The sequence below is a fragment of the Trujillonella humicola genome (genome assembly GCF_046233715.1).
GTDB lineage: Bacteria > Actinomycetota > Actinomycetes > Mycobacteriales > Geodermatophilaceae > Trujillonella > Trujillonella humicola.
In genome coordinates this window covers 1-49,289 of record NZ_JBJNRJ010000035.1, presented here as the reverse complement: position 1 = coordinate 49,289, position 49,289 = coordinate 1, and the positions used below count along the sequence as shown (strand labels likewise).

At 74.4% G+C, this 49,289-nt stretch carries 47 protein-coding genes; 20 read left to right on the top strand and 27 right to left on the bottom strand.

The window, feature by feature from the left end; genetic code table 11:
• Nucleotides 1–89 precede the first annotated feature (89 nt).
• Nucleotides 90–1,298: a UPF0182 family protein gene (locus ACK586_RS16725; protein ID WP_409331629.1), complete on the bottom strand. Its 1,209-nt coding sequence runs from the start codon at nucleotides 1,296–1,298 to the stop codon at nucleotides 90–92.
• Nucleotides 1,299–1,700: 402 nt separating this feature from the next.
• Here ACK586_RS16725 and ACK586_RS16720 point away from each other — a divergent pair, with 402 nt between their 5' ends.
• From ACK586_RS16720 to ACK586_RS16690, 7 genes are all read left to right on the top strand, one after another.
• Nucleotides 1,701–2,771 carry a TerC family protein gene (locus tag ACK586_RS16720; RefSeq protein WP_409331627.1) on the top strand — a complete coding sequence of 357 codons (1,071 nt, stop codon included), beginning with the start codon at nucleotides 1,701–1,703 and terminating at the stop codon, nucleotides 2,769–2,771.
• A gap of 201 nt (nucleotides 2,772–2,972) precedes the next feature.
• A complete protein-coding gene (mbhE, locus tag ACK586_RS16715) occupies nucleotides 2,973–5,804 on the top strand; it encodes a hydrogen gas-evolving membrane-bound hydrogenase subunit E (RefSeq protein WP_409331626.1) in 2,832 nt (943 codons plus the stop codon).
• Nucleotides 5,801–6,142 (top strand): sodium:proton antiporter, encoded by a 342-nt coding sequence (locus ACK586_RS16710; protein ID WP_409331625.1) that lies wholly within the window; start codon nucleotides 5,801–5,803, stop codon nucleotides 6,140–6,142. Before mbhE ends, ACK586_RS16710 begins: the two co-directional genes overlap by 4 nt.
• Complete coding sequence (locus ACK586_RS16705; RefSeq protein WP_409331624.1) at nucleotides 6,139–7,674, top strand: proton-conducting transporter transmembrane domain-containing protein; 1,536 nt, start codon at nucleotides 6,139–6,141, stop codon at nucleotides 7,672–7,674. The genes ACK586_RS16710 and ACK586_RS16705 overlap by 4 nt, the downstream gene beginning before the upstream one ends.
• Nucleotides 7,671–8,072, top strand: coding sequence for a Na+/H+ antiporter subunit E (locus tag ACK586_RS16700; protein ID WP_409331623.1), 402 nt, complete (start codon nucleotides 7,671–7,673; stop codon nucleotides 8,070–8,072). Before ACK586_RS16705 ends, ACK586_RS16700 begins: the two co-directional genes overlap by 4 nt.
• Before the next feature lie 5 nt (nucleotides 8,073–8,077).
• Entirely contained in the window at nucleotides 8,078–8,347 is a 270-nt protein-coding gene (locus ACK586_RS16695) for an MrpF/PhaF family protein (protein WP_409331622.1), read from the top strand.
• Complete coding sequence (locus ACK586_RS16690) at nucleotides 8,344–8,742, top strand: cation:proton antiporter (protein ID WP_409331621.1); 399 nt, start codon at nucleotides 8,344–8,346, stop codon at nucleotides 8,740–8,742. Before ACK586_RS16695 ends, ACK586_RS16690 begins: the two co-directional genes overlap by 4 nt.
• Nucleotides 8,743–8,804: 62 nt before the next feature.
• Here the strand turns inward: ACK586_RS16690 and ACK586_RS16685 are convergent, their stop codons facing one another.
• Together ACK586_RS16685 and ACK586_RS16680 are read right to left on the bottom strand one after the other, a co-directional pair.
• The gene (locus tag ACK586_RS16685; protein WP_409331620.1) at nucleotides 8,805–9,887 is read right to left on the bottom strand and encodes a baeRF3 domain-containing protein; all 1,083 of its coding nucleotides are present in this window, start codon (nucleotides 9,885–9,887) and stop codon (nucleotides 8,805–8,807) included.
• Nucleotides 9,884–10,288, bottom strand: a complete 405-nt coding sequence (locus tag ACK586_RS16680; RefSeq protein ID WP_409331619.1) for a hypothetical protein — start codon at nucleotides 10,286–10,288, stop codon at nucleotides 9,884–9,886. The genes ACK586_RS16685 and ACK586_RS16680 overlap by 4 nt, the downstream gene beginning before the upstream one ends.
• A gap of 208 nt (nucleotides 10,289–10,496) precedes the next feature.
• Here ACK586_RS16680 and ACK586_RS16675 point away from each other — a divergent pair, with 208 nt between their 5' ends.
• A complete protein-coding gene (locus ACK586_RS16675; protein ID WP_409331618.1) occupies nucleotides 10,497–10,835 on the top strand; it encodes a helix-turn-helix transcriptional regulator in 339 nt (112 codons plus the stop codon).
• A 77-nt stretch (nucleotides 10,836–10,912) separates the two neighbouring features.
• Here ACK586_RS16675 and ACK586_RS16670 read toward each other — a convergent pair whose 3' ends face one another.
• From ACK586_RS16670 to ACK586_RS16655, 4 genes are all read right to left on the bottom strand, one after another.
• Nucleotides 10,913–13,645 (bottom strand): cation-translocating P-type ATPase, encoded by a 2,733-nt coding sequence (locus tag ACK586_RS16670; RefSeq protein WP_409331617.1) that lies wholly within the window; start codon nucleotides 13,643–13,645, stop codon nucleotides 10,913–10,915.
• Between the two features lie 264 nt (nucleotides 13,646–13,909).
• Complete coding sequence (locus tag ACK586_RS16665) at nucleotides 13,910–15,322, bottom strand: acyltransferase family protein (RefSeq protein WP_409331616.1); 1,413 nt, start codon at nucleotides 15,320–15,322, stop codon at nucleotides 13,910–13,912.
• Nucleotides 15,323–15,493: 171 nt separating this feature from the next.
• Nucleotides 15,494–16,507, bottom strand: coding sequence for a calcium/sodium antiporter (locus ACK586_RS16660; protein ID WP_409331615.1), 1,014 nt, complete (start codon nucleotides 16,505–16,507; stop codon nucleotides 15,494–15,496).
• Between the two features lie 153 nt (nucleotides 16,508–16,660).
• Nucleotides 16,661–17,671, bottom strand: a complete 1,011-nt coding sequence (locus ACK586_RS16655) for a calcium/sodium antiporter (protein WP_409331614.1) — start codon at nucleotides 17,669–17,671, stop codon at nucleotides 16,661–16,663.
• A gap of 175 nt (nucleotides 17,672–17,846) precedes the next feature.
• On the opposite strand from ACK586_RS16655, the gene ACK586_RS16650 reads away from it, so the two are divergent.
• The 8 genes from ACK586_RS16650 to ACK586_RS16615 are packed head-to-tail and all read left to right on the top strand — an operon-like array spanning nucleotide 17,847 to nucleotide 24,937.
• Entirely contained in the window at nucleotides 17,847–18,149 is a 303-nt protein-coding gene (locus ACK586_RS16650) for an MrpF/PhaF family protein (RefSeq protein WP_409331613.1), read from the top strand.
• Complete coding sequence (locus ACK586_RS16645; RefSeq protein WP_409331612.1) at nucleotides 18,146–18,439, top strand: monovalent cation/H(+) antiporter subunit G; 294 nt, start codon at nucleotides 18,146–18,148, stop codon at nucleotides 18,437–18,439. Before ACK586_RS16650 ends, ACK586_RS16645 begins: the two co-directional genes overlap by 4 nt.
• Nucleotides 18,436–19,440: an MnhB domain-containing protein gene (locus ACK586_RS16640; protein ID WP_409331611.1), complete on the top strand. Its 1,005-nt coding sequence runs from the start codon at nucleotides 18,436–18,438 to the stop codon at nucleotides 19,438–19,440. Before ACK586_RS16645 ends, ACK586_RS16640 begins: the two co-directional genes overlap by 4 nt.
• Nucleotides 19,437–19,745, top strand: a complete 309-nt coding sequence (locus ACK586_RS16635) for a cation:proton antiporter subunit C (protein ID WP_409331610.1) — start codon at nucleotides 19,437–19,439, stop codon at nucleotides 19,743–19,745. The genes ACK586_RS16640 and ACK586_RS16635 overlap by 4 nt, the downstream gene beginning before the upstream one ends.
• Nucleotides 19,745–21,232: a complex I subunit 5 family protein gene (locus ACK586_RS16630; RefSeq protein WP_409331628.1), complete on the top strand. Its 1,488-nt coding sequence runs from the start codon at nucleotides 19,745–19,747 to the stop codon at nucleotides 21,230–21,232. Before ACK586_RS16635 ends, ACK586_RS16630 begins: the two co-directional genes overlap by 1 nt.
• Nucleotides 21,229–22,749, top strand: coding sequence for a complex I subunit 5 family protein (locus tag ACK586_RS16625; protein WP_409331609.1), 1,521 nt, complete (start codon nucleotides 21,229–21,231; stop codon nucleotides 22,747–22,749). The genes ACK586_RS16630 and ACK586_RS16625 overlap by 4 nt, the downstream gene beginning before the upstream one ends.
• On the top strand, nucleotides 22,746–24,440 hold the full coding sequence (locus ACK586_RS16620) for a proton-conducting transporter transmembrane domain-containing protein (protein WP_409331608.1): 1,695 nt from the start codon (nucleotides 22,746–22,748) through the stop codon (nucleotides 24,438–24,440). Before ACK586_RS16625 ends, ACK586_RS16620 begins: the two co-directional genes overlap by 4 nt.
• Nucleotides 24,441–24,445: 5 nt before the next feature.
• On the top strand, nucleotides 24,446–24,937 hold the full coding sequence (locus ACK586_RS16615; RefSeq protein ID WP_409331607.1) for a Na+/H+ antiporter subunit E: 492 nt from the start codon (nucleotides 24,446–24,448) through the stop codon (nucleotides 24,935–24,937).
• A gap of 50 nt (nucleotides 24,938–24,987) precedes the next feature.
• On the opposite strand, the gene ACK586_RS16610 is transcribed toward ACK586_RS16615, so the two are convergent.
• Both ACK586_RS16610 and ACK586_RS16605 read right to left on the bottom strand, forming a co-directional pair.
• Entirely contained in the window at nucleotides 24,988–25,728 is a 741-nt protein-coding gene (locus tag ACK586_RS16610) for a hypothetical protein (protein ID WP_409331606.1), read from the bottom strand.
• Nucleotides 25,725–26,945, bottom strand: a complete 1,221-nt coding sequence (locus tag ACK586_RS16605; RefSeq protein ID WP_409331605.1) for an acyltransferase family protein — start codon at nucleotides 26,943–26,945, stop codon at nucleotides 25,725–25,727. Before ACK586_RS16605 ends, ACK586_RS16610 begins: the two co-directional genes overlap by 4 nt.
• 86 nt (nucleotides 26,946–27,031) lie before the next feature.
• On the opposite strand from ACK586_RS16605, the gene ACK586_RS16600 reads away from it, so the two are divergent.
• Nucleotides 27,032–27,748: a CPBP family glutamic-type intramembrane protease gene (locus tag ACK586_RS16600; protein WP_409331604.1), complete on the top strand. Its 717-nt coding sequence runs from the start codon at nucleotides 27,032–27,034 to the stop codon at nucleotides 27,746–27,748.
• Between the two features lie 25 nt (nucleotides 27,749–27,773).
• On the opposite strand, the gene ACK586_RS16595 is transcribed toward ACK586_RS16600, so the two are convergent.
• The 18 genes from ACK586_RS16595 to ACK586_RS16510 form a co-directional block, all read right to left on the bottom strand.
• Nucleotides 27,774–28,658 (bottom strand): bile acid:sodium symporter family protein, encoded by an 885-nt coding sequence (locus ACK586_RS16595; RefSeq protein WP_409331603.1) that lies wholly within the window; start codon nucleotides 28,656–28,658, stop codon nucleotides 27,774–27,776.
• Between the two features lie 5 nt (nucleotides 28,659–28,663).
• Nucleotides 28,664–30,439: a long-chain-fatty-acid--CoA ligase gene (locus ACK586_RS16590; RefSeq protein ID WP_409331602.1), complete on the bottom strand. Its 1,776-nt coding sequence runs from the start codon at nucleotides 30,437–30,439 to the stop codon at nucleotides 28,664–28,666.
• Nucleotides 30,436–31,002 (bottom strand): copper chaperone PCu(A)C domain-containing protein, encoded by a 567-nt coding sequence (locus ACK586_RS16585; RefSeq protein ID WP_409331601.1) that lies wholly within the window; start codon nucleotides 31,000–31,002, stop codon nucleotides 30,436–30,438. The genes ACK586_RS16590 and ACK586_RS16585 overlap by 4 nt, the downstream gene beginning before the upstream one ends.
• The gene (locus ACK586_RS16580) at nucleotides 30,999–31,733 is read right to left on the bottom strand and encodes a baeRF3 domain-containing protein (protein WP_409331600.1); all 735 of its coding nucleotides are present in this window, start codon (nucleotides 31,731–31,733) and stop codon (nucleotides 30,999–31,001) included. The genes ACK586_RS16585 and ACK586_RS16580 overlap by 4 nt, the downstream gene beginning before the upstream one ends.
• Nucleotides 31,734–32,873: 1,140 nt before the next feature.
• A complete protein-coding gene (locus tag ACK586_RS16575) occupies nucleotides 32,874–33,323 on the bottom strand; it encodes a hypothetical protein (protein WP_409331599.1) in 450 nt (149 codons plus the stop codon).
• Complete coding sequence (locus ACK586_RS16570; RefSeq protein ID WP_409331598.1) at nucleotides 33,320–34,822, bottom strand: NADP-dependent isocitrate dehydrogenase; 1,503 nt, start codon at nucleotides 34,820–34,822, stop codon at nucleotides 33,320–33,322. Before ACK586_RS16570 ends, ACK586_RS16575 begins: the two co-directional genes overlap by 4 nt.
• 135 nt (nucleotides 34,823–34,957) lie before the next feature.
• Entirely contained in the window at nucleotides 34,958–35,749 is a 792-nt protein-coding gene (gene heR / locus ACK586_RS16565) for a heliorhodopsin HeR (RefSeq protein WP_409331597.1), read from the bottom strand.
• Nucleotides 35,750–35,784: 35 nt separating this feature from the next.
• Nucleotides 35,785–37,215, bottom strand: a complete 1,431-nt coding sequence (locus ACK586_RS16560) for a V-type ATP synthase subunit B (protein ID WP_409331596.1) — start codon at nucleotides 37,213–37,215, stop codon at nucleotides 35,785–35,787.
• Nucleotides 37,212–39,050, bottom strand: a complete 1,839-nt coding sequence (locus ACK586_RS16555) for a V-type ATP synthase subunit A (protein ID WP_409331595.1) — start codon at nucleotides 39,048–39,050, stop codon at nucleotides 37,212–37,214. The genes ACK586_RS16560 and ACK586_RS16555 overlap by 4 nt, the downstream gene beginning before the upstream one ends.
• Nucleotides 39,047–39,424, bottom strand: coding sequence for a V-type ATP synthase subunit F (locus ACK586_RS16550; RefSeq protein ID WP_409331594.1), 378 nt, complete (start codon nucleotides 39,422–39,424; stop codon nucleotides 39,047–39,049). The genes ACK586_RS16555 and ACK586_RS16550 overlap by 4 nt, the downstream gene beginning before the upstream one ends.
• A complete protein-coding gene (locus ACK586_RS16545; RefSeq protein ID WP_409331593.1) occupies nucleotides 39,421–40,452 on the bottom strand; it encodes a V0D/AC39 family V-type ATPase subunit in 1,032 nt (343 codons plus the stop codon). The genes ACK586_RS16550 and ACK586_RS16545 overlap by 4 nt, the downstream gene beginning before the upstream one ends.
• A complete protein-coding gene (locus ACK586_RS16540) occupies nucleotides 40,452–41,045 on the bottom strand; it encodes a V-type ATP synthase subunit E (RefSeq protein ID WP_409331592.1) in 594 nt (197 codons plus the stop codon). The genes ACK586_RS16545 and ACK586_RS16540 overlap by 1 nt, the downstream gene beginning before the upstream one ends.
• A gap of 1 nt (nucleotide 41,046) precedes the next feature.
• On the bottom strand, nucleotides 41,047–41,268 hold the full coding sequence (locus tag ACK586_RS16535; protein ID WP_409331591.1) for a hypothetical protein: 222 nt from the start codon (nucleotides 41,266–41,268) through the stop codon (nucleotides 41,047–41,049).
• Nucleotides 41,269–41,322: 54 nt separating this feature from the next.
• Nucleotides 41,323–43,332 carry a V-type ATP synthase subunit I gene (locus ACK586_RS16530; protein ID WP_409331590.1) on the bottom strand — a complete coding sequence of 670 codons (2,010 nt, stop codon included), beginning with the start codon at nucleotides 43,330–43,332 and terminating at the stop codon, nucleotides 41,323–41,325.
• Nucleotides 43,333–43,345: 13 nt separating this feature from the next.
• Nucleotides 43,346–43,711, bottom strand: a complete 366-nt coding sequence (locus tag ACK586_RS16525; protein ID WP_409331589.1) for a hypothetical protein — start codon at nucleotides 43,709–43,711, stop codon at nucleotides 43,346–43,348.
• Nucleotides 43,708–44,391: a V-type ATP synthase subunit D gene (locus tag ACK586_RS16520; RefSeq protein ID WP_409331588.1), complete on the bottom strand. Its 684-nt coding sequence runs from the start codon at nucleotides 44,389–44,391 to the stop codon at nucleotides 43,708–43,710. The genes ACK586_RS16525 and ACK586_RS16520 overlap by 4 nt, the downstream gene beginning before the upstream one ends.
• Before the next feature lie 103 nt (nucleotides 44,392–44,494).
• Nucleotides 44,495–44,857, bottom strand: a complete 363-nt coding sequence (locus tag ACK586_RS16515; RefSeq protein WP_409331587.1) for a MarR family transcriptional regulator — start codon at nucleotides 44,855–44,857, stop codon at nucleotides 44,495–44,497.
• A 1,336-nt stretch (nucleotides 44,858–46,193) separates the two neighbouring features.
• Nucleotides 46,194–46,598, bottom strand: coding sequence for a tyrosine-type recombinase/integrase (locus tag ACK586_RS16510; protein ID WP_409331586.1), 405 nt, complete (start codon nucleotides 46,596–46,598; stop codon nucleotides 46,194–46,196).
• Between ACK586_RS16510 and ACK586_RS16505 the strand changes: the two genes are divergently transcribed.
• From ACK586_RS16505 to ACK586_RS16495, 3 genes are read left to right on the top strand one after another with little or no spacing between them, the layout of a single operon-like run.
• Complete coding sequence (locus ACK586_RS16505; protein ID WP_409331585.1) at nucleotides 46,576–47,004, top strand: pilus assembly protein TadE; 429 nt, start codon at nucleotides 46,576–46,578, stop codon at nucleotides 47,002–47,004. The genes ACK586_RS16510 and ACK586_RS16505 overlap by 23 nt on opposite strands.
• Nucleotides 47,001–47,438 carry a TadE/TadG family type IV pilus assembly protein gene (locus ACK586_RS16500; protein ID WP_409331584.1) on the top strand — a complete coding sequence of 146 codons (438 nt, stop codon included), beginning with the start codon at nucleotides 47,001–47,003 and terminating at the stop codon, nucleotides 47,436–47,438. Before ACK586_RS16505 ends, ACK586_RS16500 begins: the two co-directional genes overlap by 4 nt.
• Nucleotides 47,435–49,258: a LysM peptidoglycan-binding domain-containing protein gene (locus ACK586_RS16495; RefSeq protein WP_409331583.1), complete on the top strand. Its 1,824-nt coding sequence runs from the start codon at nucleotides 47,435–47,437 to the stop codon at nucleotides 49,256–49,258. Before ACK586_RS16500 ends, ACK586_RS16495 begins: the two co-directional genes overlap by 4 nt.
• Nucleotides 49,259–49,289: the final 31 nt, after the last annotated feature.

Genomic DNA, 49,289 nt, shown 5'->3' with positions numbered 1-49,289 from the left:
AACTCCTCCGAGTACACCTTCCGCACCACGAGCCGATCATCTCGCTTCCTCCAGGCTCAGCCTGGGTTCAGCGTGTCCACTGATCGGGGTCAGGTCCCGTCGAGCTTCTCGGGGAAGCCGTAGACGTTGCGGATCTGCTGGCGCGCGGTGAACGTGTCCGACAGCACGTTGGGGTCCAGCAGCCGGGCGTTGGGGATGGTCTCGGTGTCGTTCCGCAGTTCCGCGAGCGCCGCTTGGGGGTCGACGTCGTCGCCGGTGGCCTGCTGTGCGTAGTCGACGTACTCGACCTCCGACAGCCCGTAGGCCTGCCGGGTCATCTCGATCGCCCGCTCGATGTAGTCCGCCTCCCGCTGGTCGGCGCTGGGGCGGACGACGAACTGCTGGATGATCGCGGGGTAGGCCACGCCGATGACCAGGCTGGCCACCAGCAGCAGCACCAGTGCCGCGGCCGGGAGCAGGAAGTTGCGGACGACGATGTTGGCGAAGAAGGCCACCGCGCAGACCGCCGCGACGAACACCAGGATCGTCTTGGGCACCAGCAGCGCGTTGACGTCGGTGTAGCTGGCGCCGGTGAACACCTCGCCGCGGTCGGAGTAGACCAGCCCGTAGCGGTCCAGCCAGTAGGCCACGGCCTTGAGCGCGACGAACAGGCCCAGCAGCACCGAGATCTGCACGCGCGCCGCGGCGGTGAGCTTCTGCCCCGGTGTCTGCAGCCGCAGCCCGCCGAAGACGTAGTGGGTGAGCAGCGAGCCGATCAGGGCCAGCAGCGCGATCGCGAAGCCGAAGCCCAGCAGCAGCCGGTAGAAGGGGTACTCGAACACGAAGAAGGAGATGTCGATGCCGAACTGCGGGTCGACCTCGCCGAACGGCGTGCTGTTGCGGAACTGCAGCCAGGTCTCCCAGCTGCTCTGCGCGGTGAAGCCGGCGAACAGGCCCAGCACCACGGCGACCGCGACCAGCACCAGGCCGCGGCGCGGCTCCAGGGACTGGCGGTAGCGCTCGAGGTTCTGCTGCTCCAGCGACATCGGCCGGAAGGCCGGGCGGAAGCGGTAGGCCAGGTAGACCGCCAGGGCGACCAGTCCGCCGGTGGCCACACCGGCGACGGCGAACAGCAGCGCCCGGGTCTGCAGCTCGGTCCAGAAGACCTCGGTGTAGCCGGTCTCGTCGAACCACAGGTAGTCGACGTAGACGTTGGTCAGCGTGCCGATGGCGGTGAACAGCACCAGCAGGACGCCGACGGCGCCGAGGACCAGCTTCGCGCGCCGCGACAGCGTCGGCACGGGCACGGGGGCTCTCATGGCCACGAGCAGGTCCTCCCGTCGACCGTGCCCGGCGGGGGCAGCGTCCGTGTGGCTCGCAGGTCCGGGTCGACCGTCCGGAGTGCCCGGTGACGGTTCGGCGCGAGATGCCTGGCTCCACCCACCACGTCGGTCCGCGGCGGCGGGGGAGCTGCCCAGACAGCAATCATACGAAACAGATTACGTGCAAACAGAGACGGGCGACAAGGAGAGCGGCCGGTCGTGCTGCGGTCCGCAGTGGCGCGAACTAGCGAACCATGCTTCACTCTTTCCTGCGGAGGGGAGTATCCCCCGACGCCCTGTCGTCACTACGGCGCCACTGCGGCGCTCGGCCGGGCGGGTGCCCGGAGCCGGGTGCCGGGAGAGACCTCCGGTTGGTGTTCGTCGACCGGAGGAGTGTTCGTGGACGTCCCGTTGTGGCTGTGGCTTGCGGTGCTGGGCGGCATCGTCGGCATGCTGGCCCTCGATCTGTTCGCGCACCGCCGCGCGCACGTCATCGCCGTGCGGGAGGCGGCCGCCTGGTCGCTGGTGTGGGTGGTGCTCGGCGTGGGCTTCGGGGCCTGGGTGTGGTCGGCGTACGGCGCCGATCTCGGGCAGCAGTACTTCGCCGGCTACCTGATCGAGAAGTCGCTGGCCGTGGACAACGTCTTCGTCTGGGCGATCATCTTCACCTACTTCGCCGTCCCCCGGGAGTACCAGCACCGGGTGCTGTTCCTCGGCGTGCTGGGCGCCCTGGTGTTCCGCGGCATCTTCATCGCCGGTGGGTCGGTGCTCATCGCGAGCTTCGGCTGGGTGCTGTACCTGTTCGCCGCGTTCCTGCTGTGGACCGGCTTCCGGATGATCCGCCAGCGCGACGAGCACCTGGACCCGGGGAAGTCACGGGCGGTGCGGCTGTTCCGCCGGTACGTGCCGATGACCGACGCCTACCACGGGCAGCGCTTCGTGATCCGCCGCGGCGGGGTCCTGCTGGCCACCCCGCTGCTGCTGGTGCTGGTGCTGGTGGAGGTCACCGACGTGATCTTCGCCGTCGACTCGATCCCGGCGATCTTCGCGGTCACCGACGAGCCGTTCCTCGTGTTCACCGCCAACGCCTTCGCCATCCTGGGGCTGCGGGCGATGTACTTCCTGCTGGCCGACCTGATCCACCGCTTCGTGTACCTGAAGACCGGGTTGGCCCTGGTGCTGGTCTGGGTGGGCGTCAAGATGCTGCTCAAGGTCGACCTGTTCTACATCCCGACCCCGGTCTCCCTCGCCGTGATCGCCACGATCCTGGGCGTCTCCGTCGCGCTGAGCCTGCGGGCCACCCGCGGCCAGGGGCGGCGGGCGATCCAGTCCCCGACGGCCCCGCCGTTCCGCACCGCGACCGACGACGAGCTCGCCGCGCTCGAGCCGTTGTGGCGCCGCGGCGGGCGGGAGGCCGGGCGCCGGGCCGGGGAGGTCGCGCTCGACGAGCGGGAGGACGCGCGGAGCTGACCGCCCGCACCCCCGCCCGCCCCTGGTCACCCGCGGCGTGCGGCCGGCGCAGGCGCCGCCCGCCACGGGTGAGGGCAGCCGGACCTGGCGCCGACCACACATATGCAGGATGATTCGGGAAATGAATCACACAGGTGTGGGGAGGAGGGAGGGAATGCTCCTCGTCGGCGTGCCTGCCCCCGGCCGGACCCGTGAGCCACCGTGATCCTCGCTCTGGCCCTGGCGGCGATGGTCGTCCTGGCGGCGTCGGCGCCGCTGCTGGCACGGCGGCGCCTCGGACGGGACACGGGCTACGTGCTCGCCGCCGGCTTCGCCGCCGTGGCCGCGCTGCTCGGCTCGATGGTGCCACGGGTGCTCGACGGCGGGACCGTCGAGTTCTCCGCCGCCTGGCTGCCGTCGCTGGACGTCTCCTTCGCACTGCGCCTCGACGGGCTCGCCCTGCTGTTCAGCGTGATCGTGCTCGGCGTGGGCGCGCTGATCATGGCGTACTGCCCGCGCTACCTGAGCCCGACGCGCGAGCATGGCGCCGTCTACGGCCTCCTGACGCTCTTCGCCGCCGCGATGCTGGGCCTGGTCCTGGCTGCCGATGTCGTCCTGCTCTTCGTCTTCTGGGAACTGACCACCTTCTGCTCGTTCCTCCTCGTCGGCCTCACCGGCGGGCGGGCCAGCCGGCCCGCCCGCCGGGCCCTGCTCGTCACGGCAGGCGGTGGTCTGGCCCTCCTGGTCGCGGTCGTCCTGCTCACGGTGGTCACCGGAACGGCGGACCTGGCGACGATCCTGGCCGATCCCGACCGGGTGCTCAGCTCGCCACTCGCGCTGCCCATCGCCCTGCTCGTCGCGTTCGCGGCCTTCACCAAGTCCGCCCAGGTGCCACTGCACTTCTGGCTGCCCGGCGCGATGGTCGCCATGACGCCGGTGAGCGCCTACCTGCACGCCGCGACCATGGTCAAGGCCGGCGTCTACCTGCTCATGCGCTTCTCGCCGGTGCTCTCGGGCGTGCCCGTCTGGTCGGCCCTGCTCATCTCGGTCGGCCTGGCCTCGGCCGTCGTCGGCGCCTTCATGGCGCTGCGCCAGCACGACCTGAAAGCGATCCTCGCCCACTCGACGGTCAGCCAGCTCGGGTTCCTGGTCGCGGCGATCGGGGTGGGCACGTCCACCGCGCTGGCCGCCGCCATGCTGCACACCGCCGCGCACGCCCTGTTCAAGGCGACGCTGTTCATGCTCGTCGGCATCATCGACAAGGAGACCGGCAGCCGCGACATCCGCCAGCTGTCCGGGCTGCGCCGGGTGATGCCGGTGACCGCCGCGGTCACCGGACTGGCCGGCCTGTCGATGGCGGGGATCCCACCGTTGCTGGGCTTCGTGAGCAAGGAGTACCTGTTCCAGGGCCTCTTCCAGGCCGGACCCGTTCCCGGCGTGGGCCTCGTGACCGGAGCGCTCGGCGTCGCCGCGTCGGCGCTGACCACCGCCTACGGCCTGCGGATCTTCTTCGGCGCCTTCGGGGGTGCGACCCGGCAGCCGGACCTGTACGAGCCCTCGCGGGCATTCCTCGCGCCCGCCGTGGTGCCGGCCCTGGTCGGACTGGCCCTCGGCCCGGGGATCGGTCTGCTGAGCCCCATCGTCGTCCGGGCGGGGGCCGACGTCGTGCCCGGCGAGCCGGTGCGCGCTTTCCAGTTCTGGCACGGATTCAGCGCCGAGATCGTGATGTCGGCGATCGCGGTCAGCACGGGGCTGCTGCTCTTCCTGCGGCGGCGCCAGGTCGACCGGCTCCTCGCGCGCGTCCCGCTGCCCGACGGCGGCGCGGCCTTCGATCGCGCCCACGACTCCGTGCTCGCGTTCGGCCGCGTGGTCGGCCGGCCGGACCGGGCCGAGGGCGCGGCCGGGCACCTGGCTCGCCCGGTCGTCGCCCTCGTCGCTGTCGGCGCGGTCGGGGTCGTCGCCATCGACGGACTGCCCGCACGGGCCGCCACCGATGCCGCGCTCGACTGGCCGGTCGTGGCGCTGGTCGCCCTCGCCGTCGCGGGCGCCGTGCTCACCCGCTCGGCCCTGGCGGCCGTCGCGCTGCTGGGCTCGCTCGGGCTGCTCGTGGCGGTGTGGTTCTTGCTGGCGGGCGCACCCGATGTCGCACTGACCCTGCTGCTGGTCGAGGTGCTCACGGCGGTCGTCGTCGTCCTCGTCCTCCGCGGCCGGCCCCGGCGGCTGCCGGCCGTCGACCGCCGCCGCCTCGTCCCCACCGCGCTGCTCGCCGTCCTCAGCGGCCTGGCAGCCGGGGGAGCGGTCGTGTCCCTCACCGGGCGACGGGAGCGCTCGTCCGCCGGCGACTTCTTCCTGGACACCGCCGAACCGGCGACGGGAGGCACCAACGTGGTGAACACGATCCTCGTCGACTTCCGGGCGATGGACACCCTCGCCGAGGCGGTGGTCCTGGGTGTCGTGGCGGTGGGGTTGCTCCTGCTTTTCGGAGCAGGGCGCGACCGGGCAGCGGCGCAGCCGGGCCGCGCGGCCGAGGCAGGTCCGGACGGGGGGACCGAGTTGATGCTCCGGGTGAGCGGCCGCGTCGTCGTCCCCGGCGTCGTCCTGCTGGCCGGCTACCTGCTGTGGCGCGGTCACGACGAGCCCGGCGGCGGTTTCATCGCCGCCCTGGTCGCCGGCGCCGGCGCGGCGCTGCACCAGCTCTCCCACGGGCGCACGCCCCGACGGTTGCGGCCCGAGGTGCTCGTCGGATCCGGCCTGCTGCTCGCCGTGGGCACCGGGGTGCTCGCCGCCGCGCTCGGGGAGGCCTTCCTCGCGCCGTTCGAGCTGCCCGTCCTCGGTGCTCTGGGAGTCGGTTCGGCGCTGCTGTTCGACACCGGCGTGCTGCTGATGGTGCTCGGTCTGCTGGTCGCGACCCTGGATCGGCTCGGCGGTCCTCCGGACCAGCCCGCAGCGCCGGTCACCGGGCGGCCCGCCGGGCGCGTGCCGACCGTCGGCCTCGGAGCGAGCGCCCGCTCCGGCTCGGACCTGGCGTCGACCGGTGGGGACGTGGCCCGGTGAGCGCGGCGGTCGTGGTCGGACTGCTGGTGGCCGCCGGCGTCTGGTTCGTGCTGCAGCGCGGGCTGCTGCGGATGGTCTTCGGCTTCGTGCTGCTCGGCCACGCCGTGAACGTGCTCCTGCTCTCCTCGGGCGGGACCGACCGTCGAGGGGCACCCTTCGTCGACGGCGGCCAGACAGCAGACATGGCCGACCCCTTGCCGCAGGCCTTCGTGCTCACCGCGATCGTCATCACCTTCGGCGTGACCGTGTACCTGCTGGCTCTGGTGCGGGCCGGCGACGGCGAGGACGAGCGCCCGGACGCGCCCGGTGACGGCGGGCACACGGCGGGTGCGCCGTGAACCACGTGCTGCTCGCCGTCCCCGTCGTCGCCCCGCTGGCCGGCGCCGGCCTGCTCGTGCTCGTCGGGGGGCGACGGCGGGCAGCTGCGCCCGCGCTCGTGCGGGCGGTGGGCTGGGGGACCAGCGGGCTGGTGCTGTGCGCCGCGGTCGTCCTGCTCCTGGCAGCGGTCGCCGGTGAGATCCCCACCCTGCGGATCGGCGGCTGGCCACCGGGCATCGCCATCACCCTGGTCGCCGACGCGTTCGGTGCCCTTCTGCTCACCGTCACCGCGGCGCTCGTCCTGGCCGGTCTGGTCTACGCCGCGGCCACCGGCGAGGACGACGGGCGGTTCGTGTCGCTGGCACTGGTGCTCTCGACCGGGGTGTACGGCGCGCTGCTCACCGCCGACCTGTTCAACCTGTTCGTCTTCATCGAGCTCATGCTGGTGCCCAGCTACGTGCTGCTCGTGTCGGCCGGCGGGTCCGGGCGGATGGCCGCCGGGCGCCGCTACCTCGCGGTCAACCTGCTGGCCTCGACGCTGTTCCTGGGCGGGGTGGGCCTGCTGTACGGCGCGGCCGGCACGGTGAACCTCGGCGTCCTCGCCGGCGCCGCGGCGGAGCCACCCGTCGCCGTCGCCGCGGCGGTGGTGCTGGTCGCGCTCGCGGTCAAGGCCGCCGTGGTCCCGCTGCACAGCTGGCTGCCGAGCTCGTACGCCGTGGCCGGCCCCGCGGTGGTCGTGATCTTCTCCGGTCTGCTGACCAAGGTCGGCGTGTACGCCCTCTTCCGCGTCTACGCGGTGCTGTTCGACGGTGACCGGCGCTGGCTGTGGGTGATCATGGCGGCCGGCGTCCTGACCATGCTGGTCGGCGTGCTGGGGGCCGTGGGGGAGCGGTCGATGCGGTGGGTGCTGACCTTCCACATGGTCAGCCAGATCGGCTACATGCTCGTCGGCCTGGCGCTGTTCACCACGGCGGGCCTCGCTGCCGCCGTCTTCTTCCTGGTGCAGTACGTGCTGGTCAAGGCGGCCCTGCTGATGTGCTCGGGCGCGGTGGAGGTCACCTACGGCACAGGGGAGCTGTCCCGGCTGGGCGGGCTCGCCGGGCGGGAGCCGGCGCTGGCGGTCGCGTTCGGCGTGTCCGCCCTCGCGCTGGTCGGCGTCCCGCCGTTGTCGGGTTTCGTCGGGAAGCTGCTGCTCGTCGACGCCGCGCTGACCGCCGCGCAGTACGCCGCGGCAGCCGCCGTGGTCGTGGTGAGCCTGCTGACCCTGACCTCGATGCTCAAGGTCTGGAACGCCGTCTTCACCGACCCCGCCGCGGAACCGATGCGCTCGCCCGGTGCCGGTGCGCCTGCTCGAGCCGGCGGTGGCGGAGGCGCCGTGGCGGCACCGGCCGCGAGCCGCGTGCGCCTGGCCCTCGTGCTGCCTGCACTGGTGACCGGCGGCCTCGCGATCGTGCTCGGCATCTGGGCCGAGCCGCTGCTGGCCGCCGCCGAGGCCGCCGCCCGCGGGCTGGTGGACACGTCGGCCTACGTGACGGCCGTGAGCCGGCCGTGACCAGCGCCCGGCCCGGCCCGGGCCGCCGATCCATGGCGGCGCGCGTGGTCGTCTTCTGCGGCTGGTACCTCGTGCTGTTCCTGCGCGCCAACGTCGAGGTCGCCCGCTGCATCCTCGTCCCGCGCTCGCGGCTCGCTCCGGCGGTGGTCGTGATCGGGCTGGGCAGCCGGACCCCGACGGAGATGGCGGCCTTCGCCGGGCTGGTCACGTTGACGCCCGGCACGATGGCCCTGGCCATGGACGCCGACCTCCGCCGGCTCACCGTGCACGGCATGCACGTGCCCGACCTCGAGGCGTTCCGCGCCGATCTCGGCGAGCTGGAGGACCGGATGCTCGGCGCGATGCGCTCGAACCGTCGCGAACGCCGCGTGCGCGATGACCAGGCCGACCGGAGGTGAGGACCGTGCTCCCCGACCCGCTGCTCGACGTCGCGCTCGTCGTGCTCTGCCTCGCGCTGGTGGTGGCCATGGTGCGCGTGGCGGTCGGGCCGACCGACGCCGACCGGGCGCTGGCGGTCGATCTCGGCTTCGCGGCCTTCATCGCCGCCTGCGCGGTCCTGGCCCTGCGCCTGGGCGAGCCGGTGCTGCTGGACCTGGTCCTGGTCGCGACACTGGTGGGCTTCCTGACCACCGTCGCCCTCGCCCGCCTCGTCGCCGGCAGGCGGTCGTCGTGACGGCGCAGGCCGTCCTGGGGGGCGCGCTCCTGGTCACGGGCGTGGCGCTGGTGGGTCTCGCCGCGGCCGGCCTCGTCCGGCTGCCCGACGCCTACAACCGGGCCAACGCGGTGGCCAAGGCGGCCGGCCTGGGTGTGGTGTGCGTGTTGCTCGCCGTCGCCGTCCTCGTCCCCGACCCGGTGTCCGTCGGCACCGTGGTCGTGGCCGCCGCGCTGCAGCTGTTCACCGTGCCGCTGGCCGGATTCGCCATCGGCGAGGCCGCCTGGCGCACGAGAGCGCCCTTGCACCCCACCACGCGGGTCGACCCGGTCGTGCCCGTCGAGGACGGCGACCGGGCCGGGACGCCGGAGCAGCGGACGCCGGAGCAGCAGGAGTCGGAACAGCGGGAGTCGTAGCGGCCGGGACCGGACGGGTGACCGTCCGGTCCCGGCCTCCTGCCGGTGGTTGCGCGACGGCCTCAGCGGAGCGTGAGCACCACGCGGCCGTGGTCGGCCAGGCGCCCGTCGTCGACGAAGGCGACCCAGCCGCCGCGCAGGATCACGGTCTCGATGAGCTCGTCGACCGCGTCGTCCACCACGTCGGGGTGGTCGGTGTCCTCGGCGGGGGTCACGTAGTCGCCGTCGTCGCTGAGGCGCGCGGGGGCGACGAATCCCTCCTCCACGGCCAGCATCTCGGGCCGTTCCCAGCGGGCGGCCAGCCAGGCCGCCGGCAGCCCCTCGACCACCTTGTCCCTCGTGCGGCGACGCTCGACGAGGTCGAGCGCCTCGTCCTGCCGCGACCGCAGGTACTCGTCCATGACCTGACGGATGCGCGGCGCCAGGCGGGCCAGGGGAGCGGAGGTGAAGTTGCCGGTGACCGTGCCGGCCAGGCGGTCGGTGTTCCGGGAGATCTTCCGGAACTCCGCCACGGTGCGCTCGGCACCCACCAGCACGAGAGGGGACGGGTGCAGCCGGCGGTAGGTGCCCAGCGCCTTGTCCACCTCGCGCAGGAAGGCCTGGGGGCGGGGGCCCGGCCGGCCCTCTCCGGCCGCGGCCACGATCGGGAAACCGGACCGGTCCGGAGGCGCCAACCGGTCACCGAGGCCGTCGAACAGCCGCGCCTCCCGTTCGGCCAGCAGCAGTACGACGTGCCGGGGGGTGCGGTGCAGGCCGCGGACCAGGTCCCGGGTGGCGAACGTGGGGTCGACGACCGCCCGGTCGACCACCGGGACGGGCAGCAGCAGCACCTTCTGCATGCCGGCATTCACGAACACCCCGACGGCTCGGCCCGCCGGACCCGCCGCGGCGCGCGCGACGGTCTTGTCGAGCTGGTCGAGGACGGTGGCCGTCTCCGGCGCCCCGTCGGCCCGCAGCCGCGCCGCGGCCTCCTCGGCGAGCTGCCGCAGCCGGCGGGCGTCCTCAGCCGTCATCCGCTCGCCAGGAGTGGTGCTCGCCAGCAGGGACACGGAGGGATAGCTGCGCACGGCCTGGAGCAGCAGGACGGTGTCGGGCGAGGGCCCGGCGAGGCGGGCGGACCGCGACCGCGACGTGCTGGCGGTCACGCGGCCCACCTGCCCAGCGGCTGGGCGTCCGAGCGGCGGGCGAGCCAGTGCACGACGCGCGCCAGCACGTGCGGGCGTCGGCTCGCGCGCAGCTCGTGCAGCAGGTGGACGCTGACCGGCGCGTCCACCCCCGCGTCGGCGGTGACCGCGCGCACCCAGCGGACGAGCTCGCCGCACCAGCGGTCCACCCGGTCGCCGTCCTCGCCGCGCGGTGATCGGGGGCCCAGGACGGCGACGTGCAGTTCGAGCAGGTCCTCGACGGCCGCGGCGAGCGCGACCGGCAGGACGAGGTCGACGTCCTCCGGGTCGATGATGATCGCGAGGACCCGGTCGGGACGGTCGAGCTGCGGTGGAACGGTCTCGGGCTCGGGGACGACGTGCTGATCGAGGGTCAGGGTCACGGACGGGCTCCGGCGCTCGGACGAGGTCTCTCCCGCTCCTGCGCGGAGCGGCCGCCACCCGGGCCGCTGGCGGCCGGGACTGTCGGGCGACGGCGCTGCGGGGTGCAGCGGGTACTCCCCTCGTGCGAAACAGAATACGTACGTCAGGGTTCATCAGCAAGGGGTAGTTGACAGGTACCCGCCGCGGGTCGCGCGTAGTGTGCTTCGCATGACTGCGTCCTCACCCGGCTGGACCTTCCTGTCCAACCACGGTCACGTGCTGGTCAGCCTGGCCCTCGACCCCGAGGTCCGGATGCGCGACGTCGCGGCCTGGGTCGGCATCACCGAGCGTGCGGTGCAGATGATCGTCGCCGACCTCGAGGAAGCGGGGTACGTGGTCCGCGAGCGGGTCGGGCGGCGCAACCACTACACGGTGGTGAGCCAGGGGCACTTCCGCCACCCGCTGGAGGACCACGTGCGCGTCGGGGATTTCCTCGCCCTCGTGACGAAGGCCGCTGGGCGGCCGCCCCGGGCGGGCGTCACCGGATCTCCGGCCCTGCGGGCGTAGCCCTGCCGCGGCGCCCGGGCGCTGGGCCCGGGCGCCGCGGCAGGGAAGCCGGCCGGCGACGCTCGGCGGCCGGCGGGTCAGCGGCGGGCGACCGTCCGCCGGACGAGCTTGATCGACTCCTCGACGACGAGAACCGTGGACGCGACCGCGGCGCAGGTCAGCCACTGGCCGGCCGACAGCGGGGTGGTGTCGAAGATCGGGTTCAGGAACGACAACTGCACCGCCGCGATCTGCAGCACGACCACCGCCGCGAACGAGATCCACAGCCACCGGTTGGTGAACAGGTGCCGGGTGAACACCGTCTCCCGCTCGGCCCGCGCGTTGAGCGCGTTGAAGAACTGGAAGAGCACGAACGTCGTGAACGCCATGGTGGCGGCCACCGCGGCACCGAACGTCCCGTCGGCCAGGGCGAGCACCGACAGGGTCCCGGCCGCCATGACCACGCCGGCTCGGAACATGCGCAGCAGCCGGGTGCGGTTCAGGATGCGCTCGCTGGGCTTGCGCGGCGGCTCGTCCATCAGACCGGGGCGCGCGGGGTCGACGCCCAGGGCCATCGCCGGCGGGCCGTCCATGATGATGTTGACCCACAGCACCTGGATCGCCGTCAGCGGCGCGGCGAGCCCGGCGACCGAGGCGCCGAGGAACGACAGGATCGCGCCGATGTTGGTCGACAGCTGGAAGCGGACGAACTTCACCACGTTGTCGTAGATCGACCGGCCCTCGCGCACCGACGCGACGATCGTGGCGAAGTCGTCGTCGGTGAGGATCATGTCCCCGGCTTCCTTGGTGACCTCCGTGCCGGTGATCCCCATGGCGACGCCCATGTGCGCCGAGCGCAGGGCCGCGGCGTCGTTCACGCCGTCGCCGGTCATGGCTGCGACGTGCCCTCGGGCGGTGAGCGCCTGCACGATGGCCACCTTGTGCTCGGGGGCCACCCGGGCGAAGACGCCGATTCTCTCGACCCGCTCGGACAGCTCCTCGGCGCTCATCCGGTCCAGGTCCGCGCCGGTGACCACCTCGCCGCGGATGCCGAGCTCCCGAGCGATCGCGGCCGCGGTGTCCCGGTGATCGCCGGTGATCATCTTGACCGCGACCCCGGCGCGGGCGGCCAGGGCGATGGCGTCCTTCGCCTGGGGCCGGGGTGGATCGGCGATCCCGACGAGCCCGAGCAGCGTGAGCCCCGTCAACCGGTCGGCGAGCTGCTCTGCGTCCGCGGGCAGATCGTCGACCAGCGTGGTGGCCGCGGCCAGCACGCGCAGGCCCCGGGAGGCCAGTTCCGACACCTCGGCGGCCAGGCGGTCGCGGCCGGCGTCGTCGAGCGGCTGCACGCCGTCGGCGGTCAGCACGGCGGCGCTGCGCTCGAGCAGCACGTCCGGGGCGCCCTTGACGTGCACGCGGACCTGCCCGTCCTCGCGGTGGGCGGTCGCCATGAACTTGCGGGTGCTGTCGAAGGGCAGCTCGCCCACCCGGGGGTGGGCGGAGCGCAGCGCCGTCGCCTCGATCCCGGCCTTGGCCGCCGCGACCACGAGCGCGCCCTCGGTGGGGTCGCCGATGATGCCGGCCCGCTGCTCGCGGTCCGGTGTGAGCACTGCGTCGCTGCAGAGCACCAGCGGCTCCAGGAGCCGGTCGACGTCGTCGGCCGGCTCGCCGGTTCCCTCGTCGAGGATGCGACCGTGCGGCGCGTAGCCCTCGCCGTCGATGCGGACGCGGCGGCCGGCCAGCACCAGTGCGCGGGCGGTCATCTGGTTGAGGGTCAACGTGCCGGTCTTGTCGCTGCAGACGACGGTGGCCGAGCCCAAGGTCTCCACCGAGGCCAGCCGCTTGACGATCGCGCCGCGCCGCGCCATCCGGGCCACCCCCAGGGCCAGGGTGAGCGCCAGCACGGCCGGCAGGCCCTCGGGCACCGTCGCCACCGCCAGGGCGACCGCGGAGAGCGCCAGCTCCCCCAGGGACTCGCCCCGGGCGAAGGCGATGACGGCGTAGACGGCGATCGCGACGCCACCGATCAGGGCGATCCGCTTGCCGACCGAGTCGAGCTGGATCTGCAGGGGGGTCTTCGGGTCCTCGCCGCTGCGGAGCATCTCGGCGATCTCGCCGACCTCGGTGCGCATGCCGGTGGCGGTGAGCACCAGCTCGGCCCGGCCCCGGGTGAGGGTGGTGTTCATGTAGGCCATGCCCACCCGGTCGCCGAGTGGCACCTTGTCACCCGGGGCCGCCCCGACCGGGGCGGTGGACTTGGCGACCGGCTGCGACTCACCGGTCAGCGCGGACTCGTCCACCTCCACCGACTCGGCGACCAGCAGCCGGCCGTCGGCGGGCACCCGGTCGCCGGCTTCGAGCAGCACCACGTCGCCGGGGACGAGTTCGGCGGCGTCGAGCACGCGCGTCCCCGCGGCGCGGCGCACGCGGGCGGTCGGCGTCAGCATCTCGCGCAGGGCTTCGAGACTGCGCTCGGCCTTGTTCTCCTGGACGAAGCCGATCGTCGCGTTGATGAGCAGCACGACCAGGATGACGATCGTGTCCTTCAGGTCGCCGACGAGCCCGGCGAGGAGTGCGGCGCCGAGCAGGATGAGGATGAGCAGGCTGCGGAACTGGTCGAGGAAGCGCAGCACGGCCGGTCGCCGCGCCTGCTCGGCCAGCACGTTCTCGCCGGACTCCGCCCGTCGGCGGGAGATCTCCTCCTCGGTCAGGCCGCGCCGCGGGTCGACCCCCAGGGCGTCGGCCACCGCTGTGGCCGGGCGCAGGTAGGGGGCGTCGAGGGGTGAGGCGTCCTCGAGCGGGGTGGGGGCGGACGGGGCGGATCGCGTCATCGATGTACCTCAGGCAGGTCGGCGGAGAGGGGGTGGGGGTCGCGGGGAGCCGGCACGGGGACCGTGACGAGGTCGCCGACCGGGACGGGCGGCGGGGGAAGGGGCGGCGCCGGGAGCGGGACGCCGGCTCGCACCCGCGTGGCCCGGCCGGACATGCCGCGGGGCGCCCAGGTGCGCGTGTGCGGGTGCACCCGGAGGGCGAGGGCTCCGATCCACAGGATCAGGGCCAACCACGCGAGGACGTCGGTCACCGCAACCACCCGCCTACTCGTCGGGCCGCTCGGCCGAGCGGCGAGAGCCAACCCCACTGGAGGACGACGTGCGAATTCCGCTGCGCAGGACGAGGTCGTCGTGGACGGCCGCCCGCGTCAGCCCGAGGCCGGCGGCGTAGAGCAGCACCGTGGCCGCCAGGAATTCCGGGCGGGTGACGTTCCCGGTGCCGGCAGCGGTGAGCAGGGCGAGCCCCGCGCAGGTCGCGCCGACCCCGAGGGCGGCGCCGGCGATCCGGGCGGGGGTGGCTTCCGCGGCCGGCCGGACGTGGCCGGCGCGCCTCGGTCGCTCGAACCGGCCGAGGGCGAACACGAGGACGACCAGCACGGCAGCGCAGGCCAGTGCCCACACCGGGCGCAGGCCGAACCACGCGGCCGACAGCGGCTCGGGCGTCGGGAGGAGACCGGTGAGGTACAGCGCCGGCGCCGCCACCAGCACCGGCACCAGGTGCCAGAGGTAGACCGTCAGGATGGTCGCGTTGACCGCGGCGGTCGCCGTCCACACCAGCCGCCGGCGGGCCAGCCGACCCAGCGGGTCCCGCAGCATCAGCACCAGCCCGGATTGGGCTACCCCGTAGGCCAGCAACGCGAGCGTGGGGGGCGCGGTGTTCTGGAACTGCTCGCCGGGCACACCCAGCATCGAGACCGGGTAGGGGCCCAGGGCGACCAGCGCCACGGCGAGCAGCCCGCCGCCGGCGAGCATCGCCGCGGGCGTCCTGCGCCACGCCAGTAGCGTGCCGGCCCGCCAGGCCATGCCGAGGGCGTAGAGGCACAGCCAGACCAGCAGGAAGTTCGGCGCTGCGGCCATGGCCTGCCCGGAGGCCAGGCGCAGGGCGTCGGCGACCGTGACCGCGAGCACCAGCGCGCCGATCGACCACAGGCCCCAGCGCTCGTGCGCGAGCACCAGCAGGGGCGTGACGGCCACGACGGCGACGTAGACGGCCAGGAACCACAGCGGGATCGCCACCAGCCAGGCGGCCGTGGCCACGAGTCCGGGGTCGGCCACGAGCCGGCCGACGACGATGCCGGCGACGACGGCGGCCAGGAAGACGGTGGTGGGCCGCAGCAGGCGGCGCAGACGGTCGGCCAACCAGCCCAGCGGCGGGCGGCCGGCGGCTCGGGCGGACTGCCACGACGCCATCCCGGCGTAGCCGCCGACGAGGAAGAACAGCGGCATGACCTGCCACAACCACGACAGCCACTCCGCGGGTGGCCACAGGCCGAGCCCGTTGGTGCCGGTCAGCTGTCCGTCGCGGACGACGATGACCACCGCTACCCAGTGCCAGAAGACGACGGTGAGGATGGCCGCCGCGCGCAGCAGGTCGACCGCCCGGTCCCGGCTGTCGGGGGTCTGCTCGACCAGGGTGCGCAGCGACGGGCCCCTGCTCGGGGCGGGCATCCGCGACATGGCACCACCTCCCGCGTCGGTCGCGGAAGCGGTCTGGTCCACCCTCGCGGGCGGCGACCCCGGGCGGTGCGCCGGGATGACGAGATCGCCGTACGGACTACTCCCCGATTCCGAGGACAGTTTAGCGAAACCGGCTTCGCCTGTCCAGGGCGCAATGATGCCGCCCGCCGGTCAGGGCCAGAGCACCCACACGTAGGCGGCGTAACCGGCGAGCAGGAGGGCGCCCTCCCATCGCTGCAGGGCGAGCCGGGTGTACAGCAGCACCAGCAGCAGAACCGAGACCCCGACCATGACCGGGATGTCGAAGCGCAGCATCTCGTCGGGCACGTCGGTGGGGGCGACCAGGGCGGTCACCCCGCCGATGCCCAGGGTGTTGTAGACGCAGGAGCCGAGCACGTTGCCCAGCGCCACCTCGGTGTGCCGACGGACCGCGGCGACCACCGAGGTGACCAGTTCGGGCATGGAGGTGCCGAGGGCGACCACGGTGAGCCCGATGACGCCCTCGCTGATACCGAGCTCGCGCGCCAGGTCGATCGACCCACCGACGAGGAGTCGGGCGCCCACGACGAGCAGCAGGAGACCGCCAAGCGCGAGGAGCGTCGGGACGACCCGGTCGGCGGCGCGGTGCGCGGGCCGGCCCGGCGCGCGCACCGCACCCGGCACCAGCGCCGGGTCGAGGCCCTCGTGCGCCTCGGCCTTGTCGAAGGCGGCGGTGTGCCCGCCCGGGGGGTGCTCGGAGGTGCGTTCCTGCCGCCAGCTCGCGTAGAGGTAGGCGCCCAGCAGCCCGATCAGCAGGGCTCCGGCGAGTCGGTCGAGGGTCCACAGCCAGCCGATCAGCCCGAGCAGCGCGGCCGTGGCCACCACGGCGACGCCGTCGCGGCGCAGCGCCGCAGGCGGCACGGCGAGCGGCCAGATGAGCGCGGCCAGGCCCAGGATGACCAGGATGTTGAGGACGTTGGACCCGACGATGTTGCCGACGGCGATGCCGGGCGAGCCGACCAAGGCCGCCTGCACGCTGGTCACCAGCTCGGGGGTGGACGTACCGAAGCCCACGACGGTCAGGCCGATCAGCAGCGGCGAGACACCCAACCGCTCGGCCAGCCGCACCGCACCGCGGACCAGCAGCTCACCCCCGAGCGCGAGCAGGACGAGCCCGCCGAGGACGGACAGGACGGTGACACCCATGGAGGCCCTTCGGGGGGTTCGGGACAGCAACGGCCGTGGTGCGGACGCCACGCAGCCGTCCCGGATGGAGGGACAGCGCCTGGATGCGGCCGAGGCACCATAGCGCCCACGCGTCCGCGGGACGGCGAGGGATTCCTGTGCCCGGTCCCGTGCTCAGGGCCAGAGGACCCAGACGTAGACGACGTAGCCGGCGAGCATGAGCGCGCCCTCCCAACGCTCCAGCGCTCGGCGGGTGTGGAGCAGAGCGAGCAGCGCGAGCGACACCCCGACCATGACCGGGATGTCGAAGCGCACGATGGCCTCGGGCACCTCGGTCGGGGAGATCAGCGCCGTGACCCCGCCGATGCCGAGGACGTTGTAGACGTTCGATCCCAGCACGTTGCCCAGGGCCACGTCGGTGTGCCGGCGCACGGCGGCCACCACCGAGGTGACCAACTCGGGCATGGAGGTACCGATGGCGACGATCGTCAGGCCGATCACGGCCTCGCCGACGCCGAGCTCGCGAGCCAGGTCGATCGACCCGCCGACCAGGAATCGGGCACCGACGACGAGCAGGAGCAGGCCGCCGACGGCGAGCAGGAGCGGCACCACCCAGCCTTCGGACCGCGGCCGTTCGGCCATCCGGGCGCGCACCGCCTCGGGCGAGAGCGCGGGGTCGAGGTCCTCGAATGCATCGGCCCGGTCGAAGGCAGCGCCGTGCTGCCCGGCCGGGGGACCGGTGCGTTCCTGTCGCCAGCTCGCGTAGAGGTAGGCGCCCAGCAGCCCGATCAGCAGGGCGCCGGCGAGTCGGTCGAGGGTCCACAGCCAGCCGATCAGCCCCATCAGCGCAGCGCTGGCCACCACGAGGACACCGTCGCGACGCAGCGCCGTGGGCGGGACGGCCAGCGGCCAGATCAGCGCGGCCAGAGCCAGGATGACCAGGACGTTGACGATGTTCGAGCCGACGATGTTGCCGACGGCGATGCCGGGCGAGCCGACCAACGCCGCCTGCACGCTGGTGACCAGTTCGGGGGTCGACGTGCCGAACCCGACCACGGTGAGCCCGATCAGCAGCGGGGACACCCCGAGCCGGGTCGCCAGCCGTACCGCGCCGCGCACGAGGAGTTCGCCCCCGGCCACCAGCAGGGCCAGCCCCCCGACGAGGGACAGCACGGTGACACCCACGGAGCCCTCCTGCGATCCGGGGGGTGAGCGGTCGTCCCCGGCGGCGTCGGCGAACGTGCCCGAAGAGCCGCGGCCGCGTCAAGGGCCGGTGGGGTCTCGGGGGCGGGACGAGACGTGGATCACGGTCGGGTCGCGAGGCTTGCCCGGCGGGTGTGCCCGCCGCAAGACTGCGCCGGTGGTAGCCGCCTTGCTCAGCGTGGCCGTCCTCGTCCTGCTCGCCGCGCTGCTGGCGGTCGTCCGCGTCCTGCGGGGTCCGACCCGCGCCGACCGCATCGTGGGGGTCTACTTCACCTCGATCGGTGGCACGGCGCTCCTGGCCGTGCTCGGCGACCTGGCCGACGACCGCGCCTACCGCGACGCGGCCCTCGTCCTGGTGCTGCTGTCCTCGGTGCTCGCCGCCGCCTTCGCGGCTCGGGAGCGCGCGCCGGGAACCCCGGTCGCCGGCGCCGGCCCGGAGCGGTCGGAGGGCAGCCCGTGATCGATGCCGCCGCCCTCGTCCTCCTGCTCGCGGGTGCGGTGTGCGTGCTCGCCGCGTCGGTCGGATTGCTGCGCTTCCCCGACGTCGCCGCCCGCCTGCACGCGCTGAGCACCGCGGAGAACCTCGGCCTCGGGCTGCTCCTGGCCGGGCTGGCCCTGCGCGCGGACTCCGCCGCGTCGGCCGCGAAGCTCGGGCTGGTCTGGGTGGTCGTCCTGGCCACGTCGCCGACGAGCGCTCAACTGGTGGCCGGCGCAGCCACCGACGCCACCGCCACCCGGGAGCCAACGTGAGCGACGCCGTCGGCCTGGTGCTGGACGTCGTGCTGGCCAGCGCGGCCGTCGTCCTGAGCGCCCTCTGCCTGCTGGTGCGGTCGCGCTCCACCGCCGTCGTGCTGTTCATCGGCCTCGGTGTCGTGGTGGCCGCCGGCTACGCCCGGCTGGCCGCGCCGGACCTCGCGCTGGCCGAGGTCGGCGTCGGCGCCGCGGCCACCGGCGCCCTGCTGCTGCGGACGGTGGCCACCACGTCCGGGAGCCGGAGTGGTGGCGCCGCCGATGTCCGGACCGGCAGCAGCGGGCGCGGTCGTCGGACGCTGCGGGGGGCCGCCGTCGCGACCGCGGTCCTGGCGACCGGCGCGGTCCTGGCAGTCGCCCTCGTCCCCGTCCTCACGGAGCCGGCGCCGGGCCGGTTGCCCGAACTGGTCGCCGGCCGGGTGCCCGACAGCGGCGTGGAGCACCCGGTGACCGCCGTCCTGCTGGCTTTCCGCGCCTTCGACACGCTGTTGGAGGTCGCCGTGGTGCTGGTGGCGGCCGTCGTGTGCGTGGCCCTGGTCCCGCCGCACTGCGCCGACTGGGCTCCGGCACCCCCGTCCGCGGCGGCCCCGCTGTCGTTCCTGGCGCGCGCCGCGGTGCCGTTGGGCGTCGTGCTGGCCGGCTGGGTGCTCTACGTCGGCAGCTACGGGCCCGGAGGTGCCTTCCAGGGCGGCGCGGTGCTGGCCGGGCTGCTCGTGTTGCTGGTCCTCGCCGGCCGGCGGCCGGGCGTCCTGCGTCCGGAGGTCGTCCGCTACGGGCTGGTCCTCGGCACTGCGGTCTTCCTGGCCGTGGGGATCGCCGGCGTGCTCGGCGGCCGGGCACTGCTGACCTACGGCGAGTTGGGCACGGCCGCGATCGTCACCATCGAGACCGCACTGGCGCTGTCGGTCGGCGTCACCCTGGCCGTCTTCTACCTCTGCCTGGTCCCGCCGCTGCCGCGGGACCTGGACGCCTCTCGAGTGCCCCTCGAGGCGGCGCGGTGACGCGGGCCGTGGTGTTCGCCGCGGCGGGCGGGGCGATGACCGTGATCGGTCTGGTGGCCCTCGTCGCGGTGCGCGACCTGCTGCGGCGGGTCATCGCCACCAACGTGCTCGGCACGGGTGTGTTCGTCGTCCTGGCCGCGGTCGCCTGGCGCACCGACCCCGACGCCCCCGATCCCGTGCCCCACGCGCTGGTGCTCACCGGGATCGTGGTCACGGTCAGCATCACCGCCGTCGCGCTGGCCCTGGTGCAGCGCGTCGAGGCCGTGGGTCGGGACGGCGGGGCCGAACCCGGGCCGCCCCGGTGATGCCGCCCAGCCTGGTGGTGGCGGTGCCGCTGGCCGCGGTGCTGCTCACCGCCGTCCTCCGCTCCGCCGCCCTGGTGCGCCCCGTGGCCGCCGCCGGCGCTCTCGCGACGGCCGCTGCGGTCGGGGCGGTGGCCCTCGCTCCCGGCGCGACCCCGCGCGAGTCGCTCGGCGGGTGGGAGGCGCCGCTCGGCATCCCGCTCGTCGTCGGTGACCTGTCCGCGGTGCTCCTCGTCATGACGGCGGTCGTCGGCCTCGCGGTCACGGCGTACGCGCTGGCCGAGCGGCGCGAGGGGGCCTTCTGGCCGCTGTGGTTCGGGGTGTGGCTGGCGCTCGACGTCGTCTTCGTCGCTGCCGACGCCTTCACCATCTACGTGGGGTTCGAGGTGCTGGCGCTGTCCGCGGTGGGCCTGGTCGCCCTTGCCGGTGGGGTCGCCCTGCAGGCGGCCCTGCGCTACCTGTTCGTGACGGTGCTGGGCTCGCTGCTGTACCTGCTGGCGGTCGCCCTGCTCTACGCCGACCGGGGCACGCTGGCCTTCGCCACCCTCGCCGAGACCCCGGGGTCTCCGGCGGTCGCGGCGGTCGCGTTGGCCGCCGTCACCGTCGGGATGATGCTCAAATGCGCTCTGCTGCCGCTGCACGGGTGGCTGCCCGAGGCGCACGGAGGGGCGCCGGCGCCGGTGAGTCCGGTGCTGTCCGCACTGGTGGTCAAGGGTGCCCTGTTCGTCCTCGTGCTGTACTGGTTCACCCTGCTGCCGGGCACCGCCACCCTGCCGGCCGCCGGCATCCTCGGCAGCCTGGGCGCCGTGGCCGCGCTGTGGGGGGCGTGGATGGCCCTGCGGCAGGAACGCCTCAAGCTGGTCGTGGCCTACTCGACCATCGCCCAGATCGGCCAGCTGTTCCTCGTGTTCCCCCTGGCCACCCCGGGGTCGGGAGCCGACGCGGCGGGCCTGCGCGCCGCCTGGGTCGGCGCATTCACCCTGCTGGTGGCGCACGGTTTCGCCAAGGCGGCGATGTTCCTGGCGGCCGGCGCCCTGGCCGCGGCGCACGGCACCGATCGGCTGCCGGCGATGGCCGGGGCCACCGCTCGCCATCCCCTGGCCGTGGCCGCCTTCGCGCTGGCCGGGCTGAGCCTGGCCGGACTGCCCCCCAGCCTCGGCTTCACCGGCAAGTACCTGCTCCTGCAGTCCAGCGTGCAGACCGGCCGCTGGTACTGGGCGGTCCCCCTGGTCGTCGCCGGCGTGATGACGGCCGCGTACGTGTTCCGCGTGGTCTCACTGACCTTCGACCGCAGCACGGTCGACCGGCCGCGGCGCCGGCTGAGCGAGTCGCCGGGCCGCGAGGTGCCTGCCGTCGCGCTGGCGGTGCTCGCCGTCGTCCTGGGGTTCACCGGGGCCGGTCTCACCGGAAGGGTCGCCGACTCCGTCCCGCCGGTCGTCGCCGGGGCCGCCAGCACGCCGGCGAGCGGGCCGTCCGGGGGGCCGCCATGACCCCGGCCGCCGTCCCGCTCGCGCTGCTCGCTGCCTCGTTGGTCCCGGCGCTGGCCATCTTCCCGCTCGGTGAGGAGCGGCACGGCCTGCGCACCACCATCAACCTGGTCGGCGCCACCGCGAAGCTGGCCCTCGTCGCGGCCGTCTTCGCCCCAGTGCTCGACGGTCAGCGGTTCGAGTTCGCGACCTCGCTGGCTCCCGGCGTCGACCTGGTGCTGCGCCTCGACGAACTGTCCCTGCTGTTCATCGCCCTGTCGGTGGCGCTGTGGCTGGTCACCACGGTCTACGCGGTGGGCTATCTGGAAGGCTCTCCGCACCGCAGCCGGTTCTTCGGCTTCTTCAGCCTGTGCGTCACCAGCACCGTCGGCATCGCGCTGGCCGGAAACCTGGTGACGCTGCTGGTCTTCTACGAGCTGCTGACCCTGGTGACCTACCCGCTGGTCGCGCACCGCGGCACGCCGCAGGCACTGGCCGGGGCCCGCACCTACCTGCGCTACACCGTCGCGGGCGGGGCGGTCCTGCTGGTCGCGGTGGCCTCGCTGACCGCCCTGGGCGGCGGTGGCACCTTCGCGCCCGGGGGCATCGCGGCCGTGGCCGCGCTGGCCGACGAGCGGCCGGCGCTGATGCAGGCGCTGTTCCTGCTGCTGGTGGCCGGCTTCGGCGTCAAGGCCGCCGTCTTCCCGCTCCACGGCTGGTTGCCCCGGGCCATGGTCGCCCCCGCCCCGGTCAGCGCCCTGCTGCACGCCGTGGCGGTGGTCAAGGCCGGCGCCTTCGGCATCGTGCGCGTCGTCGACGACGTCTACGGCGTCGCGGTCGCCACCCGACTGGGCGTGCTCGTCCCGCTGGCGGCGGTCGCGGGGTTCACCATCCTCTACGGGTCGGCGCGGGCCCTGACCCAGGACGACCTCAAGCGGCGGCTGGCCTACTCCACGGTCAGCCAGGTCTCGGTCATCGTGCTCGGCGTCGCGGTGGGCGCGGTCGCCGGCACGACGGCGGCCCTGGCCCACCTGGTGCACCAGGGGCTGATGAAGATCACGCTGTTCTTCTGCGCCGGGGCGATCGCCGAGACCCACGGCCTGCACCGGGTCTCCGAGCTGCGCGGCATCGGCCGCCGGATGCCGCTCACCACAGCCGCGTTCACCGTCGGCGCGCTCGGCATGATGGGCGTCCCCCCGGTGGCCGGCTTCGTGACCAAGTACCTGCTCGGTGTCGGCGCGCTGGACGCCGGCCACGCCTGGGTGGTGGCGGTGCTGGCGTTGTCCACCCTGCTCAACGCCGCCTACTTCCTGCCGGTCGTCGTCGCCGCGTGGCTGCGGGCCCCGGACGGGCCTGCGCCGCCGGAGCACGCGCCGCCGGAGCACGCGCCGCCGGGGCGCCGCCGCCCCGAGTGCGCGCGCACGCTGCTGGTGCCGCTGGTGGTCACGGCGGTGGCCTCCCTCGCGGCCGGCCTGTTCGCCGCTGCGCCGTGGAGCCCGCTGGCACTGGCCGTCGCCATCGCCGAACGGACCGTGCCGTGACCGCGCTGTGGGCCGCCGCGCTGCTGGCGCCGCTGCTGCTGGCCGGCGCCCTCGTGCCGCGGGTCACCCGCGGCGCCGCCGTCGCGCTCGCCCCCCTGGCCTGCCTGCCCGCCGGCGTGCTGGTGGCCGCGGGACCGCCGGCCCTGTCGGTGCCCTGGCTGTTCCTCGGCGTCGAGCTCGAGCTGGACACGGTCTCCCGCCCCCTGCTCGCCGTGACCGCGCTGCTCTACGCGGTGGCCCTGGCCGCGGCGCGGGCGGAGCGGTCCGGCGATCCGCGGTTGCCGGCCTTCCTCGGCGTGTTCCTGGTCGCTTGCACAGGCAACTTCGCCCTGCTCGCCGCCGCCGACGCGGTGACGTTCTACGTCGGCTTCGCGGTGATGTCGCTGGCGTCCTACGGGCTGGTCGTGCACTCGCGCACCGACCGTGCGCTGCGCGCCGGCCGGGTCTACCTGGGTATGGCGCTGGTCGGGGAGGTCCTGCTGCTCAGCGGTCTGCTGGTCGCGGTGGCTGACGCCGGAGGTCCCGAGCTGCCCGCGGTACGGCAGGCGCTGGGTGAGCCGGGCAACCTGCCCGCCGCGGCGCTGGTCGTCTCCGGTCTGGCGGTCAAAGCCGGCACCTTCCCGCTGCACGCCTGGCTGCCGGTCGCGCACCCGGCCGCGCCGGTGCCGGCCAGCGCCGTGCTGTCCGGCGCGATGGTGAAGGCCGGCCTGGTCGGTTGGCTGCACCTGCTGCCCATCGGTGCGGTGGCGCTGCCCGAGCTGGGCTCCGCGCTGGTGGCAGCGGGCCTGGTCGGCATCTTCGGCGCGGTGGTCGTGGGTCTGGTCCAGGCCGAGGCGAAGGTGCAGCTGGCCTACTCGACGGTGAGCCAGATGGGATACCTGGCTGTCACCGTGGGAGCGGGGCTGCGGGAACCGGCCGTCGGCGCGGCCGCCGTGGCCGTCGCCGTGGTCTACGCGGCCGCGCACGGCACCGCCAAGGCCGCGCTCTTCCTGTCCGTCCCGGTCGTGAAGGCGGCCTCCCAGGGCCGGCGGCGCGGGCTCGCCCTGGGCGGGGTGGCCCTGGCCGGCCTTGCCCTGGCCGGCCTGCCGCCGCTGAACGGGTTCGTCGCGAAGTACGGCCTCAAGGAGCTGGCCGATGCTGCGGCAGTGCCTGAGGTGGTGCTGTCCGTGGGTGCCGTGGGCACGCTGCTGCTGCTGGGGCGCTTCTGGACCACCCTCGCCGCCGAGCCGACCGTCCCGGCGCGGTGGACCGTCCTGGAGAGCGGCTGGCTGCTGCTGCTGATCACCGGGCCGGTGCTGGTCTGGGCGCTGGCGGCCGATGCGCCGCCGGCGACGCCGGGCACCACCCTCGCGGCGCTGTGGGCAGGGACGTGGCCGGTGCTGCTCGGCCTGGCGCTGGTCGCGCTGGGTCGCAGCGGGTCGGGCCGACGGTGGTCGTCGCGCGCGCCGCGCGTGCCCGCCGGTGATCTGGTCGTCGTCTACGAGCCGGCCGCGGCGGGTGCCTTGCGCGTCCTGGACGTGGCCGGCCGGCTGCCCGGGCAGCTGGTGCAGAGTTCGGTGGCGGTCGCCCACGCCGTGGCCGCCCGCCTGCCGGCAGACGCCGTGGAGGTGCTCCGCCTGGCGCGGTGGCGAGCCGTGGGGTCACTGGCCCTGACCGTGCTCGTGGTGCTGGCGGGGGTGCTGCTCGCGTGAGGGCGGTGCGGTGGGCTGCGGAGGTGGCCGGACGGGCGCTCGTGCTGGCCGCGCTCTGGTGGGTGGTCAGTGAGGGAAGCCCGCTGGTCGGCCCGCAGTTCGCCGTGCTCGTGATCCTGGCCGCGACCGCGGCCAGCCTGTGGGTACTCCCGCCCCGCCCTCGGCGCCGTCCCCGGCCGGCTGCTCTGCTGCGGGCGGGAACGTGGTTCCTCACCTCCTGCGTCCGGGCGGGAGCGCGGGTGGCGTGGCTGGCGGTGCGGCCAGGACCTCCGGTCACGTCGACGGTGGTCCGCCACGACCTCCGGCACGGGGACGACGACCTGGCTGTGCTGATGGCCGACGTGATCTCCGTCCTACCCGGCACGCTCGCGCTGCGCATCGACCAGCATGCGCTGCACGTGCACGTGCTCGACGGGGCGACGTTCGACCCCGACGAGCTGGTCGCCGCCGAGCGGCGGCTGGCCGCGCTCTACGGGGGGACGTCGGCACCCGGCTGACCAGGCCGCACTCGTCGGCGTCCGGCGCGGGGTCCGAGGCCCGAGGGCGCTCACGCGCGACCCGCCGAGTCCTCCTCGGACACGGGAGCCGGCCGGCCGGACCCGGTCGCGTCGGGTGGGGGAGGCGGCGGGTGGGGGGCGGTCAGCTCCCGGTAGGCCGCGGTGTGCGCGCGCAGCGCGCTCACCGCGTCGGAGACCTCCGTGTTCAGCCGGCCGGGTTCGGGGACGACCCGTTCCGCCTGGTCGACCGCGTCGCAGGCCTCGGTGAGCAGCTCGAGGTAGGCCCGCGCCTCGGCCTCGAGGTCGGCGGAACCGTCGGCCGGGCCGGCCGTGCCGGGGGCCAGCGCCCGCTGGCGCAGGCGCTGCTCGATCCGGTTGCCCTCCGCCTCCAGCGAAGGCAGCAGGGCCGGCACCTCGCCCAGGTGCGCGCCGGCCTCCTGGGCGGAGGTCACCCGGCGGCGCAACCGGCCCCGGCCGCGGGCCACCTCCAGCTGCAGCTCCGCGGCGGTCCGCCGCTCGCCCGGTGGCAATCGTCGTGCGGCGGCCGCCGTGGCGCCCTGCACGCCCATCTCCCGGCCGAGGGCGGCCAGCTCCCGGCCGCGGGCCGCCAGGCCGCTGCGCCGGACCCGCCGGACGGCCAGCCCGGTGGCCACCACGACGACCAGCACCAGGACCAGCACGAGGCCCCCGAGCACCGCGAGGAGCGCCGGGTCCAGCGACAGCAGCCACGACAGGTCGCCGTCCACCGGCCCCTCGAGCTCGGCGAGGACGGTCGGCGGGGGTGCGGTCATCGCGATTCCTCCTCCGGGCGGCGGGACTCCGCCCTCCTGATGAACGGTCCTACGCGTCCGGCCGGTTCCCGGCTCGCGGCCTGCCTGCCGCGTCGGGCCGCGAGCTCGACCCGGCCGACGGCGGCGATCAGGGCGGCCAGGACGGCCGCCGGCGCCAGCAGCCACAGCCAGCGTTGCGCCCACCACTCGGCAGTGGGCTCGGTGAGCAGCGTGCCGCCGAGAGCTTCGACCGCGAGCACGACGGCGAGCAGCGCGGTCATGTGCCACAGGAAGACGGTGATCGCCACCACGTTGAGGGCCACCACCGCACGCCACGGGATGGGCCGGCGCAGCCAGCGGTCGGCGGCGGGAGCGAGCAGAGCCAGCAGGCCGAGCTGGAAGACGGCCAGCGCCGCGATGGCTGCGGTGGTGGGGAACATGTTCGACTCCGGGTCGCCCACGGTCGCGACCATCGAACGCGGGAAGCCGCCCACCGTGGTCAGCACCACCAGCGCGGCCAGGCCGGCCGCGACCACGGCGAGCTTGCGCCGCAGCGGCGCGGCGCCCAGGCGGCTCGTCCGCCAGGCGTAGCCGAGCTGGTGGCAGAAGAGCCACACGAGCCCCATGGTCACCCAGCCCGCCCAGGTCGGACCCACCATCCGGTCGGCCACGGTGCCGACCGCGATCGCCGCGGCCAGGCCGGCCAGCACCGGTCCGGCGAAGCGCTGGTGCGCCCGCGCGGTGACCGGCACGGCGGCGACCAGCAAGGCGTACACCCCGAGGAACCACAGCGGGACGAGGAAGCCGGGGAACCACTCCCACACCCAGCGGTGCGGGCCCGGGAGCAGTGCCGCGACCAGCTCGGCGGCCAGCCACAGGACCGCCCAGAGGGCGGTGGGCACCATCAGCCGGCGCAGCCGGTCAGCCACGAACGCGGCCCCCGAGCCACCGGTCGCGCGGGTGCTCTCCCAGGCGGCCAGGTTGGCGTACCCGCCGACGAGGAAGAAGACAGGCATCACCTGCAGCACCCAGGTGGCCAGCCAGCCGCCCGGCACGGCGTCGATGGGATTGGGCATGGCCAGGACTCCGCCGTCGGTGCGGTGGGTCACCGACAGCGTCCAGTGCCAGACCGTGACGACGAGGATGCTCGCCGCCCGGGCTGCGTCGACCAGCCGGTCGCGGGTGTCCGGCGTGCCGGCAGCGGCGTGGCGCAGGATCGCCTGCATCCGGCTCGGCATGGTCAGCGCCTCCTTCCGGCACCGAGGCCACGGCGTCCGGTGCCTGCCCGAGCGCCGTTCGGCGACTCGTGCACGAAGATCGTCCTGTGCGCGTGCTCGGCGACGACCGCAGACGTCTCCTGATCCTCACCGGCGCCCTGGTGCCGGTGCTCGTGGCCTGGAACAACGTGGTGGTGCCGTGGGTGCCTGCCGGGACCGGGCCCTACGTCGCGCTCAACGGCGCGGCGACGGTGGTGCTCCTCGCCATCGCCCGCTGGTGCGGGCTGTGCTGGGCCGAGCTCGGTCTGGGCCGTCGGTGGTTGCGCAGCGGCGCCCGGTGGGGCTTCGGCGCCGCCGGAGTGGTGGCGGCCGGTTACGCTGCGGCGCTCGCGCTCCCGGGGCTGCGCCCCCTCCTCCTCGACGGCCGGGTGGCAGGCACGCCCGCTGCCGAGCTCGCCGCCGCGGCGCTGGTCCGCATCCCGCTCGGCACGGTCGTGTGGGAGGAGGTCGCGTTCCGCGGCGTGCTGCTGGCCGCACTGGTGCGGCTGACGTCCTGGCGAGCGGGGACCGTCATCGCCGCCGCGGTGTTCGGTGTGTGGCACGTCCGGCCGACGCTGTCCGCGCTCGCGGCCAACGACCTGGTCGACGGCCACCTGGCCCGTGCCGGCGCGGTGCTGCTGGCCTGCCTGGCCACGGCCGCCGCCGGCCTCCTGCTCGCCGAGCTGCGCCGGCGCAGCGGGAGCCTGCTCGCCCCCGTCCTGCTGCACCTGGCCACCAACAGCCTCGGCCTGCTCGCCGCGGCCGCCGCTCACCGGGTCCACTGACGCGCTGCTCACCGTTCGCCGCTGGTCAGAGCAGCTCGGGGAGCTGCTGCTGGGCACGGTCGTGCGCCCGCCGGAAGCCGATCGTCACGAACGTCGCAGTGATCACCACGAACAGCGAGTACAGCGCCGGGATGAGCAGCACGTCCTGCTCCACGGCGCCGCTGAACGACAGCAGCACGAGGGTGATGGCCAGAGGACCGTTGACGATGCCGATCTCCAGCGCCAGCGTGCGCCGGTCGGGCACCCCCAGGCCGAGCAGCTTGGCATACCCGTACGCCGCGGCCATGCCGAGCAGCGGCAGGCCGATCGCCCCGGCGTAGACCTGCCACGGCGACTCGACCAGCAGCTGCCAGTTGCGCGGCACCCAGGTGACCATCAGCAGGACGATGAAGAGCACGCCCAGCACGCTGCCCACCAGCTCCAGGGTGGCGCCGAGGTTGGCCGTCCGGCGCCGGATCCACAGCCCGAGCAGCACCGGCAGCACCAGCAGCACGAGGCTCGCCACCACGTTCGAGGTGGGCACGTCGATGCCCTCGGCCAGCGCGCCGCCGTAGAAGAGCAGCGTCAGCGGGGCGAGCACGATCGCCGCCAGCGTCGTCCCGATGGTCACCACGACGCTGAGGGCGAGGTTGGCCCGGGCGAAGTACGTGTACAGGTTCGACGTCGTCCCGCCGGGCATGCAGCCCACGATCACCAGGCCGATCGCCAGGGCCGGGGGCAGCTGCAGCAGCCAGGCCAGCGTGAAGGCGATCAGCGGCATGATCGCGAACTGCCCGGCGACCGCCAGCGCCAGGTAGCGGGGACGGCGGAGCTCGTCGCCCAGGTCGCGGAAGGTCATCGCCGCCCCCATGCCGAGCATGACGACGGCGAGGATGGCGGTGAGCATCGCCTGCTCGAACGGGCCGACCACCGCCGTCAGCCCCCGGTCCGCGGGACCGGCACCGGGGCGTCCGCCTGCGCCGCCCGGACGTCCTTGCGCAGGATCTTGCCGATCGGTGACTTGGGCAGGTCGTCGGCGAAGGTCACCTCGCGGGGCACCTTGTACCCGGTCAGCCGCTGCACGGCCCACGCCCGCACCTGCTCGGCGGTGAGAGCCGGGTCGGTGCGGACGACGACGGCCCGCACCCGCTCCCCGGAGGCGGCGTCCGGCACGCCGACCACCGCCGCCTCGCGGATGCCGGGGTGTGCGGTGAGCACCTCCTCCACCTCCGTGGGGTAGACGTTGAAGCCGCTGACGAGGACCAGATCCTTCGTGCGGTCGACCAGGCGCACGTAGCCGTCCCGGTCGACGATCGCGACATCACCGGTGCGCAGTTCGCCGCCGCGCAGCACGGCGGCCGTCTCCTCGGGCCGGCGCCAGTACCCGGCCATGACCTGCGGACCCCGGGCGCAGAGCTCCCCGGGTTCGCCGGCGGGCACCGTCGCACCGGAGTCGTCGACGCAGCGCAGCTGCGTCCCTGGCACCGGGATGCCGACGGTGCCTGGCCGGGCGCGGTCGTCGAGCGGGTTGAACGTGAGCACCGGGGAGGCTTCGGTCAGGCCGTAGCCCTCGACGACGGGGACGCCGGTGACCTGCTCCCAGCGCTGCGCGACCGAGCCGTGCAGCGCCATGCCCCCGGCGACCGCCGCCCGCAGCGCCGGCGGCGGGTGGTCGACGAACCACTGCTCGCGGCAGAGCCCGTCGAACAGGGTGTTGACCCCGGTGATCCAGGTGACCGGGTGGTTCTCCAGCGCCCGCTTGAGGTTGGTCAGCGGCCTCGGGTTGGGGACCAGGACGTTGTGCGCGCCGCGGCGGTGGAAGCCCAGCAGGTTCACCGTGAAGGCGAACACGTGGTAGAGCGGCAGGGCCGTCAACACCGTCTCCCGGCCCGGGCGGATGAGGTCGCCGGTGACGGCCATCATCTGCTCGCAGTTGGCCAGCAGGCTGCCGTGGGTGAGCACGGCCCCCTTGCTCACCCCCGTGGTGCCCCCGGTGTACTGCAGCGCGGCCGGATCCGCCGGGCCCAGGTCGCGCCAGTACCGGTCGGTGCCGCCGGCGGCGAGGAGGTGTACGCCGCGCCGCAGGGCATCGCCCAACCTCGTCGCCGGGAAGCGAACCGGCGGCAGTGTCCGGTCCCAGACCCGCTGCACCGTTCGGACGATGCCGGCGACGTAGCGCGGGAAGAAGGAGGTGACCGGAGCGAGGACGACCGGCGGGTGACCCAGATCCGGCAGCGCCGGTGCCAGCCGGTCGGCGAAGAGGTCGGCCACCACGACCGCGGCGACCTCGGCGTCGGCGTACTGCCGCCTAAGCTCCGGCGTGGTGTACAGCGGGTTGGTGTTCACCAGCACGCAGCCGGCCTTCAGCGCGCCGAAGGCCACGACCGGGTAGGCGAGGCAGTTCGGCAGTTGCACGGCCACCCGATCACCCGGGGACAGCCCGAGCTCCTCGCGCAGGTAGGCGGCGAAGGCGTCGGCGGCACGGTCGGTGTCGGCGTAGGAGATCCGGCCGTTCATCCCGTTGGGCAGGACGGCGGTGAAAGCGGTTGCGGCATGGTGCTCCCGCGCCGTCGAGGTCAGCATGTCGGGCAGGTTGTCGAAGGGCGGGATCGACAGCGAGCCCGCGCTGTCCGGCGCACCGCGGGGCGGCGGGGGAGCAGCGGTGACCGGGGTCGTGCCTTCCTGTCCGCTGCCGCCGACCGGGCTGATCACGGGGCTTCCCCTGGCATGTCGGCCTCGTGGTCCTCGTGGAAGTCGAACGCCGGCGCGCGGGGTCGCGTGTCGGGTGCCGGGGCGGTGATGGCGCGCACCGTCGTCTCGCCCGCGCGGGCGAAGGTGAGCGTCAGCTCCACCGACTGGGCCGAGCTCTTCGGATCGACGAGCCCGATGAGGGTCACCGTCGGGCCGTCACCGCTTCCGTCTCCCACGAACACCGTCGTGTCCGCCGGGAGGGGGATGCCTGACTGCCCGCCGGCCGCCTCCATGGCCGCACCGGTGAACGGCTCACCGCGCACGTCGACGAGCACGTCGTCCTCCCGCCCGCTGTTCTCGACCGCCATCGTGAGCGGAACCGGCTCGCCGGGATCGCGCACTCCGTCGCGGGGATAGGCCAGCTGGGCTGCACGGATGGTGAGGTCGCCGACACGGGCCGCGCCTCCGGTGTGGTCACGGGCGGACGTCGCCGTCTGGGCCGCCTGACCGGCTCCGCACGCGCCGAGGACCAGCGGTGCCACGCACAACAGGAGGGCGACGGCGCATCGTCGTCCGGGGGTCATGAGGTCCGCTCCTTCCAGGGGCCGTCATCGGTGCCGGTACCGGCTCGACGGGACATCGGCCACGTCGCGGCCCCCGGAGCGGACCGGGCTCGTGACCGGAGGGTCAGGACTGCGCGGTGATGCTCGCTGAGCAGCCCGTCAGCGACGACGACCACCCACCCGCCCCGCTGGTGGACCAGCCGCATGAGCTCCTCGACCGATCCATCGGCCTCTTGGTGGTTGCCGCCCTCGGCGTTCCGGTCGGGAAAGACGAGGCCGGCCTCGACAGCGAGCATCTCCGGCCGCGCGGCGTGGGCAGCCGACCACGCCGCGCGGACACCGTCGACAACCTCTCCGCGGGGGCGGCGGGAATCCATCAAGCGCAGGGCATCCTCCTGCTGGGACCGCAGGTACCGCTCCACCGTCGACCGGATGCGGGGAAGAAGGTCGATCAGCCGCTCCTGCGGGTCCACGAGCGTGACCGTCCCGGCGAGCCGGCCCGTGTTGCGCGAGATGCGCTCGAACGCGGCCAGCACGTGGTCCTCGCCGACCAGGACCAGGGGCGCCGGGGCCCGGCGCAGTCGGACACCGAGGTCGAGGTCCACCTCGTGCAGGAAGTCGTCCAGGCGCCGGGGGGAGGGTGAGGTGAGGACCTCCCGAGCGTTGAGCGGGAAGCCGGACCACATGGGCCGGCTGGAGCGGCCGCCGCGGTCGTCGAGCAGGTGGGCCTCGTGCTCGCTCAGCAACAGCACGACGTGCTCCGGTGTGCGGGGGAGGAGGCGCGAGGTCACGGGTGGCGAACGTCGGGCCGACGACGACCCGATCGGTGACCGGGTCGGCGAGCCGCACGACCTCCTGGACCTCGGCGTTGACGAAGACGGCGATCGCGCGGCCGGTGGGCCCGGAGAGCGCGGACGACACCGTGGCGTGCAGGGCACGGGCGACCGCGTCCGGGTCGGCCGCCGGCTGCCCGAGCAATCGGGCGCCCGCGGCTGCCGCCATCCCGGCAAGAGTCCGGGCGTCGGCCTCCGAGATGGTCGGGCCCGGGGTGGTGGATGCGAGCAGCGACACCGACGGAGTGCCACGGGCCGAGCGGAGCCGCTCGATGGTGGAACGCGTCGGAGCGGTCGACGTGGATGCCCCCCGCGCAGCGGGGTCCGGGGTTCCCGTCACCCCGTTCACTTCCCGACCAGCTCGATGGAGCGCCTGAACGTGCGTCCGGGCCCGACGGCCACGGCCGAAAGGGACCGACGCTCGTTCGCCGGGCCTCGACGGCTGGACAGCGGGAGGAGGGTTGCGCGCATCGGCACGGGGACTCCATGGCCTCTCGTGCGAGGTCTTCCCCGGTCCATCGACCGGCCGGAGCCCGGGCGCGGGGGCCGGGACTGACGGGCATCGGCACCGCAGGTGCGGCGGGTACTCCCCTCGTGCGAAAGATGTTACACGTAACCCTCGTCGTATGTCTACGTGGAGATCGCGGGCCTGCCACGTGGGCGCACAAGGCCCCTTCGCAGCGGCCAGGATCTACGCGCGAGGCCGGGTCGAACCGGTTGCCGCCACGGCAGCGCACATCGACCAAGCAGTGGGCGCGGCGACCGCCACTGCCGGCGACGAGGACAATGCCGGCCACGCTGCCCTGGGCGCCGGCGTCGAATCCACCACCGCGCGCACGTCGTCCAGCCCGACGGGCACACCACGGCGGTCGCGGTACCAGGAGTCGCCCCGTGCGTCCGCGGGCGCACGTCGCAGGCCGGGGCCCTCGAGGCCTTCCGGTGGGGCATCCCCGGCCGCTTCCTGCCCCCGGAAGGGGCGCCCTCAACCCCACGCAGGCCGGAGCCCTCGCGCGTACTCCGCACACCCAGCGCAGGTGCGCGGAGCCGCGAGATGCACGATCAACGGGCGACGCTCACCACGACCGTTCTCCGGTCATCGGTGTCGTTCCGCCACGGGAGGCCGGCCCGCTCAAGCGCGTCGACGAGGGCAGCCTCCACGTGGCGTGGATGCAGCAGCGGGAAGTCCCGGACCAGGTTGCCCGCCTCGTCGAAGCAGAGCTCGTCGTCCTCGGATGCCCATAGGACGTAGGAGCCGGCCCCCGCGGGGAATGAGGCGGCGAGCCACTCCTCCACACGGCGGCGCGCGCCTTCGCCGTCCTGGTCCGTGGTCGGCACGGCGGCGATGCCGTACCGGCGGAGGATGGCGAACGCGAGCTCGAGCCTGGCCCGGTCCGAGGCCTGGGCGATCCAGCACGGCGGTGGCGGTCCGGACGCCGGGTCAGGGTGGTAGGCGCACGTGGTTCTGCCGATGGCGGAGTGTCCCCGGTGCTGTGCGGTGGCGACGTTCACTGCCCCTGCCCCAGCGAGTAGCCCGGCTCCCCGTCGAACCGGTAGAGACCCTCGGTCTTCACGAAGTCGAGGCCGGCCCGCTCGAGGAAGTGCAGCAGCTGGAGCACGTGCTTGGGGTGGGCGCAGCCCTCGGACGGCGCCAGGAAGCGGGCCCGCCAGTGATCGGTGCAGAACGTCTCCGGAAGCCCGTCCGGCCAGACCTTCACCCCGCGGTTGGAGATCATCCGCAGCTGCAGGTAGCAGCTGCGCGACGCCTCGCGGAGGGCGGCGGCGAGGTCGTCGGGGGAGATGCCGGCCCGGTGGACGAAGACGTCCACGCCGTCCATGGTCTTCCGCTCCGGCTCGCGCACCGCCGGGGACGGCGGTGTGAACGGGGGCAGGTCGGCGTAGGTGACCGCCGGCAGGGTGGCGGGGCGCTCACCCAGCCGCGCGATGACGGCATCGGCGAAGGCCCGCGTGCCCAGCGGGGTGCGACCAGGTGGGGCGATGTCGTAGGTGGCCGCGCCGGCCTCGAGGGCGGCCAGCCAGGCGTTGTGGACGCGCTCGGCGACCTCCGCCTGGCCGATGTGCACCAGCATCATCACCGCGCCCATGAGCAGGCCCGAGGGGTTGGCGACGTCCTGACCCGCGCGCCGCGGAGCCGAGCCGTGGATCGCCTCGAACATGGCCACCTGGTCGCCGATGTTCGCCGAGCCGGCCAGCCCGACAGATCCGGCGACCTGGGCCGCGACATCGGAGAGGACGTCGCCGTAGAGGTTGGGCATGACCACGACGTCGAAGGCCTCGGGGGTGTCGGCCAGCTTGGCCGCGCCGATGTCGACGATCCAGTGCTCGGACTCCAGGTCCGGGTACTCGGCGGCCACCTCGTCGAAGACGCGGTGGAACAGCCCGTCGGTCAGCTTCATGATGTTGTCCTTGGTGAAGCAGGTGACCTTCCGGCGGCCGTGCCGGCGGGCGTGCTCGAAGGCGTAGCGGACGATGCGCTCGCACCCGGGCCGGCTGATCAGCTTGAGGCACTGGGTGACCTCGTCGGTCTGCCGGTGCTCGATACCGGCGTAGAGGTCCTCTTCGTTCTCCCGGATGACGACGACGTCCATGCCCGGGTGCCGGGTGGGCACGAACGGCGAGTACGCCACGCACGGGCGCACGTTGGCATAGAGGCCCAGCGCCTTGCGCACCGTGACGTTGAGCGACTTGAAGCCTCCTCCCTGCGGGGTGGTGATGGGGGCCTTGAGGAAGACCCTGGTGCGCCGCAGCGACTCCCAGGCCGCTGCCTCGATGCCGGCGGTGTGCCCGCGCCGGTAGACCGCCTCGCCGATCTCGATCTCCTCGACGGCGAGCCGGGCGCCGGCCGCCTCGAGGACGCGCAGGGTGGCATCCATGATCTCCGGGCCGATGCCGTCGCCCCGTGCGACCGTGATCGGCACCGCCGGCGGGCGCTCCTGCGGTCGGGGTGCCGGTGCCGGTGCCAGCTGGTCGGGGGTGGCGGTGGTGGTCATGGGGGCCTCCTCGCTGGAGTCATGCGTAACGCTTTACGCGAAAAACGTATCGCATGATTGGGGGAGTCGCAACGCCCGGTGAGCGGCCGGCGGTGTGGTGCGCAGGGGAGCGCCGGGCACGTGCCGGCCGGGCGGTCAGGTGGCGAGCGAGCCGGCGAAGATCTGCCACGCGAGCGCGCTCTTCGCGACCAGGCTGAGAACGAGGTAGGCCTTCTCGCCGTAGGCGTAGCTGCGCCACCGCCCGATCTGCCGGTACTGCAGCCACTGGTTGAGCGCGAAGCTCATGAAGAACACGAACAGCGAGAAGAAGATCCCGTAGACGAACCCGGGGATCTGGTCGGCGCCGACGATGTTCGCGGTGATCGCCACCCAGGGTGCCGCGCCGGCGACGCAGCCGAACCAGAAGGGGAGCATCGTCGTGCGGGCGCGGCCGGGTGGGTTGACCAGCTCCTGCAGCCAGCCGAACAGGATCATCGCCACGTTGGCGCCGGCGATCCCGATCAGCGCGCTCAGACCGGTGATGCCGGTGTAGGCGCAGATCAGCAGCACCATGATCGTCGCGCTGAGCGAGTACTCCAGCCAGCGGAACCGGTTGATTCCGCGGCGCAGCCCCTCCTCGTAGCGGCGGCGCAGCGCGGTGGCCGTCACCAGGTGGTCCAGCGCGGCCAGGCCGAGAAACACGGCGATGGCCCCGCCGACGTCGACGTCGACGAGCGGTTCCGGGGCCGGTACGGCCGTCCCCGGTGGCCCGGCCGGGAAGGACGACGTCACGGTGATCGCGAAGCTGCCGGCGAGCAGCAGCACCGCGACGGCCTGGGCGGCGTGCAGCACCGTCAGCGCCAGGTTCCAGCGGCGGAGCCCGGCGAGGCGGGCCTCGTCCACCCCCGTCGCGACCGGCTGTGACCCGGCTGAGGCGGTGGTGCTCACGGCATCTCCCGCGGGTAGGTACGGCGTGGTCCCAGCTACCCGCCCGACGCCGGGCGGTAGCGCTCCCGCAGCGGCGGCGGGATGCGGGTCAGCTCGTCGTCGGGGAACGGTGCCAGCAGCCGCCAGGCCGTGTCGAGGGTCTCGGCGATGCTGCGGCGCCCTCCGCCCTGGCCGACGAAGTCGCGTTCGAAGCCCTCGGAGAAGGCCAGGTAGCGCCGGTCCTCGTCCGAGAGCGCCCCCTCGCCGACGATCGACAGCAGCCGCCGCACTTCGACGCCGCGGGCGTGGCAGGCGTAGAGCTGGTCGGCGACGGCCCGGTGGTCCTCCCGGGTCTTCCCCTTTCCGATGCCGGCGTTCATCAGCCGGGACAGCGACGGCAGGACGTCGATCGGTGGCGTCACGCCGGTGCGGTTGAGCTCCCGGGAGAGCACGACCTGGCCCTCGGTGATGTAGCCGGTCAGATCGGGCACCGGGTGGCTGATGTCGTCGTCGGGCATGGACAGGATCGGCAGCTGGGTCACCGAACCCGCGCGGCCGCGCACCCGTCCCGCGCGCTCGTAGAGGGTAGCCAGGTCGGTGTACATGTACCCTGGGTAGCCGCGTCGCCCGGGCAGTTCCTCGCGGGCCGCGGAGATCTCCCGCAGGGCCTCGCAGTAGCTGGTCATGTCGGTGAGGACGACGAGCACGTGCAGGTCGTGCTCGTAGGCGAGGTGCTCGGCGATGGTCAGGGCCACCCGCGGGGTGAGGATGCGCTCGACGGTCGGGTCCTCGGCCAGGTTGAGCAGCAGCACCGAGCGTTGCAGGGCGCCGGTCGCGGCCAGGCGCTCGGTGAAGAAGTCCGCCGTCCGCCGGGTCACGCCCATCGCGGCGAAGACGACGGCGAACCCGGCGTCGTCATCGCCGGGCACCCGGGCCTCGGTGGCGATGCGGGCCGCCAACTCGTCGGCGGGCAGCCCGTAGCCGGAGAACACCGGCAGCTTCTGGCCACGGACGAGGGTGAGCAGCCCGTCGATCGCCGAGAGGCCGGTCTCGATGAACTCGTCCGGGTGGTCGCGGGCCACCGGGTTCAGCGGCAGGCCGCCGACGTCGCGCTCCTCCTCGGGCACCGGCTCCGGGCCGCCGTCGCGCGGGCGGCCGGCGCCGTCGAGCACGCGGCCGAGGTAGGCCCGGCCGACGCCGGTGCGGGCCGGCCGGCCGCGGGAGAGCACCGTGGTGCCCTCCCGGCCGATGCCCGCGGTGCCGCCGAACACCTGCACGACGGCCCGTGACCCATCCACCTCGAGCACCTGCCCGCGGCGGGTGAGGCCGGCGCCGGTCGCGCCGCCGGCCGCCTCCACCTCGACGAACTCGCCGTAGGCGAGGTCGTCGGCGCTGTCGATGACCAGCAGCGGGCCGGCGATCCGGTCGACGGCGGTGTGGCCGACCGCGAACAGCGGCTCGGTGCCGGCAGCGGGGACGGCGGTCATCGGGTTCCCTCCAGTGCGGTCCGGACCCGGGCGGCCAGCGCGGGCGACTCGGCGACGGCGTCGGCGGCCGTCCACTGCTTCATGGCGGCCAGCTCACCCAGCGCGGCGGTGCTGACCAGCGCGGTGGGGTCGGCCCCCCGGGCCAGCGCCTCGGTCATGGCGGTGTGCACGTCGCGCAGGGTGCGCAGCATGGCCGCCGACTTCGCCGGGGGGCAGCTCGCGTCGCGCTCGTCGAAGGACGACTGCTGCAGGAAGACCTCGCGCAGCAGCCGGCCGGTGCGCAGCACCACCCGCTGCTCCGGTGCCAGCGCTTCGACGCCGAGCAGCGCGACGACGTCGGTCAACGAGCCCTCCTGCTGGAGCAGGGCGAGCGCCCATGCGCGCAGCTCCGACCAGGCGGGGTCCACCTCGGAGTCGAACCACCCGACGACGTCGTACTGGGTGAAGCTGCGGGTCCAGTTGATCGCGGGGTAGTGGCGCTGCCGGGCCAGCGCGGTGTCCAGCCCCCAGAAGGCCCCGGCCAGGCGCAGGCTGTTCTGCGTGATCGGTTCGGAGAAGTCGCCGCCGGCGGGGGAGACCGCGCCGATGACGGTGACCGATCCGGTGCGGTCGCCGTCGCCTGCGTCGTCCCGGCTGACGTCGTCCGGGGCGCCGCCCAGGCAGACCACGCGGCCCGAGCGCTCGTAGAAGCCGGCGAGCCGGGAGGCGAGGTAGGCCGGGTAGCCGTCCTCGGCCGGGATCTCCTCCAGCCGGGTCGACACCTCCCGCAGCGCCTCGCCCCAGCGGCTGGTGCTGTCGGCCATGAGCGCGACGTCGTAGCCCTGGTCGCGGAAGTACTCGGCGTAGGTGATGCCGATGTAGATGCTGGCCTCGCGGGCGGCGACCGGCATGTTGCTGGTGTTGGCCACCAGCACGGTGCGCTGCATCAGCGGTGCCCCGCTGCGCGGGTCGACCAGCTCGGGGAACTCCTCGAGCACCTCGGTCAGCTCGTTGCCGCGTTCACCGCAGCCCACGTAGACCACCACGTCCGCGGCGGCGTGCTTGGCCAGGGCCTGCTCGGTCATGGTCTTTCCGGTGCCGAAGCCGCCCGGGATGATCGCGCTGCCGCCGGCGGCGACCGGGAAGAGCACGTCGAGGACCCGCTGCCCAGTGACCAGGGGCCGGTCCAGCGGCAGCCGCGCGCGCACCGGCCGCGGGTCGCGCACCGGCCAGCGTTGCCGCATCGTCACCGGCCGCCCGTCGATTTCGACGACGGTGTCGGTGACCGTGGCGGGGCCGGGGTGCACCGCGGTCACCGTCCCGCTCGTACCGGGCGGCACCAGCACGCGGTGCTCCAGGGCGGGCGTCTCGGGGACCGTGCCGAGCACGTCCCCGGGGCCGACCCGCTGGCCGGGGCCGACCGCCGGCCGGAAGTCCCAGCGGCGCTCGCGGTCCAGCCGCGGCGGGTCGGCGCCGCGGGCGATGAACGGCCGGGCGACGCCGCCGTCCGCGGCCGACCCGGCCAGCACGGTCAGCGGCCGGCCGGTGCCGTCCACGATGCTGCCGAGCAGCCCCGGCCCGAGCTCGGCGAGCAGCGGGGCGCCGGTGGAGACGACGGGGTCGCCGACCCTCAGGCCCGCGGTGTCCTCGAACACCTGCACGGTCACCTGGTCGCCCTCGATTCGGATGGCCTCTCCGGGGAGGCCCTCGGCGCCGACGCGCACCACGTCGAAGAGGCGGACGCCGGGCAGGCCCACGGCGGTGACGACGGGGCCGGCGATGCGGTGCAGGCGGCCCTGCGGTCCGTCGGCCTCGCGGACCTGCGGAACGGCGTCGGTGGTGGTCGCCGTGCTCATGACCGGTCTCCTTCCGGGGTGAACGTGATCTCATAGCCCACCGAGCGGGCCAGCAGCTCCTGCATGCGGGACCGGCGGGAGCCCGCGGCGCCGTCGTCCTCGGCGGGCAGCGGGATGACCAGGGGAACGGTGCGGGCGGCCCACTCGGCGCGCACCGGGGCCGGCAGCGCGGACCAGGTCCGCTCGGCGACCGCGACGACGCCGCGGAAGCCCGCGGCGAGCTCGGCCTCGACGAGCTCCTGCACCCGAGCGGGATCGCTCTCGGCGACGGTCCGGGTGCCGGCGAGGCGGAAGCCGGCGGCCATGTCGCGGGGGACCACGACCAGCAGGTCGGCCGGCCAGCCCGGCGGGGGCGCCGCAGCCGGGGCGCTCACGCGGCCCTCCGGGTGCCGTCCGCCGGGGTGGATGCCGGCGGAGCGACCGGGGCGGTGAGCACGAGGCGGCGCAGCGCGAGGGTCTCCAGCTCGACCGCGGCGACGTAGCCCAGCGGGACGTCGACGCCCAGCGGGTCGCCGGTCCGGCCGGCCCGCGCCGCCGCGGTGAGCAGGTGCCGCTCGAGCGCTCGGCCCAGGCCGGCGAGGTCACCGGCGGTCGAGGCCCGGGCCGTCTCGCCGCGCCACTCGGCGGGCGCGGCGGAGGCCGGGTCGCCGCCGGCGGCCACGGCCACGAGCGCCCGCACCGGAATCTCGCCGGCCGGCAGCAGGTGCGCGGGGACCTCGGTGGGGTCGGTGCCGGCGCGGCCGAGCCGGAGGGCGGCGACCAGGTTGGCCGCGTCCCGCTCGGCGGCGACGAAGCGGCGCAGCGGCGCGGCCGGCCGCCCGACCTCGACCAGCAGCCGGTCGGCCCGTTCCGCCGCGGCACGGGCGACGGCCAGCTCGAGCTCGGCCAGGTCGCCGTGCAGCAGGTAGCGCTCCCACGCCCGGCGGGCCGCCGCGGCGGTCCCGGGGTCGGGCAGCCGGGCCTCGGCCAGCCGCTGCACGACCGCCTCGGCCTCCTCGGCCACCACGTGCCGCGCGGCCGCGGGGGTCAGCGCCCCGACCCCGTGCAGCGCGGCCAGGACGTCGTCGTCGGGCAGGTCGTGCGCCGCCCCGCGCAGCAGGGTGAGGGTGTCAGCCAGGTCGTAGCGGGACAGCAGCACGCCGACGACGTCGGCCGCCTCGCCCCGGTAGACCGCGCGCACCCCACGCAGCGCCTCGCGCCGGCGCTCCTCGACCGCCTCGAGCAGCACCTGGCGGCCCACGGGGCCGGGCGGCATCCCGGTCCCGTACGCGGTGGTCCGCAGGTCGGCGGCGAGCCCGGCCAGATCGCGGCCGGCCAGCCGGGCGAGCTGCTCGGGGTCGAGCAGCGCACCCCGCCGGGCCCGCAACCGGGTGTTCCCCATGACGAAGTCCGGACGTCCCATCACCGACCCCCGCCGTCGGCGGTCGCTGCCCACCGGGCGGCGACCGCCGCGCGCGAGGCGGGCCAGGCCGCCTCGAGCCGTGCCTCGAGGGTGTTGTCGACGAACCGCCCCCCGGTGTCGGCCACGACGCAGCCGCCCCAGGTGTCGAGGTCGGTCCGGAGGCCGAGGTCGCCGTGCCGCGCGACGAGCTCGCGGGCGAGGGCGGCGTCCCGGGGGTCCACCCGCACCACGGCCGGCGCGGCGAGCGCGCCGAGCGCCTCGGTGAGGCACCGCTCGAGCACCGCACCGGAGGCCGGCGTGCCGCGCAGGCCCGCCAGCCGGGCGCGGGTGCGCTCGAGCACCTCGCGCAGCGCCTCGTCCTGCGCCGCCCGCACCTGCGCGGCCGCGTCCGCCCGGGCCGCGGCGACCGTGCGGTCGGCGGCCCGGGTGCCCCGCCGCTCCGCCTCGGCCAGCGCCTCCGCCCGGGCGGCGTCGGCCTCGGCGCGGGCCTGTCCGGTGATGCGACTGGCCTCGTCCGCGGCCGCCTGCCGTGCCCGGTCGAGCTCGGCGGCCGCGTCCTCGTCGAGCGAGGTGAGCAGGTCGGTGAGGCTCACGTCAGCCGCCGAGGAGCAGGATGATCATCGCCGCGACGGCGAAGCCGAGGATGACCGTCGTCTCCGGCAGCGCGACGAACAGGATCGCCCGTCCGGTGAGTTCCGGCTTCTCGGCGATCGCGCCCATCGCTGCCGCGCCGATGCGCGCCTGCGCGATGCCGGCGGCCAGGGCGGCGAGCCCGACGGCCAGGCCGGCGCCGACGGCGAGCAGTCCGAGTTCCATGCTGATCTCCTCCTGTGCTGGGGTGTGGTCAGGTGCCGGCCGGTTCGACGTTGCTCACCGGGTCAGTGCTCCGGCGACCGGCTCGGCCGGCGCCGGTACCGGCTGGGCCGCGGGGGCCGCGGGTCCTGCCGGGGGTCGGGACGGGGCGGGTTCCTGCGGGGCGGGCAGGTCCGCGCCGAGCGGCGCGAAGGCCCGGCCGTTGCCCTCGTAGAACTTGCTGAAGAACTCCACGTAGTGCAGCCGCAGCGCCTGGATCATCGGGCTGAACGCGGCGAGCGCGAGGTTCAGGGAGTGGAAGAACACCGCGATGAGCAGCCCGAGCAGCAGGGGGGCCTGGCGGGCCAGCTCGTTGGCGACGATGGCCAGGTACACCGAGGCCAGACCGACGGCGGCCAGCCGCAGGTAGGACAGGATGTTGCCGATCGTCCCCACGACCTCCAGCGGCCCGAGCAGCGCGCCCAGCGCCCCGTGCACAACCGAGGCCAGCACGACGCCGACGACCACCGCGGCCACCGCTGGGGTGATGGCCCCGCCCGGCAGGACGCCGACGACGGCGCCGGCGAGGGCGAACAGCCCGCACAGCACCAGCAGGGTGCCCAGGCGCTCGAGGGCGTGGCCGGAATGGCGCTCGCGCACCGCCGTCCACAGCCCGATCAGCAGGCCGAGGACCACATGGGCCGCTCCGACGCCGAGCACGAACAGCAGCAGGGGCTCCAGGGCCGCGGGCCCGCCGCGGTAGAACCACAGCGCCGGCATGTCCAGGGCGTAGCGGCCGAAGTTGCCGAACAGCTCGCCGAAGAGCACTCCGAAGATCGTCGACCACCAGCCGCCGGCGATCAGGATGCGACCGCCGTCGTCCGCGGCCTGGCTGCGGACGCCCCACCGCCGGCGGATGCCCCACCCGATGGCCACCAGCAGCAGGCCGTAGCCGACGTCGCCCACCATGATGCCGAACAGGAGCGGCAGGACCACCGCCATGAGGCCGGTCGGGTCCAAGCCGCCCTGGCCGGGCCAGGACAGGAAGCCCACGAGCCGCTCGAAGGGCCGGAAGAACCGGACGTTGCGCAGCAGGGTCGGCGGCGTGCCGACGCGGTCGCGGGCGCGCACCTCGGTCACCACGACCGGTCGGTCGGTGCCGGCCAGGGCATCGGCCACGGCCGCCGAGCGGGACCGCGGCGTCCACCCGCGCAGGGCGAAGGTCCGCTCGGTGAGGTCGACCCGAACAGTGGCCGACGCCCGCTCGAGGCGCGCGGCCAGGGTTCCGCACGCCGCGCGCAGGGCCGGCACCGCAGCCGCCAGCGCGTGACGCAGGTGGCGCTCGGCCTCCGCCAGCTCCGTCGGCAGCGCGGCGAGGCGGCCCTGCATCCGCGCCACGGCCGAGGCCAGGGACTGGGACGCGTACTCCTCGGGCAGGTCCACCCGGGCGATGCGGTCGCGCCCTAGCAGCCCCTCCACCTCGGCCGCGCGGGTGCTCGGCACGAGGAGGAGGCAGCCGACGGCGCTGCCGTCGACCGGCGCGGTGACCAGCAGGAAGCTCCTGCCCAGGAACTCCTCGAGCTGCCCGCGCAGCTCGGCGGTGACCGCCCCGTCGGGGTCGTCGAGACTGAGCGCGATCTGGGTGAGGTGCATCGCGGCGAGCTCGGCGTCGGAGAGCTCGGCCAGCTCGGGGACCAGCGGCAGCAACGCTGCCAGGGACGCCGTGCTGCGCGGCAGCCCGTCCGCCTCCTCCCGCAGCCGCTCGAGGGTTGCCTGGACGGCCGCCGTGCGAGCTTCCTCCCGCGACACCAGTTCGGCGAGCTGCGCGGTGGACGGCTCGGGCTCGTCCGGCGGGGGCAGCAGCGGCGAGGCGTCGGCCGGCGCGGCGAGGGCGAGCAGCCGCTCGGCGCGGTACAGGAGCCCGGCGAGCTCGCGCCGGTCGCCGTCCACCGCCGCCGGCGGCTCGGTCGGCTCGTCCTGCGCCGCAGCGCCGGGTGCGTCGGTCACCTCGACCGTGCGCACGTGCTGCAGCCGGCGCAGGACGTCGTCCAGCTGCTCGCGGTGGCCCAGGATCTCCAGCTGGGTCATAGGTACGAGCACGTCACCGCTCCCGGTCGCGGTGGTCGGCGGGGACGGCGCCGGTGGGGGCGGGGTCGGCGCCGGGGGCGACCAGCGCCACCAGGGCGGTCACGTCGTCCTCGACCGCGGCGGCGGCCGCCGCCCGCAGGTCTGCGGCCCGGCTCCGACCCTCGGCGCGCACTGCCGCGGCGTCGCGCTCGGCGGCGGCGAGGAGCTCGGCCTCGCGCCGACGGGCGAGCTGACCGGTCTCCGCCGCCGCCGCCTCGCGCAGGCTGCGCGCCTCGGCGGCGGCGCGGTCGACCAGCTCCGTGGCACCCCGGGCGGCGGAGAGCCGTTCGCCGATCTCCTTCTCCAGCTCCCGGACGGCGCGCAGGGACTCGGTGCTCATCGACGGCTCCCGGTGATCGACGGCGCCCGGCCGGGGCCGGGCGGACGGGCCGCGGCTCGGCGCCGGGCCTGGGTGCGGGCCCGCTTGAGGCGGGCGGTCTCCTCGCGTTCGCGCTCGTCAAGCGCCAGCGCGATGCGGCGGGCCTCGTCCCGCAGTCGCGGGATGACCACGTGCTCCAGGCCGTTCACCTGGCGGGTGGTCCGGGCGATCTCCTCGGCCAGCCGGCGGACGGTCAGCTCGAGGGCGGCCAGGTCGAGCAGCGCGTCGACCTCTTCCTCGTAGGCGTCGGCAGCAGCGTCGACGTGCGGGTCGACCAGGGTCGTCTCGTAGCCGCGACCGCCGGTGCCGCGCCGGACCGGGGCGTGCTCGGCGTCGACGACCACGACGCCGGCCACCGCGGAGCCCGACAGCCGGACGCCGACCCGCCCGGCAGCGCCGAAGGACGCGGACTCGACCGGCTCCGAGCCGAGCTCCGCGCGCGCCCGGTCGAGGCGGTCGTGCGCCCGGGAGGCGCTCCGCGCGAGCTCCTCGAGGCGCTGCAGCAGTGCCGCGCTGCGCGCCTGGAAGGCGCGGATGAGGGCGGAGCGCTTGTCCTGGAGGAGATCGCGCCCCTGGAGGGCGAGAGCGGTCCGGCGCCGCCGGGCCAGCAACTCGCTGCGGGTGGGGCTCGGAGCGTCCACTCGGTCTCCAGCGCGTCAGGTGGGAGGATGCGTCCACGGGGCCCGCATCGGTACGGCACCCCGCCGTCCTTAGACGCACAATACGCGAAGTGTGCTTCTTGTGTCAATCGGAGCGCCCGGCTCCTTGCGGGTCGAGATCCCCGAAGGCCGACAGGAAGTCGCGCACGCTGTCCAGGCCCGCTTCGGGGTCGACGAGCGCGCAGTCGGGATGCACGGTGTAGTGGTTGCGCCGGCCTCGGCGGGTGCGGTGCAGGTAGCCGACGCGCTCGAGGTCGTGCAGCAGGTCCAGCGCCGCCCGCGGCGTGACGCCGACGGTCGCGGCCAACTCGCGCACGCGCGCATCGGGCTCGCGAGCGATCGCCAGGAGCAGGTGCGCGTGGTGTGTCAGCAGCCCCCACGGCCGGTCCGGTCGCCCGGCCGCGTCATGGCTCCGACCCACGGAGTCATGACGCACGACCCCGTCCACCGCCGGAAGGTGTGGGGGCGAGGTCGGTGACGAGGAGACTCGCGGCACCGGGTCCACCCTCGTGCGGCCGGTCGCCATGCACACCCCTCCTCGTGCCGAGCTCTTGCGGGACGTGGTCGTCCTGCGGTCGGTTCACTTAACCCCACCTTGATTCGCGAGAATAGCTTCGCTAGAGTTGGGACGTCGACCCCTCGCGAAAGGCGGTGCGGCCTACCAGTGCCCCCTCTGCGGACTGCGATTCACCGTCCGCACAGTCCTCGACTACCACGTGCGGGAGGACCACCGGCCCCGGCGGAGCTCGCCGGTCTCCGAACCCGCCCGGAGCGGAGGTGACGGGCGATGACGACACCGGCCTCCTCGTCCGTTCTCGCGGCCACGGCCGACCCGCTCACCTCGCTCGTCGTTGCGGTCTGGCTCGTCGTTGTCCTGAGCGGTATCGCCGTCCTGAGCCGCGCTGTCGGTGGGCGGGGGCTAGACGGAGCCCCGGATCGCGCGCTGCGGAGAAGTGATCCGCGGCGCGACGGCTCGGTGGGGGCATCGCCGGCCTCGAAGGGTGAGGACATCTCCCCTTGCCGTCACGGTCGCCCGTCAGAGCGGTGTCAACGACGAGGGCCCGGTTCGCGTACGGCGAACTCGCCCAGGGTTTGCCTGACCGGCGCAACTGGCCGTCGGCGGCGGCCTCCGTTACGAGGATCTCCGCCTCGTCCGAAACCGCTATCGACGGCGCCTGATCTCTAGCGCGCCTGTCACGCGAGAGGGCGTTGGGCGGTGCTCGCTCGTCGCAGATGGGCCCGTTGCGGAGCGTGGCCCAGAGGACGTTCAAGGCGTTGTTGGCGGCGATCAACACGCTTGCGCCGCCACGCGCGTCGGCCTGAGCGCTGGCCGGTGACCGGGCTCCCGCGCCAGCCATCCAGTACTGATGCTCGTGGAGCCGCAACACGGGGCACCGCCGCGTTCGGAGGAGGGCGGCGCCGACGTTCGAGCGCAGGTACTGCAGAGTGGCGGCAGCGGAACCGATCATCGGGGCGCGCTGTTCATGCGAGACGGCAAGGTCTGCACCACTTACTCATCAAATACTCCCGCACGCAGTCGTCCTGAACCGGCGTAACCAACGCACCGGTCGGGCACTGACCTGCGCGTTCAGCTCAGATCAACTACACCCAACGCTTCAAGATCAAATCGCAGGGTTACTGGTTCGAGTCCAGTCGGGGGAGCATCTCTCCAGGTCAGGCGCCTGACTGGCCCTCCGCAGCGGCCGCCACGACGTACATACGACGAAGATTCGTTTCAGTCGGCATCCCAAGACTCTGCGCCTGCATGGTCGCCCGTCGGCTGATCAGCGGTCGCGCTCGAGCGCCGTCGCCGCCTCCGGGGCGGCCAAGCCCCGGCCCATGTAGACGTCTTGGGTCAGGCTCGGCCGGTTGTGCCCGAGGTGGTCGGCGATCTGGCGAGCCGACAGCCCAGCCTCGTCCAGCCGTGTGGCCACCGTCTTGCGAAAGACGTGCGAGGTCACCCAGTCGAAGCCGGCCCGGTCGAGGGCCTGGCGCAGAGTGCTGCTGGTGTTGTGCGGGTCCCGCAGCCGACCGGTCGGGCTGGGGAAGGCCACCTCCGAACCGTCCCCCGCGGACACCTGCGCCCGACGGCGGCGGAGCAGATCCACGATGAACTCCGGCAGGGCGATCGTGCGCCGGCCGGCGGTGGTCTTCGGAGCCTCCTGGATGGCCAGGCCGCGGCCGGGCACGCGAATCAACGTCGCCTCGACGCGCAACGTCGCGCTGGTGGCTCCGGCACTGCTCCTGCTGCTGTCGTTCGCGGTTGTCGCCGGCCGCGCGCAGATCGCCGAAGGTGCGGTTGCAGAGGCCGCCCGCGCGGCCGCCCGCGAGGCCTCCCTGGCCCGCAGCGGCGACGCCGCCGCCGCCGCGGCCCGCGCCGAGCAGGCGCTGATCGACCAGGACCTGCACTGCCAGAGCACCACCGTCGACATCGACACCGCCGGCTTCCAGGCGCCCCCCGGCCAGCCGGCCGACGTGACCGTCACCGTCAGCTGCGTCGTCGGCATGGCCGACCTGCTGGCCCCGGGCCTGCCCGGATCGGTCACCGTCGAGGCGTCGTTCACCAGTCCGCTCGACGCGTTCCGCGAACGATGACCACCCGACAGCGTCGCCTGGCGGCCGACTCCGACCAGGGGTCGATCAGCGCGTTCTTCGCCGTCCTCGTCCCCGCCCTCCTCCTGGTCATCGGCCTGGCCGTCGACGGCGGCGCCAAGGTCGCCGCCACCCAACGGGCCAACGCCATCGCCGACGAAGCCGCCCGCGCCGGCGGGCAGGCCCTCGACATCGCCGCCGCCCTCGCCGGAGTCATCCGGGTCGACCCGGCCGCCGCCATCGCCGCGGCCGAGAACTACCTCGACCGCAACGGCGTCGCCGGCGCCGTCACCGTCGTCGACGGCGACACCCTGCGCGTGACCACCACCGTCACCGAACCCACGACGTTCCTCGGACTCATCGGCATCACCACGCTCACCGTCGAAGGCACGGGCACCGCCGACCTGATCACCGACGACGAGGAGGCAAACCCGTGACCACCCACACGAGCGTCGAGCCGCTGCGCCGCCTCGCAGCGCTGCTCGTCCTCGCCGCCGCCGTGCTCGGCGCACCGGTCGCGCTGTGGCAGCTCGGCGGCGCCTACCTGCCCAACGAGCTGCCCTCCTGGGCGCAGGTGTCGGCCGGCCTGAGCGCGCCGGACAGCGGCGCCGTCCTCCTCGGGCTGCTGGTCCTCATCGGCTGGGCAGCCTGGGCGGCATTCGCACTGTCCGTGGTTGTCGAGCTGGCCGCTCAGCTGCGCGGCCTCCCGCCGCTGCGACTGCCCGGTCTGGCCACACCTCAACAGGTGGCCGGCCTGCTGGTCGCCACCGTCATCGGCCTGAGCGGCGGCCCCCTTCTCGCGGCGCCGGCGCTGGCCGCACCTCCCGTCGCTGCACATCTGCCTACCCAGGCACCGCTGCCCACCCCGGAGCCGGTGCCCAGCCCCGCGGCCCAGCCGACGGCGGCCCCTACAGGAGGGCCCACATACACCGTCCAGCCGCGGGATACCCTCGGCCGCATCGCCGCCCGCCAGCTGGGGGACTGGTCCCGCTTCGAGGAGATCCTCGACCTCAACCGCGGCCGGCCCCAACCCGACGGCGGCGCGCTCACCGATCCCGCGCTCATCCGCCCCGGCTGGGTCCTGATTCTCCCGCCCGACGCCTCAGGCCCTGCGGCTGCACCCGCCGCCGAGCAGGTGATCGTTCAGCCCGGCGACACCCTCACCGGCATCGCCCAGGAGAACGGGCTGGACAGATGGCAGCCGATCTTCGACCTCAACGCGGGCGAGACCCAGCCCGGTGGCGGCACCTTCACCGACCCTGACCTGCTCCGCCCCGGCCAGGTGCTCGACCTGCCCCCACGCGAGCCCTCGCCCGCCGAACCCCCGGCAGGCGAACCGGCACCACCTTCGACGACGGTCCCACCCACGGAGGTCAGCGAGCCGGCACCCGAGCCGGAGCCGGAGGCGCCGCGATCCACCGCACCGTCCCCGCCGTCGGACCCCGTGCCGGAGGACGAGAGCCCCGCGCCGACAGCGGAATCCGACACCTCGGACACGGACAACCAGGAGTCGACGTCCGGGCTGGCGACCGTGCTCGGCGGAAGCGGGGCGCTGCTCGCGGCCGGCATCGCCGCCGCCTGGCTCGCGCACCGCCGGCAGCGCCTCCGCAACCGCAGGCCCGGCCGACGGCTGACCCCGCTCCCCGCCGACCTGGCGGCAACCGAGTCCGTCATCGCCACCGCCGGAGCCGTCGGCCAGCCCGACTACCGTGCACTCGACCGGGCCCTGCGGGAATTCGCCGTCCTGCTCTCCACCGACCCCGACGCCCAGCTGCCCGACATCGCCGCCGCCCGGCTCAACACCACCCACCTGCAGCTCCGGCTCCCCGAGGCCGCCAACCAGCCGCCGCCCGCCCCGTGGACCGTCGACGGCACCGGACTGTGGTGGTCCCTGCGCCTCGACCGGTCCACCGGCGTCGACCCCGACGAAGCGCGCGCCCGCCTTGCCCCGTATCCGACCCTGGTCACCATCGGCATTGACGATCACTGGCGCTGGCTACTCGACCTCGAGCACTACGGCGAACTCACCATCGCGGGCCCGGCGGAGCGCCGTGAAGAGCTCGCGCGGCACCTCGCCGCGGAGCTCGCGGTCAACAGCTGGTCGGACCTGCTCACCGTCACCACCATCGACTTCGGCAACGAACTGGCCGACCTGGCGCCCGACCGCCTCGGCATCGCGGACTCCACGGTGTGGTTCCCCCGAGATCGTGGAGGGCTTCCCTATGCCGCTGCTCGGTCGAGCGCGGTCGTCTCGTAGGTGATTGGTGACAGGTTCCCGGCGGCACTGT

What these genes read in the sequence shown, in the direction of transcription:
- ACK586_RS16725 (WP_409331629.1), bottom strand. Translation starts at nt 1,298, where the DNA reads ATGAGAGCCCCCGTGCCCGTGCCGACGCTGTCGCGGCGCGCGAAGCTG.
- ACK586_RS16675 (WP_409331618.1), top strand. Translation starts at nt 10,497, where the DNA reads ATGACTGCGTCCTCACCCGGCTGGACCTTCCTGTCCAACCACGGTCAC.
- ACK586_RS16670 (WP_409331617.1), bottom strand. Translation starts at nt 13,645, where the DNA reads ATGACGCGATCCGCCCCGTCCGCCCCCACCCCGCTCGAGGACGCCTCA.
- ACK586_RS16665 (WP_409331616.1), bottom strand. Translation starts at nt 15,322, where the DNA reads ATGTCGCGGATGCCCGCCCCGAGCAGGGGCCCGTCGCTGCGCACCCTG.
- ACK586_RS16660 (WP_409331615.1), bottom strand. Translation starts at nt 16,507, where the DNA reads ATGGGTGTCACCGTCCTGTCCGTCCTCGGCGGGCTCGTCCTGCTCGCG.
- ACK586_RS16630 (WP_409331628.1), top strand. Translation starts at nt 19,745, where the DNA reads ATGCCGCCCAGCCTGGTGGTGGCGGTGCCGCTGGCCGCGGTGCTGCTC.
- ACK586_RS16625 (WP_409331609.1), top strand. Translation starts at nt 21,229, where the DNA reads ATGACCCCGGCCGCCGTCCCGCTCGCGCTGCTCGCTGCCTCGTTGGTC.
- ACK586_RS16610 (WP_409331606.1), bottom strand. Translation starts at nt 25,728, where the DNA reads ATGACCGCACCCCCGCCGACCGTCCTCGCCGAGCTCGAGGGGCCGGTG.
- ACK586_RS16605 (WP_409331605.1), bottom strand. Translation starts at nt 26,945, where the DNA reads ATGCCGAGCCGGATGCAGGCGATCCTGCGCCACGCCGCTGCCGGCACG.
- ACK586_RS16585 (WP_409331601.1), bottom strand. Translation starts at nt 31,002, where the DNA reads ATGACCCCCGGACGACGATGCGCCGTCGCCCTCCTGTTGTGCGTGGCA.
- ACK586_RS16570 (WP_409331598.1), bottom strand. Translation starts at nt 34,822, where the DNA reads ATGACCACCACCGCCACCCCCGACCAGCTGGCACCGGCACCGGCACCC.
- ACK586_RS16560 (WP_409331596.1), bottom strand. Translation starts at nt 37,215, where the DNA reads ATGACCGCCGTCCCCGCTGCCGGCACCGAGCCGCTGTTCGCGGTCGGC.
- ACK586_RS16555 (WP_409331595.1), bottom strand. Translation starts at nt 39,050, where the DNA reads ATGAGCACGGCGACCACCACCGACGCCGTTCCGCAGGTCCGCGAGGCC.
- ACK586_RS16545 (WP_409331593.1), bottom strand. Translation starts at nt 40,452, where the DNA reads ATGGGACGTCCGGACTTCGTCATGGGGAACACCCGGTTGCGGGCCCGG.
- ACK586_RS16535 (WP_409331591.1), bottom strand. Translation starts at nt 41,268, where the DNA reads ATGGAACTCGGACTGCTCGCCGTCGGCGCCGGCCTGGCCGTCGGGCTC.
- ACK586_RS16530 (WP_409331590.1), bottom strand. Translation starts at nt 43,332, where the DNA reads ATGACCCAGCTGGAGATCCTGGGCCACCGCGAGCAGCTGGACGACGTC.
- ACK586_RS16525 (WP_409331589.1), bottom strand. Translation starts at nt 43,711, where the DNA reads ATGAGCACCGAGTCCCTGCGCGCCGTCCGGGAGCTGGAGAAGGAGATC.
- ACK586_RS16505 (WP_409331585.1), top strand. Translation starts at nt 46,576, where the DNA reads ATGGCCAGGCCGCGGCCGGGCACGCGAATCAACGTCGCCTCGACGCGC.
- ACK586_RS16500 (WP_409331584.1), top strand. Translation starts at nt 47,001, where the DNA reads ATGACCACCCGACAGCGTCGCCTGGCGGCCGACTCCGACCAGGGGTCG.